The sequence below is a fragment of the Maribacter confluentis genome (genome assembly GCF_030505015.1).
In the GTDB taxonomy this organism is placed as follows: Bacteria; Bacteroidota; Bacteroidia; order Flavobacteriales; family Flavobacteriaceae; genus Maribacter; species Maribacter sedimenticola.
Map to the genome: position 1 here is coordinate 2,191,519 of NZ_JAUKUC010000001.1, position 57,671 is coordinate 2,249,189.

Annotated in this window: 37 protein-coding genes and 1 tRNA gene (1 of these 38 running past the window's edge); 26 read left to right on the top strand and 12 right to left on the bottom strand. The window is 36.8% G+C overall.

Going from position 1 to position 57,671, the window contains the following annotated elements; genetic code table 11:
* Nucleotides 1–1,164: 1,164 nt before the first annotated feature.
* Nucleotides 1,165–1,590, bottom strand: a complete 426-nt coding sequence (locus tag Q2T41_RS09645) for a tetratricopeptide repeat protein (protein ID WP_304435905.1) — start codon at nucleotides 1,588–1,590, stop codon at nucleotides 1,165–1,167.
* Between the two features lie 1,031 nt (nucleotides 1,591–2,621).
* Here Q2T41_RS09645 and Q2T41_RS09650 point away from each other — a divergent pair.
* The 4 genes from Q2T41_RS09650 to Q2T41_RS09665 all read left to right on the top strand — a co-directional run bounded on the left by Q2T41_RS09650 (nucleotide 2,622) and on the right by Q2T41_RS09665 (nucleotide 22,696).
* Nucleotides 2,622–21,149 carry a T9SS type B sorting domain-containing protein gene (locus Q2T41_RS09650; protein WP_304435906.1) on the top strand — a complete coding sequence of 6,176 codons (18,528 nt, stop codon included), beginning with the start codon at nucleotides 2,622–2,624 and terminating at the stop codon, nucleotides 21,147–21,149.
* A gap of 16 nt (nucleotides 21,150–21,165) precedes the next feature.
* Nucleotides 21,166–22,119 carry a PorP/SprF family type IX secretion system membrane protein gene (locus tag Q2T41_RS09655; protein ID WP_449288632.1) on the top strand — a complete coding sequence of 318 codons (954 nt, stop codon included), beginning with the start codon at nucleotides 21,166–21,168 and terminating at the stop codon, nucleotides 22,117–22,119.
* Nucleotides 22,120–22,163: 44 nt separating this feature from the next.
* On the top strand, nucleotides 22,164–22,532 hold the full coding sequence (gene folB / locus Q2T41_RS09660; RefSeq protein ID WP_304435907.1) for a dihydroneopterin aldolase: 369 nt from the start codon (nucleotides 22,164–22,166) through the stop codon (nucleotides 22,530–22,532).
* Nucleotides 22,533–22,625: 93 nt separating this feature from the next.
* Nucleotides 22,626–22,696, top strand: a tRNA-Cys gene (locus Q2T41_RS09665).
* A 147-nt stretch (nucleotides 22,697–22,843) separates the two neighbouring features.
* Here Q2T41_RS09665 and Q2T41_RS09670 read toward each other — a convergent pair.
* On the bottom strand, nucleotides 22,844–23,239 hold the full coding sequence (locus Q2T41_RS09670) for a DoxX family protein (protein ID WP_304435908.1): 396 nt from the start codon (nucleotides 23,237–23,239) through the stop codon (nucleotides 22,844–22,846).
* A 6-nt stretch (nucleotides 23,240–23,245) separates the two neighbouring features.
* Nucleotides 23,246–24,406 (bottom strand): DNA polymerase III subunit, encoded by a 1,161-nt coding sequence (locus Q2T41_RS09675; RefSeq protein ID WP_304435909.1) that lies wholly within the window; start codon nucleotides 24,404–24,406, stop codon nucleotides 23,246–23,248.
* 125 nt (nucleotides 24,407–24,531) lie between these two features.
* On the opposite strand from Q2T41_RS09675, the gene Q2T41_RS09680 reads away from it, so the two are divergent.
* From Q2T41_RS09680 to Q2T41_RS09690, 3 genes are all read left to right on the top strand, one after another.
* On the top strand, nucleotides 24,532–25,722 hold the full coding sequence (locus Q2T41_RS09680; protein WP_304435910.1) for a phosphoglycerate kinase: 1,191 nt from the start codon (nucleotides 24,532–24,534) through the stop codon (nucleotides 25,720–25,722).
* Nucleotides 25,723–25,840: 118 nt separating this feature from the next.
* Nucleotides 25,841–27,484: a LysM peptidoglycan-binding domain-containing protein gene (locus Q2T41_RS09685; RefSeq protein ID WP_304435911.1), complete on the top strand. Its 1,644-nt coding sequence runs from the start codon at nucleotides 25,841–25,843 to the stop codon at nucleotides 27,482–27,484.
* 12 nt (nucleotides 27,485–27,496) lie between these two features.
* Complete coding sequence (locus Q2T41_RS09690) at nucleotides 27,497–28,498, top strand: DUF4837 family protein (protein ID WP_089258316.1); 1,002 nt, start codon at nucleotides 27,497–27,499, stop codon at nucleotides 28,496–28,498.
* A 114-nt stretch (nucleotides 28,499–28,612) separates the two neighbouring features.
* On the opposite strand, the gene Q2T41_RS09695 is transcribed toward Q2T41_RS09690, so the two are convergent.
* The 4 genes from Q2T41_RS09695 to tatA form a co-directional block, all read right to left on the bottom strand.
* Nucleotides 28,613–28,789 carry a DUF6747 family protein gene (locus tag Q2T41_RS09695; RefSeq protein WP_179213116.1) on the bottom strand — a complete coding sequence of 59 codons (177 nt, stop codon included), beginning with the start codon at nucleotides 28,787–28,789 and terminating at the stop codon, nucleotides 28,613–28,615.
* A gap of 258 nt (nucleotides 28,790–29,047) precedes the next feature.
* Entirely contained in the window at nucleotides 29,048–29,911 is an 864-nt protein-coding gene (locus tag Q2T41_RS09700; RefSeq protein WP_304435912.1) for an OmpA family protein, read from the bottom strand.
* A complete protein-coding gene (locus Q2T41_RS09705; protein WP_304435913.1) occupies nucleotides 29,893–31,512 on the bottom strand; it encodes an SPOR domain-containing protein in 1,620 nt (539 codons plus the stop codon). The genes Q2T41_RS09700 and Q2T41_RS09705 overlap by 19 nt, the downstream gene beginning before the upstream one ends.
* 344 nt (nucleotides 31,513–31,856) lie before the next feature.
* Nucleotides 31,857–32,042 carry a twin-arginine translocase TatA/TatE family subunit gene (gene tatA, locus Q2T41_RS09710; protein ID WP_079512276.1) on the bottom strand — a complete coding sequence of 62 codons (186 nt, stop codon included), beginning with the start codon at nucleotides 32,040–32,042 and terminating at the stop codon, nucleotides 31,857–31,859.
* A 192-nt stretch (nucleotides 32,043–32,234) separates the two neighbouring features.
* Between tatA and Q2T41_RS09715 the strand changes: the two genes are divergently transcribed.
* From Q2T41_RS09715 to Q2T41_RS09760, 10 genes are read left to right on the top strand one after another with little or no spacing between them, the layout of a single operon-like run.
* The gene (locus Q2T41_RS09715) at nucleotides 32,235–33,104 is read left to right on the top strand and encodes a M23 family metallopeptidase (protein ID WP_304435914.1); all 870 of its coding nucleotides are present in this window, start codon (nucleotides 32,235–32,237) and stop codon (nucleotides 33,102–33,104) included.
* A gap of 8 nt (nucleotides 33,105–33,112) precedes the next feature.
* The gene (locus tag Q2T41_RS09720; protein ID WP_304435915.1) at nucleotides 33,113–34,612 is read left to right on the top strand and encodes a GH3 family acyl-acid amido synthetase; all 1,500 of its coding nucleotides are present in this window, start codon (nucleotides 33,113–33,115) and stop codon (nucleotides 34,610–34,612) included.
* A gap of 52 nt (nucleotides 34,613–34,664) precedes the next feature.
* Nucleotides 34,665–36,347 carry a DUF6909 family protein gene (locus tag Q2T41_RS09725; protein WP_304435916.1) on the top strand — a complete coding sequence of 561 codons (1,683 nt, stop codon included), beginning with the start codon at nucleotides 34,665–34,667 and terminating at the stop codon, nucleotides 36,345–36,347.
* Between the two features lies 1 nt (nucleotide 36,348).
* Entirely contained in the window at nucleotides 36,349–37,347 is a 999-nt protein-coding gene (locus Q2T41_RS09730) for a hypothetical protein (protein WP_304435917.1), read from the top strand.
* A gap of 2 nt (nucleotides 37,348–37,349) precedes the next feature.
* Nucleotides 37,350–38,393 (top strand): dTDP-glucose 4,6-dehydratase, encoded by a 1,044-nt coding sequence (rfbB, locus tag Q2T41_RS09735; RefSeq protein WP_304435918.1) that lies wholly within the window; start codon nucleotides 37,350–37,352, stop codon nucleotides 38,391–38,393.
* 18 nt (nucleotides 38,394–38,411) lie between these two features.
* Nucleotides 38,412–39,281, top strand: coding sequence for a glucose-1-phosphate thymidylyltransferase RfbA (gene rfbA, locus Q2T41_RS09740; RefSeq protein WP_304435919.1), 870 nt, complete (start codon nucleotides 38,412–38,414; stop codon nucleotides 39,279–39,281).
* Nucleotides 39,278–39,823, top strand: coding sequence for a dTDP-4-dehydrorhamnose 3,5-epimerase (rfbC, locus tag Q2T41_RS09745; protein ID WP_304435920.1), 546 nt, complete (start codon nucleotides 39,278–39,280; stop codon nucleotides 39,821–39,823). The genes rfbA and rfbC overlap by 4 nt, the downstream gene beginning before the upstream one ends.
* A complete protein-coding gene (gene rfbD, locus Q2T41_RS09750; protein WP_304435921.1) occupies nucleotides 39,820–40,683 on the top strand; it encodes a dTDP-4-dehydrorhamnose reductase in 864 nt (287 codons plus the stop codon). Before rfbC ends, rfbD begins: the two co-directional genes overlap by 4 nt.
* Nucleotides 40,673–42,223 carry an aldolase catalytic domain-containing protein gene (locus Q2T41_RS09755; protein ID WP_304435922.1) on the top strand — a complete coding sequence of 517 codons (1,551 nt, stop codon included), beginning with the start codon at nucleotides 40,673–40,675 and terminating at the stop codon, nucleotides 42,221–42,223. Before rfbD ends, Q2T41_RS09755 begins: the two co-directional genes overlap by 11 nt.
* A complete protein-coding gene (locus tag Q2T41_RS09760) occupies nucleotides 42,220–42,957 on the top strand; it encodes a 3-deoxy-manno-octulosonate cytidylyltransferase (protein ID WP_304435923.1) in 738 nt (245 codons plus the stop codon). Before Q2T41_RS09755 ends, Q2T41_RS09760 begins: the two co-directional genes overlap by 4 nt.
* A gap of 28 nt (nucleotides 42,958–42,985) precedes the next feature.
* On the opposite strand, the gene Q2T41_RS09765 is transcribed toward Q2T41_RS09760, so the two are convergent.
* Genes Q2T41_RS09765 through Q2T41_RS09780 form a run of 4 tightly spaced genes read right to left on the bottom strand, consistent with a single transcriptional unit; the run spans nucleotide 42,986 to nucleotide 47,108 of the window.
* Nucleotides 42,986–43,681: a glycosyltransferase gene (locus Q2T41_RS09765; RefSeq protein WP_304435924.1), complete on the bottom strand. Its 696-nt coding sequence runs from the start codon at nucleotides 43,679–43,681 to the stop codon at nucleotides 42,986–42,988.
* A 60-nt stretch (nucleotides 43,682–43,741) separates the two neighbouring features.
* Nucleotides 43,742–45,001, bottom strand: coding sequence for a hypothetical protein (locus tag Q2T41_RS09770; protein ID WP_304435925.1), 1,260 nt, complete (start codon nucleotides 44,999–45,001; stop codon nucleotides 43,742–43,744).
* Nucleotides 44,988–46,439, bottom strand: a complete 1,452-nt coding sequence (locus Q2T41_RS09775; protein WP_304435926.1) for a lipopolysaccharide biosynthesis protein — start codon at nucleotides 46,437–46,439, stop codon at nucleotides 44,988–44,990. The genes Q2T41_RS09770 and Q2T41_RS09775 overlap by 14 nt, the downstream gene beginning before the upstream one ends.
* A gap of 48 nt (nucleotides 46,440–46,487) precedes the next feature.
* Complete coding sequence (locus tag Q2T41_RS09780) at nucleotides 46,488–47,108, bottom strand: HAD family hydrolase (protein WP_304435927.1); 621 nt, start codon at nucleotides 47,106–47,108, stop codon at nucleotides 46,488–46,490.
* A gap of 253 nt (nucleotides 47,109–47,361) precedes the next feature.
* Between Q2T41_RS09780 and Q2T41_RS09785 the strand changes: the two genes are divergently transcribed.
* The 8 genes from Q2T41_RS09785 (at nucleotide 47,362) to purD (ending at nucleotide 56,546) form a co-directional block, all read left to right on the top strand.
* Nucleotides 47,362–48,531 (top strand): O-antigen ligase family protein, encoded by a 1,170-nt coding sequence (locus Q2T41_RS09785; protein ID WP_304435928.1) that lies wholly within the window; start codon nucleotides 47,362–47,364, stop codon nucleotides 48,529–48,531.
* Nucleotides 48,532–48,584: 53 nt separating this feature from the next.
* Entirely contained in the window at nucleotides 48,585–50,315 is a 1,731-nt protein-coding gene (locus tag Q2T41_RS09790) for an O-antigen ligase family protein (RefSeq protein WP_304435929.1), read from the top strand.
* An 85-nt stretch (nucleotides 50,316–50,400) separates the two neighbouring features.
* The gene (locus Q2T41_RS09795) at nucleotides 50,401–51,258 is read left to right on the top strand and encodes a glycosyltransferase (RefSeq protein WP_304435930.1); all 858 of its coding nucleotides are present in this window, start codon (nucleotides 50,401–50,403) and stop codon (nucleotides 51,256–51,258) included.
* Nucleotides 51,259–51,304: 46 nt separating this feature from the next.
* Entirely contained in the window at nucleotides 51,305–52,012 is a 708-nt protein-coding gene (locus Q2T41_RS09800; protein ID WP_304435931.1) for a glycosyltransferase family 2 protein, read from the top strand.
* 43 nt (nucleotides 52,013–52,055) lie between these two features.
* Nucleotides 52,056–52,874 (top strand): glycosyltransferase, encoded by an 819-nt coding sequence (locus Q2T41_RS09805; RefSeq protein ID WP_304435932.1) that lies wholly within the window; start codon nucleotides 52,056–52,058, stop codon nucleotides 52,872–52,874.
* 21 nt (nucleotides 52,875–52,895) lie between these two features.
* Nucleotides 52,896–54,260, top strand: a complete 1,365-nt coding sequence (locus Q2T41_RS09810; RefSeq protein WP_304435933.1) for a sugar transferase — start codon at nucleotides 52,896–52,898, stop codon at nucleotides 54,258–54,260.
* A gap of 5 nt (nucleotides 54,261–54,265) precedes the next feature.
* On the top strand, nucleotides 54,266–55,249 hold the full coding sequence (locus tag Q2T41_RS09815) for a UDP-glucuronic acid decarboxylase family protein (RefSeq protein ID WP_304435934.1): 984 nt from the start codon (nucleotides 54,266–54,268) through the stop codon (nucleotides 55,247–55,249).
* 25 nt (nucleotides 55,250–55,274) lie between these two features.
* Entirely contained in the window at nucleotides 55,275–56,546 is a 1,272-nt protein-coding gene (gene purD / locus Q2T41_RS09820; RefSeq protein WP_304435935.1) for a phosphoribosylamine--glycine ligase, read from the top strand.
* 60 nt (nucleotides 56,547–56,606) lie between these two features.
* Here purD and Q2T41_RS09825 read toward each other — a convergent pair whose 3' ends face one another.
* Nucleotides 56,607–56,831, bottom strand: coding sequence for a DUF6341 family protein (locus Q2T41_RS09825; RefSeq protein ID WP_144803730.1), 225 nt, complete (start codon nucleotides 56,829–56,831; stop codon nucleotides 56,607–56,609).
* 40 nt (nucleotides 56,832–56,871) lie between these two features.
* Here Q2T41_RS09825 and Q2T41_RS09830 point away from each other — a divergent pair, with 40 nt between their 5' ends.
* Nucleotides 56,872–57,671, top strand: the 5' portion of a protein-coding gene (locus Q2T41_RS09830) for a DUF6427 family protein (RefSeq protein WP_304435936.1). Its footprint extends 130 nt past the window's final position; the window shows 800 of its 930 coding nt (coding positions 1–800); the start codon lies at nucleotides 56,872–56,874; the stop codon falls past the right edge of the window.

Below are 57,671 nucleotides of genomic sequence, written 5' to 3' on the forward strand. Positions count from 1 at the left end.
CTGACAAAGATCTAAACCGAACGTTCAACACCTTCCAAAGCATAATGTTCATTATCACTAAACAATTAACTCTTTTCCAATTATAAACAGCACTCTTTTTCAAAGCTGTTCACAACCTTTAGGACCTTATACTAAAATTCAGTTACAGGGAACTAAGATTGCGAATGCTCAGTATAGTATCACGGTCCATTTCCTACCGCATTTTAGTATTATAAATTAACCCTATACATCATTATTTATTGATAGTTAAAGGTTGTGATCAGAAGGATATTTATATTCTTAAACCTTTTAGATTTGCACTACTCCGTTTTATAAATAATTATGCTGGTTAATTTACATCCCAAACGATACTACCTTATCACCACTATATAGCCGCGTGTCATTTAACCTTTAATTGCGCATTTTGGTAATATAACTTTAGTGCAAAGACTTATAATCCTCAATAGCTTTTTAAAGGCAATGTAACGGTGTATTTATTACTCTAATATGCTTGTTGATTTAATGGTCTAAAAGGCGGGGTATCAACTTTTTTATCTTAGGAGAAAGATAGTGTTGGGACATAGTATATTGCGCTCTTTAAAAGGGCTCTTTTAAACCCACCAAATAATTCTTACGGGCAACCACACGTTACACAACTAAAAATTAAAATTGTTTAAGATTATAACCTGTCTACTCCTATAATGTTTTGAAACAGGTTCTTAAAGTCTGTTTGGAGATTTGCCAATGCGCTTATTCAATAAAATGACAGCAATAATAATAATAACTCCAACACCAATAATTGTACTATTTAAGTGGCCCATAGAGCTCCATTTGGTGATTCATTATTTTTAACTGGGAGATAAGAAATGTTCAAATACTGCAAATTTAAATAGATGTTAATGCAAAGGACATTTGGTATTAAATCGTTTAACGAACTTTTTGCACATGGTCTTTGATTTAATTGCCAAATTTGAAGCAAGTTTCAATATTTTGAAAAGAGTTTTCAAGGTTATAATAACAATTGAACCAATTATGGATTATCCCGTTCATTAATTAATTCCATTTTTATTGAAAGCTATCGATTAAAGCATAATGAGCTGCATACTTTTCCAAAGGAAAACGCCTACCTGTATAATATGATAGTTCTTTTAATCAATCAAAAAAACACAATGTAGTGTAGGGGAGTTACTTGCAGAACTTTAACAGGAAATTTCTAAAGTTAAAATCATGTTCATCACCTACAATTCTAAAACTTTCGCAAGCTTTTACAATTTTTCCAGTTGCCAAATAAGAAATCCCTAAATTTCTTGACATGTCCCTAAGCATTATATGGGTAAATTGGTTTTCCGAAATCGCTATATCCAAGGCTTGTTCATAAAAATCAATTGCCGAAATGAAATCAAGGGTTTTATAATAATCATCTGCTTTTTTTACATGATGATAAAAGTCCCAGTTTTCTTTTTTTATAAAGTATTTGCCTTGTTCAAAAAAATTAAACTTTTGTACAATTAAAATATCTTTTCCTGTACTGTTTTTCCAATATTTCTCTGAACCTTGAACGACTTTCCTAAAGAATTTGTCGAAGCTTTTGTTTATTCCCTGCTCTACCATAATATCCAGAATTTCATTATTTCTGGTTAAAACGTACGAACACTTAAATTGATGTCTTTGTGCACTAGTCTTTGAGTAGTTATATATAGATTTCCGCAGATAGTTTTAAAAATAGGTTTCTTGATACAAGTCGTTTTCAATTAAAAAATCACTTTTTCTTAAAAAATAATAACTTAATATATCACCATACTCCTTAAGCACTCAAAATTTATTATCAAATGAAAAGCTAAACTTTCTAAATCCTATATGAAGTTCAGAATTCAAAACAGTATACTTACTGGCAACTCTATTTTCTTCATAATTAATGGATATATACGCTTTTCCCAAAGTAAATTAATAGGATAGAAAAGATGCGAACAAAGGATGATTAACCTCTAAATCCTTTCCATCTTGGTAGGCCACTTTATGACAAAATCACTTGCCTTCAAGAGTATTTTTGCAGTAAAGATTTGAAATGGAAACCAAAAAAATTACAATAAAAAGTTTTTGGTTCAAATTAGTTGAGTTTAGTGCTATGGAATATTTGGTCATAAAGGTATCAAATCTTTAAACTTTCGTGTTTAATCCCCAAATTAAATAATTGATAATTCATGCGTTTTTTAGTTAAATCAACCCCTTTTTTTTGCTGATTTAAAGGTACATTTTACCTGTAATGCGTTTTATGTACAGTTGGTGTTTGCACTGCAATTTTCTTCCATTTAGGTCACTAAATTTAACTTTTACCATGTCTTTTGGAACAGTGTTGGTTTAAATAAATTACCTCAAAAGATGAATCTTAATGATCGGTCAAATGCACTAAATAGGGCATAAAATGGGTGTTTACTAAAAATCAAACCCATTTTTATTGCGGTTTCACAACAGAAACAGAACATACCACAACATTAAATTTCCTAGCTAATTACTATAGTGAATATTTGTTATTGGAGAATTCCACAGATTTTGGGTTAAACCAGCGCGTGAACTTCCCCACTATTAAATAGCACATGACCAAACTGATAGTTTTTTTTGATTTTACTAAGCGTTCTTCACTTATGGGAAAAATTTTCTCCAAAGGTTTGTTTTTCATTTTATTCTTGTTGTTGGGTTTAAACACAGCGTATTCTCAAGTTAAAAGAGATTTTGCGGTACGTTATGAAGCTGATATTCGCGGAGAGATAACTTTTATAGCGAACAACATCGTCAACCGCTATATACCAGAATCCTCAGGTAGAAGGTGGGTATGGAGAAATGGCCGCTGGAGAAGGGAAAACTATACTATTCCAGAGGTGTCTCCTAATGATCCGTACAATGATACTCGTGGTGCATCCAGTGCAAACGACTCATTTGATATGCGTTATATTGATGTAGATGGGGACTCTTCTACATTTAGCTCAAGTAGCGCTACACTTAATATTCCGGACTATGAATGTTCAATTATACGTTATGCCGGTTTATATTGGTCAGCGGTTTATACCAACGCCGACCGAAGTAATATTGATGAAATAAAATTTAGGGTTCCAGGTGGTGCATATCAGGATATAGCAGCAGACGATGAACTTTTTGATGGTTATAATGATGTAGATTTTGGATATTATGCACCTTACGCATATTATAAGGATATTACCTCTATAGTATCGGCATTGCCAAACCCTAACGGGGAGTATTTTGTAGCCAATGTACGGGCAGATAATAGCCGTACGATCAGTGGTGGTATTTCCGGTGGTTGGAAAATGGTTGTAGTATATGAAAACCCAAATTTACCTGGAGATAAATTCATAACTACCTTTGACGGTTATGCGGGTATAAAATCTGGCGAAAGTGTAGATATTCCTATCAGCGGATATACAACGTTACCCGCTCCTTTTCCAGTGTATGCCAATATGGGTGTAGCTGCTTTGGAAGGAGATAATAGAATTGATGGGGATGCCTTGCAGATCAATGCCAATGGGTCTTTTACCACCTTATCAAACGGAGAGAACCCAGCCAACAACTTCTTCAATTCAAGCATCACTATTGACGATGTTCCTTACACCAACAGAAATCCAAATAGTATAAACACCTTGGGTTGGGATGTAGATCATTTTGAAATTCCCAACGGCGGAGTCAACAATACCATTATCCCAAACGGATCAACCAGTGCTACGCTTAGAGCAACTTCCTCACAAGACAAATATGATATCTTTTTTGCTTCATTTGATGTGGATATCATTGCACCTAACATTGTGTTGGAGAAAAGGGTTCAGACGCCCGGCGGTGTAGATATAACAGGTGAAGGTGTTAATTTAGGTCAAACATTGGATTATGTGCTGACTTTTGAGAATATTGGTAATGATGATGGGGTGGGCTATACCATTAGGGACATACTTCCTGTTAATGTCTCTCCGCCAAATGGACGTAGTTTTTTCAATGCTTCTGATTTTTCGTATCCAAATGGAGTTACCTATACGTACGACCCCTTAACTCGTGAAATTATTTTTTCTGTCCCGGACAGATATGTAGAAGATGAGGATTCTGAATATTCCATTCGTTTTCGTGTACAAGTAGCAGAAAACTGTTTTGACTTCGTAAATGCCTGTTCTGATTTAATTGAAAATGTGGCCTATGGCACCTATCGTGGAGAAAATAATTCTGCAATGGTAACGGACGACCCCAGTGTAAGTGAATTTAACTCATGTGGTTTTACGGTTCCAGGAGCTACAAATTTCCTTTTGGATGACCTTAGTGCTTGTAGCTTTGACAGAACAGTTACCTTATGTGGTTCAAATACAATTTTGACAGCGGGACAAGGTTTCGACTCTTACGTATGGTATCAGGACACCAATGGTAATGGGGAATTGGACAGTTTGGATGTTGAAATTAATGATGGCGACCCAGATAACGACCCAAGTACGCAAGTAATTACTACTCCTGGGGTTTATATCGTAGATAAAATTGTTGCCGCACCTTGTATTGGCTACCAAGAAGTCATTACGGTTGAACCATTTGGTTCTGGTAATATACCCAATCCCGTTACCGAATATTTTAATGAAGTAAATAGCGATAGTGATCCCTCAAACGACATACCTGGAGAAATTGTTAATTGTACAATAGACAATTCTTTCATCCCAAAGATTTTCTTGTGCGGTATTAATGATTCTCAACCATTAGCGGTAAATATTGTAGATGCCCAAAGTGTTAGCTGGGAATTGTTGGACGAAGCCAGTTGTGCTCCGGTTGGCGAAGATTGTGCCAATAAAGCACTTACCTGTAATTGGACAGAAGTTGGCACTGGAAGTAACTTCCTATTAAATGCTCCTGGAGAATATAGATTATCCGTTATCAATAGAAACGGATGTATCAGCCGCTATTATTTTAAAGGGTTCCAGAACAATTTGGATATAGATTACACCAATAGGGATATTGTTTGTAATACAGACGGTAATATTACCATAACCAACTTGGGCAGTGGATATGGTTACCAGTTGGTAGATAATGAAACCAATAACATTCTTGTTCCATTTAGCGCAAACAATGGTCCAAGTTTTGACTTTTCTTCTGGTGAGAACGGTTCTTATAGAGTAGAGGTTACGCCTACGGACATCAATGGAGATGTAATACCAAACGCCTGTGTCTTTACTACGGAAGTAATAGGTATTTTAGATAGAGACGTTACCTATAGTGTTAATGTAACTCCAGAATTCTGTTATGAGCTAGGGTCTATCAATTTACAGATCAATAATGCGGATGCCGTATATAACTACGAAATTAGAATAGATGATGGAAGTAATGGAGGTTTAGGCACACTTTTGGACAGTGAAAATGGACAAACGGACAACAATTTTACCTTTACAGGTTTAAGTGCAGGGGACTATATTGCTTTAATTTCAACCGCAGATGGTTGTTCATATAGTGAAAATGTTACCATTGTGGATAACAATGACCTAACATTAAGTGCAAGGGTTTCTCAACATATTACCTGTAGGGAAGGTAATATCCAAATGGATTCTGATGGGGGCACAACGCCACATACCTATGCAATCTGGTCATATGTAGATGAATCAGGAAATACGGTTACTTCATATCCTTCGTATGCAGATATACCTGCAACCAATTTTCAGACAAGGCAGATTTTTGACATTTTAGACCCGGGGGCCTATACATTTGTTGTGTTAGATAGAAATGGGTGTTACCAAGTGTCCAACACTGTTGAAATAGAATTTCAACCTGCGGCGGAATTTAACGCCACTACAGTAGTGGATGTTAATTGTTTTGGGGATGCTAGCGGTAGAATACAATATAATTTAATTGATAATAACGGTTATCAATTAACCTTTTCTTTATTTGATGCAGACGACCAACCTCTTGGCGAAAACGGCACAGGTAATTTTTCAAATTTACCGGCAGGGGATTATCGTGTATTGATCAACCAAAGAAGAGGTAGTGCTTCTTGTGATTATGAGGAAAATTATACCATTGGTTCGCCCGCTTCGGCAGTGCAGGGAGATGCTGTGTTGATTCAAGATTATACTTGTGTTCAAGACGGGATTATTGAAGCACAGAACGTAACCGGTGGTGTTGCCCCTTATGAGTATAGTATTGATGGCGTAAACTTTATTCCAGATACGGTAGCTAATGCAAATCGTTTTGAAAATCTAGTAGATGGTAATTATTATATTACCGTTAGAGACGCCAATGGATGTACTTTCAGAACCAATATTATACTAATAGATGCACCAAACCCGCCAACGGATTTAAATATAACGGCATCTCAGATTGCTTGTCCTGATCAAACGGTAGACCTTAGGGTATCCGCTACAAATGGTTCAGCTCCTTTTACGTATGCCATTGTTGCCCCAACTGTAATAAACCCCACAAGTACCGTAGGCAATGAAGCTAATTTTGACGGACTGGCACCAGACACCTATACGGTAAGGGTTACAGATATTGATGGCTGTTTCTATGAAGAAAATTATACGATAAACGGCATAAACCCCATATCGGCTTCTGGAACTACCGTTCAACCTGTTTCTTGCTTTGGAGCAACAGATGGCAGCATTCGTTTTAATGTAACTTTCCAAAGCGGACAAAATTTCACATATTCCATTACAGGCCCATCAGGTTTTACCAGCAATGGAGGAACACAAGCGGTAATCAACAATTTAAATAATTTGGAGGCTGGAGACTATGTAATAAACATTACGGATACCGCTACAAATTGTACGTATACTACCACCCATGAACTGGAAGGGCCTGCATCTGCATTGGCTATAACATCTGTTAATGAAACACAACCTACTTGTTTAACAGATGGCAGTGTTAGTATTACTGCTACAGGTGGATGGGGTGGCTACTCCTTTTCATTGAACAACCCAGATGGTTCATCGTTTGGTACAAATGGCACAGGTAATTTCAACGGATTGACCCAACCAGGAACATATAACGGAACATTAACGGATTCCAATAATTGCGCAATACCGTTCTCATTTACATTAGATCCCGCAATAGCACCTGTCCTAGTTGTTACTCCAAACCAAGATTGTTTTGATAGTTCTACACTTTTGACCTTAACGGCAAATGTAACTTCAGGAGGTGACGGAAATTTTGAATATAGCATTAACGGAGCACCTTTTACAACAAACAACGTATTCTCCAATTTATCTTCAGGAACATATACAATAGATGTAAGGGATGGTAAAAACTGTACGGATACAGAAACAATCGTTGTCAATCCAGAGCTAACGGTTACCGCCAGTGCGGGCAACATTACCGCGTGTGGTTCTGCCACTGATGTGGCAATCGCCGGAGCGGGCGGTGACGGCAACTATGTCTACGCGGTAGTGGACAACGGCACTACGCCCACATCGGGCGACTTTGTGCCCAACAGCACGATCCCGGTTACGGGTACGGGCGACTACGACGTCTATGTAAGGGACAACGGCGGCAGCGCCGGTTTCTGCGAGAGCGTATACGCCATCACGATCGACCAGGACCTGCCGTTGGCACTATCTATCTCGAACACCGCGGTACTCTGTAGCGGGGACAGCCAGTCCACCTTGACGATTATGGCAAGTGGCGGGGAAGGTCCGTATACCTATAGTATGGACAACGGTGCCAGCTATGTTTCGCAGAACACGTTCAACAACCTTGGCGCCGGTTCGTACAACATCCGCGTTAGGGACGCCAACCTTTGCGAGATAGGGGAAATCCATACGATCACGGAGCCCCTTAACCTTTCGGCCTCTGCCGCTGTAGCAGAATTAGTGGAGTGCAACCCTACTCAGGGCGCGGAGGTCCGTATTACGAACGCCCATGGAGGTACCGCACCGTACAGCTATAGCTTTGACGGTGGCGGCACGTATACTTCCAGCCCCATAGGATACCTGTTGGCGGGCAACCATACGGTATACGTCCAGGACGCCAACAACTGTACGTTCCCAATGGACATTACGGTAGACCCGGCCCCTGCACCTCCCACATTGTCTGCAACGGTGGATTACCTTTGTGACGGCGACGGCACGGTTACGGTGACCCCGAGCAGCAGCGATTTCGACTACACCTATAGTATCGACGGAAACCCCAACAGTCCGGCTACCTCCAATATATTCAACAACGTACCTGCAGGTCCGCATACCATAGATGTCACTTATGTAAGTACCATTGCACCGGCAGAAAGTATACTATTACAGGAAGATTTTGGTTCCGGACCCAATACCAGTATACCACAGATAGACCCTGCTTATTGTTACGAGCCACAAGACGGTAGCGCAAGCTTATGTGGTTTTGGAACCGACACTCATATTCAAGACGGAGAGTATTCCGTAACAAGTGTTATTACCAATCCTTATAATCCGTGGAGAAGTCCTAACGACCATACCGGTAATGCCAATGGACGTTATTTGGCGATCAATGTTGGTGGTGCAGCTGGTGTTGGTGGTATTGTATATGCAAAACGCGGTGTAGAAGTTATCCCAAATAGAGATGTAACGGTTTCATTATATGCATTCAATATATTTAGAAATGGACAATCTGGAGGGGATCCTACCATTGAAATCGAATTGGTTGATTTGGGCGGTAATGTAATTGCTAGTACTGCAACGGGTAATATTCCTAAGAACAATAATGCGGATGATTGGCATAATTATAGCGTAACACTTGATCCCGGCGCAAATACAAATCTGGATATTGTTATAAGAACCAATTCCGCTGTAATTCAAGGTAATGATATTGCAATTGATGATATACTTGCTTTCCAAATACCAGAACAATGTCCGGGAACCACAAGTATAGATGTAATCGTAGAGGACGGAAATGCCTTAGATGCATCCATAATAGGCTATGAGGACCTTGACTGTAACGCGGACGGTTCTGGCTCTATTACTTTTGAGGTGGAGAATTTTGGTCCTGGAGGTTTCGAGTTTAGTTTTACAAGTGACTTTAGTTCTATTCTTGGAAGTACTACGGTATCTCCACAGACGATATCATCACTTTCTGCCGGTAATTATACCATTTACGTTAGGGAGGCAGGCAGTACAAATCCTGGATGTAGTACAAGTATAAGTCAGGTTATCAACGAACCTTCGGTGGTGGTTGCGGACGCATCTCAGACACAGCCCTATACCTGTAATAATGGAGGGGCAATTATAACCGCTAGCGCATTGGGCGGTACACCCGGATATACATATCAATTAGAAAATAATGCTGGAAGCATATTGACGGCTTACCAAACCGGTACAACTTTTGGCGGATTAACGGCAGGCACCTATAGGGTCCGTGTTATGGACGCAAACGGATGTACGGATCTTATGGACAACCCTATCACGATTACGGCACCAATTATTCCCGTTTTTACCTTAAATGAAACAGCTTGTTATAGTGGTGGTAATGATGCAATTATTCAAGTTAATGTTACAGATGGTAATGGGGATTATCAATTTAGAATCAATGGAGGAACTTGGGTAGTACCATCTCCGGTCAATTCAACTACATACACGTTTAACGGATTATCACAAGGAACATACACAATAGAGGTCACAGATGCTTATGGTTGTGATAGTGCATCTCAATCCATTACCATAGAACCTCAATTAACGGTTACCGCCAGTGCGGTCAATATTACCGCCTGTGGTTCTGCCACTGATGTGGCGATCGCCGGAGCGGGCGGTGACGGCAACTATGTCTACGCGGTAGTGGACAACGGGACTACGCCCACATCGGGCGACTTTGTGCCCAACAGCACGATCCCGGTTACGGGTACGGGCGACTACGATGTCTATGTAAGGGACAACGGCGGCAGCGCCGGTTTCTGCGAGAGCGTATACGCCATCACGATCGACCAGGACCTGCCGTTGGCACTATCTATCTCGAACACCGCGGTACTCTGTAGCGGGGACAGCCAGTCCACCTTGACGATTATGGCAAGTGGCGGGGAAGGTCCGTATACCTATAGTATGGACAACGGTGCCAGCTATGTTTCGCAGAACACGTTCAACAACCTTGGCGCCGGTTCGTACAACATCCGCGTTAGGGACGCCAACCTTTGCGAGATAGGGGAAATCCATACGATCACGGAGCCCCTTAACCTTTCGGCCTCTGCCGCTGTAGCAGAATTAGTGGAGTGCAACCCTACTCAGGGCGCGGAGGTCCGTATTACGAACGCCCATGGAGGTACCGCACCGTACAGCTATAGCTTTGACGGTGGCGGCACGTATACTTCCAGCCCCATAGGATACCTGTTGGCGGGCAACCATACGGTATACGTCCAGGACGCCAACAACTGTACGTTCCCAATGGACATTACGGTAGACCCGGCCCCTGCACCTCCCACATTGTCTGCAACGGTGGATTACCTTTGTGACGGCGACGGCACGGTTACGGTGACCCCGAGCAGCAGCGATTTCGACTACACCTATAGTATCGACGGAAACCCCAACAGTCCGGCTACCTCCAATATATTCAACAACGTACCTGCAGGTCCGCATACCATAGATGTCACTTATGTAAGTACCATTGCACCGGCAGAAAGCACCTTATTGACTGAAGATTTTGGGTCCGGACCCAATACCAGTATACCACAGATAGACCCTGCTTATTGTTACGAGCCTGGCGATGGAAGTACTAGCGCCTGTAATATTGGTGACGCTCGTTTATTTGATGGAGAATATACGGTTACAAGTGCGTTAGCACCTTTACATGCCACATGGATCAGTCCTAATGACCATACCGGTAATGCCAATGGGCGATATTTGGCGATCAATGTTGGTGGTGTTGTTGGTGTTGGTGGTATTGTATATTCTAAAAGGAACGTTGAGGTATTACCTAACCAGGATATTACTATTACCTTTTGGGCATTGAACTTATTGCGCACTGGCACCTCTGGAGGAGACCCTAGCATGCAAATAGAATTAGTGGATGGTAGTGGAAATATTATTGCCAGCTCATCTACGGCGGGCAGTGTTCCTAAAAATAATGGCCCGGATGATTGGCATAATTATTCTGTCTCACTAAATCCTGGAGCAAATACAAACCTGGATATAATCTTCAGAACGAACTCTGCAGTTCTTGACGGAAATGATATTGCTATAGATGATCTTTTGGCAACCCAGCCACCGGCAAGATGTCCGGGAACAACAAGTATTGACGTAATCGTAGAGGACGGAAATGCTTTCGAGGCATCCATAATAGGCTATGAGGACCTTGACTGTAACGCGGACGGTTCTGGTTCTATTACTTTTGAGGTGGAGAATTTTGGTACAGGTGGATTTGAATACAGTTTTGATAGCGGTTTTGCCACTATAGATGGTAGTGATACCGTTTCGCCATACACAATAACAGGTTTGGCTGCTGGTAACTATACTATATATGTAAGGGAAGCCGGAAGTACAAATCCTGGATGTAGGGTTTCCATATCCCAAACCATATCTGAGCCGGCCATCGTCACTTTTTCGGAAACCGTTGTACAGCCAACTTGTGTAGATGGTGGTTCGGTTACCATAACAGCTTCTGGCGGAACCGCAGGTTATACGTATCAAATCGAAGAACCAAATGGAAATATTGTAGGACCACAAAGTGAAAATATCTTCACTGGCCTTAATGAAATAGGAATACATACCATTACCGTTACGGATACTAATGGATGTGCCGCTACGGATACCTTTACCTTGAACACACCGGTGAACCCTGTTATCAGTATTGACCCTAGTTCAGATTTATGTTATGATTCTTCCAACCCAGGTTCGGCTACCGTGGTTATCGGTGGATCTGGAGGATTGGCCCCCTATGTTTTTAGAATGAATTCGGGCCCTTATAGAACTTCCAATACATTTGCTAACTTAACACCTGGCAATTATACATTTGAAATTAGGGATGCCAATGGATGTACGGATGATTTAATGTTTACCATAGAACCTCAGTTGACGGCAAACATTGTTTTATCAAAGGATATTGATTGTACCGTATCGCCTGATGCTATCTTGGATTTACAGGTAAACGGAGGTTATTCGCCATTTACTTATGAGTTAAATATAGATAACGGCGGTTACACTTCATATACAGGTACTTTTCCATTTACCACAAATACTCCCGGTTTATATAGATTTAGGGTAACGGATAGCCAAGGATGTGTTGCAGAATCAAATGAAGTAACTGTAACGGCCGTCGTTAATCCTTTGGCTACGGAGACGGTAACTGACCCCACATGTAACGGCGACTCTAATGGTATTGTAGAAATTAATATTGACCCTGCTTACGGATCTTCTCCTTATGAGATTAGTTTTAACAGCAGTCCCTTCACCAGTCAAAGGGTTTATCCAGGATTGGCCGCAGGTACTTATTCATATACCCTTAGGGATAGCAAGAGTTGCACATACACCCAAACCGTTACTGTTAACGACCCTGTATTGTTTGATGCCAATGTTATAGCTACGGATGTTAGTTGTGGTGCATCTGGTGATATTCCCGGAAGAATAGATATTAATATAACCAGTGGCGGGGTACCTAATTTTACCTATACGTTATATGATAATCAGAATAATGTTGTAGTAACTACTGGTCCCAATCCAATAATAAATACATCTGCAACTACCGCTACGTTTGATGGACTTAATTTTGGAGATTATTATGTTAGGGTATTGGATGCCAATGGTTGTGAATTTTATCAAAATCCTGTTAGGGTTCTTTCCAATCCATATTTAACAGTAGATGCACTTGTGCCTGCTGTTAGCTGTGCTACAGGTGGTTCGGTAGAATTGTTGGCCAGTGGTGGGTCTGGAAATTATGATTTTACCATTTATGGGGCAGGAACCGCTCCGACAACAGAAATTCCAGGACCTGGAACAGGGGAGGAAACAGCTACATATAATGGGCTTAATCCTGGACAGTCCTATGTTTTCCAGGTTATTGATACAGATACTAATTGCTCTAGTTATGTAGAGGTTGACATACCGCCACTGTCTGCCATTGATGTAGTTGCAGACCCAGTAGTCAATGATGTTGCATGTTATGGCGATACCAATGGATCTATCGCATTTCAGATAGAAGGCTTTGATTCGGCGGTTAGCTCAATCTACTATGAAATAAGGGAATCTATATCCAATACCCCTTTAGTAGGTGCATATTCAGGTACAATTTCGGGTACTACAGGACCTGGACCAACACCTGTGGAAACCATATCTGCTATTCCTCCGGGAGATTATGTATTGTTTTTTAGGGAGGATAGCGCTCCAGACTGTACCAATACATTTGAGTTCAGGATTATAGAACCTAATCCGGTTACCCTCAACCTAGTAGATCAAAATAATGGGTATTGTTCAGAAAATGCCAACATTACTGTTATTGCAGGTGGTGGTAATGGTTCTTATACTTATGCTTATATGGAAAATGGGGTGACACCTGTGGCCTCGGATTATGAAACAAGCAATTATAAAGAATTAGATCCTGCAGTAAATACAGAATGGGATGTTTATGTCATTGATGGAAACGGATGTGCTGCAAACTCTCATTTAGACATTACAATAGCAGAAGATCCTTCACCCCTTATATCTGCCGTAGTAGTAAACCAGTGTGCGGCTAATGAAGGTGAGTTTATGGTAGAGGTTACCTTGGACGGTGAAGGAATTCAACCATATACCCTAAGTGTTAACAATGGCTCATATCAATCTTCAACGCTGACTACATTGGGTACTACCCATCAGTTTTCAAACTTGAGTTCTGGTAACTATACTATTGATATACGTGATTTCAACGGTTGTGGAAATCAGGTTGCCTTGGAAATTTTTAAACCTTCCAATATAACTGCGGAGGTTCAGGCGCAACCAACTTGTTTAGGAGGTGATGGTGCTATCTTGATAACGGCATATGGAGGTTCAGGAGCCTATGAGTATGAGCTTTTCTTCTTTGGCGGAGCTTCTGTTGAAGGGCGTAAGTTAACTCCAGTCTTCTCTGGTCTAAACCCAGGAATGTACACTGCGGCAATTTATGACTTGGACCCAAGATATACAGGATGTAGTGCTTTGGTAGATATTGAATTGGAAGTTCCTACGGATGTTGATTTTACAACTTCGGCAATGGATGTTACTTGTTTTGGAGGAAATGACGGCAGTATTGTCGTTACCCTTGATCCAACTATGGACAACCCACCATATTCGTATCAGTTGATGGTTGACCCAACTCCTATTTTACCTTATGATGCTTTACGAATGTTGCCTCAAGGGCCGGCTCAGTCATCGAACATTTTCAATAACCTTTCTGCAAACGATGACTATTATGTAAGGGTAACCTCAGATAGAGGATGTTTCTTGGACAGACCGGTAACCATTTCCGAGCCGGACGAGATATTGAACGTAAGCGCTAGTGTTGTTGAGTTCGGCTGTAGTGTTGGCAACAACGATAACAATGCCACGGTAACGGTCAACGGCGGCATTACGGGCGGTAGCGGCAACTATGTGATCTATGAGTTCATCGACAGCGCCTCCAACGTTGTACAATCGGGCGCCTCCAACGTGCTGACGGTAACGGACAGAACCGGAGAGAGCTATACGATAAACGCATACGACGATAACGGATGTTCCGGTAGCACTACCGCTACGGTACTGCCTTTCGACGAGATGACCGGGGCTTCCGCTGCGGTGACCACTACGGAGACCTGTGCGCCCGGATCTGAGGGCGAGATCACCGTTACGGCGACGTCCACATCGGGCGACGACACGAGGTACGAGTACAGTATCGACAACGGTGCCACCTATGTTTCCACGAACGTATTCGGCGGACTTACCGCTGGCACGTACAACTTCTTGGTAAGACATGTGGATACGGGCTGTATAGTAACAACATCTGCACGTATCGAGGAACCCAATACGTTCACGATCGATGTGGCGAAGAGCAGCGACGTGATCTGTTACGGAACGGATACGGGCGAGGTGACCTTCTCACTTGTGGATGCGACATATGCCGCCGGGTTCGACTGGGAAGTGTTTGATACCAACGGCACGCCCAACGATACCCTGGACGATATTAGCGTAGCTACAGGCGACGAGGCCGCCCCAACGGTGAACCTTGGAGCGGGGAACTATTATGTTTCGGTGACCCAGGACAGTAACCCGTTCTGTACGAACAGGGAGTCGTTCACGATAAGCGGTCCAAGTGCCGATATTACGGGAACCACCGTAGTGACGGACATTACCTGTGCCACTGGGGACAATGACGGTTCGATCACGATCACCAACGTGGCCGGTGGATGGGGAGGCTATACGTACTATGTGGGTACGGCTGCGCCTAGCGCACCGACGGACTTTGTTCCCAACGCCACGTTCGGCGGACTTACCGCAGGCACATATGAGGCATGGGCAAGAGATAGCGAGGGCTGTGAAAGGCTGATCCAGGACAATATCGTATTGGACATCCCGACACCTATAGCGGCAACGCTTAGCGTGAACCAGGAGAACTGTACGAACCTACAGGGCGAGATAGAGGTAAGTGCACCCACCGGCGGACAGGGAAGCGGCTATACGTACCAACTGGTCCTTGGCGGGACGGACTTCCGCTCACCGCAGAACACCAGGGTGTTCTCCGGCCTGGGCGCAGGAGTCTACGAGGTGACGATCACGGACCAATGGGGCTGTAGCTTCACCACACTTCCCGTAGAGCTTTACGAGCAGTTGGGCGCCACCACGGCCGTGACCAAGCCGATCGACTGTAGCACAACGGTGCCAGGGGGCACGATAACGGTGGACGTTACGGGCGGTTCCGCGAACCTTGAGTTCGAGATGGCGCCGCCGAGCGGACCTAACGTTGTCCAGATGAACGACCCTGTCTTTACCGGCCTGGTCGATGCGGGCACGTACACTTTCACGGTCAGGGACCTTGACACCACCAACCCGGTGTGCCAGACCATGGCGACACAGGTGCTGGACGCTCCGGTAGTCCCAGTATTTACAGAAACACATATTGATATTACCTGTTTTGGAGCAGATAACGGCTCTATAACCTTGGCACAGACCCAGAATGGCGTAAATCCTTTGACCTTTACGATTTCTCCTGTTGCAGGTACTTTCAATGCGAGTAGTAATACATTTGAAAACTTACCACCTAATACATATAGTATTACGGCTACGGGAACCAATAGTTGTACAAGTACAATTATAGATATTGAAATTTCCGAGCCGGACGAGATATTGAACGTAAGCGCTAGCGTTGTTGAGTTCGGCTGTAGTGCCGGCAACAACGACAACAATGCCACGGTAACGGTCAACGGCGGCATTACGGGCGGTAGCGGCAACTATGTGATCTATGAGTTCATCGACAGCGCTTCCAACGTTGTACAGTCGGGCGCCTCCAACGTGCTGACGGTAACGGACAGAACCGGTGAGAGCTATACGATAAACGTATACGACGATAACGGATGTTCCGGAAGCACTACCGCTACGGTACTGCCTTTCGACGAGATGACCGGGGCTTCCGCTGCGGTGACCACTACGGAGACCTGTGCGCCCGGATCTGAGGGCGAGATCACCGTTACGGCGACGTCCACATCGGGCGACGACACGAGGTACGAGTACAGTATCGACAACGGTGCCACCTATGTTTCCACGAACGTATTCGGCGGACTTACCGCTGGCACGTACAACTTCTTGGTAAGACATGTGGATACGGGCTGTATAGTAACAACATCTGCACGTATCGAGGAACCCAATACGTTCACGATCGATGTGGCGAAGAGCAGCGACGTGATCTGTTACGGAACGGATACGGGCGAGGTGACCTTCTCACTTGTGGATGCGACATATGCCGCCGGGTTCGACTGGGAAGTGTTTGATACCAACGGCACGCCCAACGATACCCTGGACGATATTAGCGTAGCTACAGGCGACGAGGCCGCCCCAACGGTGAACCTTGGAGCGGGGAACTATTATGTTTCGGTGACCCAGGACAGTAACCCGTTCTGTACGAACAGGGAGTCGTTCACGATAAGCGGTCCAAGTGCCGATATTACGGGAACCACCGTAGTGACGGACATTACCTGTGCCACTGGGGACAATGACGGTTCGATCACGATCACCAACGTGGCCGGTGGATGGGGAGGCTATACGTACTATGTGGGTACGGCTGCGCCTAGCGCACCGACGGACTTTGTTCCCAACGCCACGTTCGGCGGACTTACCGCAGGCACATATGAGGCATGGGCAAGAGATAGCGAGGGCTGTGAAAGGCTGATCCAGGACAATATCGTATTGGACATCCCGACACCTATAGCGGCAACGCTTAGCGTGAACCAGGAGAACTGTACGAACCTACAGGGCGAGATAGAGGTAAGTGCACCCACCGGCGGACAGGGAAGCGGCTATACGTACCAACTGGTCCTTGGCGGGACGGACTTCCGCTCACCGCAGAACACCAGGGTGTTCTCCGGCCTGGGCGCAGGAGTCTACGAGGTGACGATCACGGACCAATGGGGCTGTAGCTTCACCACACTTCCCGTAGAGCTTTACGAGCAGTTGGGCGCCACCACGGCCGTGACCAAGCCGATCGACTGTAGCACAACGGTGCCAGGGGGCACGATAACGGTGGACGTTACGGGCGGTTCCGCGAACCTTGAGTTCGAGATGGCGCCGCCGAGCGGACCTAACGTTGTCCAGATGAACGACCCTGTCTTTACCGGCCTGGTCGATGCGGGCACGTACACTTTCACGGTCAGGGACCTTGACACCACCAACCCGGTGTGCCAGACCATGGCGACACAGGTGCTGGACGCTCCGGTAGTCCCAGTATTATTGGATGCCACTATAGTAAATGTTAGCTGCTTTGGTGGAAATGACGGTAGTATTAGAGCAAATATTGATCCATTGACGGCTATGAATCCGGTTTATAGATATGAACTTTATAGTTTAAGCGATTTGGTAACACCAATTGTACCTCTACAGGACAATGCTTTGTTTACTGGATTAAGTGCAGGAGATTATCAGGTTCGCGTTGTATCGAGCAGAGGATGTGAAGGTATTAAGAACGAGACGGTTTCAGAGCCTACACAGTTATTGATCGATGCCACGGTAACGGAGTTTACTTGTTCAATAAACAACTCCGTGAACACTGCCACGATTACTGTGAATGTATTGGATGGAGCAACCACTTCTGGTGTTTCTTCAGGTACTTCACCATACCTATATAGTTTGGACAATGTAAATTTCCAAAGGTCCAATACGTTCAATATTGCGGATAACGGTAGTGAACAAATTATAGATGTATTTGTAAAAGATGATAATGGATGTACAGAAACTACTTCGGTAACGGTGCAACCTATAAATACGTTTACCGCTACAGTGACCAGAGATTTAGCCATCACTTGTACGAATGATGAGATAGTGACAATTTCAATTACGGACAATGGTTTGGCGCACACTTATAGCTTTGAACTTTTACCAATTGGAAATAGTAAAGGAACACTTACGACAAGTACGGCAACAACGGCGGAATTTAGTTTAAGTGCCGTAGGAACCTATAATTTCCGTGTCACAGATTTGGATACCGGTTGTTATGTAATAACGGACACATATTCTATTGCACCTTTTGATTTTATAACAGCAACCGCTACGGCAACCTCTGTAGTTACTTGTTATGGGGATACTAACGGTGGATTGTCAATTAATATCGATGGCTATTCCGGAACGTATGACTATCAAATTTTTGATACTGCAGGTAATGCCATTGGAAGTACGGTCTCTACGGATACAAGTGTAAACCCAAGACAGGTAGGAAATATTTCTGGAGGCAATTACTATGTTCAGATAACGGAAACCTCTGTGCCATTGTGCTCGGAAAACACCAATGTAGTAACCATAGCATCTCCGGACAGACCTTTGGATGCGGTAGTGAACCCTATTGCGGAAGTTACGTGTACCAATGATAAAGGTGAAATCAGTGTAACTCCTAGTGGAGGTTATAAGCCTTATGATATTACGTTGACGAACACCTTAACCGGAGAAAACATAACAGTTGAAAATGTTCAGGAAATGATATTTGGGAACCTTTCTGCTGGAGATTATACCATTCAAATAGCGGATAACGTAGGATGTTTTATCACCAGGACAGAAGCACTTATACCTGCTACTCCTATTATTGCCAATGCCACACCTTTAGTTACGGATTTGGCCTGTTATGGGGATACTGGCGCCGTAATAAGTGCTATTGTCACCGGAGGAGGAAGTGGTTCATATGGATATCAATTAAATTATTATGATGCTTCGGGTACAACCATTTTAAATACTACGGGTATACAAAACAATCCTAATTTCAATGATTTAGGAGCTGGTATTTATAGTATAACAGTGGTTGATGGTTGGGATTGTGATATGACCACCAATACGGTAGAAATTACACAACCAACTGAAATACAGGCATCTCTATTGAGAACCAACCCATTAACTTGTGCTACTGGAGCTGAATTTGAATTAATGGCCACAGGTGGCAGCGGTACGTATGAATATAGTGTTGACAATATTACCTATTTACCAATGACTACAAATCCATTAGGATTACCGGAAGCAGGTATCTACCAACATGGAAGGTATCAATTCTATGTACGTGATGCTATAAATGGTTGTGAGGCCGCATTGTCAAATGCCATTACTGAAAATGAGATTCTGCCGTTGACCCTTACAGTAGATGATACTGCAGCAGTATTAAATTGTACAGGTGAAAACACCGCCATTATTTACGCTACTGCAGAAGGTGGATTAGGAAATTATCAATATGAATTATTTACCGATAGTTCCTTGTCCCCAGCATCAAGGATTGCCGGACCTCAAATTCAGGGTGTTTTCAGAAACTTGTCCGCGGGTACTTATTATGTATCGGTAACAAGTGAGGATTGTACCACCCAAGCAGAAGAGGTAATCATAGAAGACCCTCTTCCTTTATCCTATACAGAGAGTATAATCGACGTAAGTTGTGCTGGAGAGAACAACGGACAAATAACGGTTACCCTTTCTGGCGGGGCTGGAGGATATCAATATGCTATTTCTCCAAACTTGAACCAAGCATTTTCGACAAATACATTTACAGACCTTGCACCGGGAGAATACACCATACTTGCCCAAGATAGGAACGGCTGTTTTGAATATTTGACCTATACCATTTCAGAACCTGATATGTTAGTCGTTAACCCAACGGTTACTCCAGAAATCTGCGTGGATAGCCAAGATGGCTCTATAGTCCTTGAGATATTAGGAGGAACGGCACCTTACAGTACGGCCATCAATGCAAATGGCGATGCGGATTTTGTTCTTGGAAGGACTGAGTTTATAAATATGGCAGCGGATAATTATTTGATCTTTGTTAGGGATGCCAATGGTTGTGAAACCAATGTGATCGTTGATATAGAAAGAGGAGTCAACTTGAACGCGACGGTAGAGCCGGTTTACGAATGCTCTAGCGATATGCCTAATAATTATGTGAACATTACCTTGGAGGACGATAGTGTCATAGGAGATGTCCTTTATGCAATTGATTCCGTAGATCCGGAAGATTTACAGTTAAACCCAGATTTCAGGGATTCTGCACCGGGCAACCATTTTATTACCATAGCGCATGCCAATGGATGTTTACAGACTATAGACTTTGTAATTGAAGCTTTTGATCCATTGTCATTGACGTTGGAACAACATAACCTCAATGAGATTACTGCTGTGGCAGAAGGAGGTAGAGAAGATTACACCTATTATTTTGACGGTATCGATAATGGTAACAGTAATACGTTTTTCATTGATAGAACCGATACGTTTGAGGTGCGCGTCGTTGATCAAAACGGCTGTGAGTCCATTGCCAATATTTATATGGAATTTATAGATATTGAATTACCTAATTTCTTTACACCTGACGGGGACGGTCAAAATGATTTTTGGATACCTAGAAATATGGAACAGTTTCCAGAAATACTAATAAAGATTTTTGATCGTTATGGTAGGGTAGTTTCCCAACAATTTGCAGACTCAGAAGGCTGGGATGGTACATATTCGGGCAAATTTTTACCTACTGGTGATTACTGGTATGTGATCAAACTGAATGGAGAAAGAGATGAAAGGGAATTTGTAGGGCACTTTACTCTATATCGTTAAAACTTAACCTAAAATGATGATGCGGAACAGTCTATTGATGTTGGTTTTTTTACTGAGTGCCTATGCTTTAAGAGGTCAGGAGCTTAATTCGCCTCAATTATCGCAGTACTTGGCAGACAATCCATTTGTCTTGTCGCCTACCTATGCGGGTATTGGTGACCATGTAAAAATCAGGTTAAATGGGTTGGCCCAGTGGGTAGGAATCAAAGATGCGCCCAGGACCCAATCATTAGCGGCAGATATGAGGGTAGGTGAAAAATCTGGAGTTGGGGTCTTTTTATATAATGACGCCAATGGAGACACCAAACAACAAGGGGCCAGGGTGTCATTTGCACACCATTTGACCTTGGACAAATATGATGATGAATTTTTGTCCTTTGGAATTTCATATAATTATAACGGATTTAGAATAGATAACGAAGATGCACAGAACAGCGGTGACCCAAACATCAATAATAGGTTGACGAACAACCATAATTTTGATGTTGGTATGCTCTATAGACTCAATAAATTTTTCTTGAGTGCAAACGTTTCCAACTTATTGGACAAGGAAATAGATCTATCTACATTTTCAAGTTTAAACGAGCCTACGGCCTTGAGAAACTATTATTTATATTCCGGATATAGGTATACCAAAAACAGAAATAGCCAGTTAGAAATTGAACCTTCAGTACTGTTCAAGATTTTTGAAAGTGACGGCAGGTCAGAAACAGATCTTAACGTCAAATTTAGATGGTATGAATTTGAGGATTATTACTATGCTGGGGTGAACTATCGTTTCTTAAATGACCAAATAGGCGATCCATTATATATAGCTCCGTTTTTTGGCCTTAAAAAGAGCAACTTTTATTTTGGATATTCCTACCAAATTATTTTGAACGAAATTTTAGGATATAGCACGGGCACCCATGTTATCACCGTAGGTGTTGACCTTTTCCAAGGAATCAGTAATTGTAGATGTACCTATTAAATCTTCGGGCAGATTGATTATGTTTGCTATTTAGATTTTAGAAAATGGGTAAAGTTCAGTTAGAAAATATTAAAGCATATGCCCACCATGGCTGCTTAAAGGAGGAAACCAATATTGGCAGTGATTATTTGGTCAATGTTTCTGTTACAACAAATTTGACCAAAGCATCTATCTCCGACCAATTATCTGACACGGTAGATTATGTCCATATCAATAGGATAGTAAAACAGGAAATGGCCATACCATCCAAATTATTGGAGCATGTGGCCAAAAGAATCACAGATAGAATATTTTTGGAACTGCCCACTGTTGAGAAAGCTAAAATTTCGGTTTCTAAGATCAATCCTCCAATTAACGGAGATGTTGAAAAAGTTACCGTAGCCCTGAAATTAAAGAGAAAATTATATACTTAGGGGAACCCTGACGATGGTAAGATTTTTAATTTTTTACTTTGATTTGTCCTAGAACAGGATAATTGTTTATTTTTGCTCTCTCTTAAAAATAATGGCATCGTGGCCGAGTGGCTAGGCACAGCTCTGCAAAAGCTTGTACAGCGGTTCGAATCCGCTCGATGCCTCTAAAAAAACCCTTCTTTGGAAGGGTTTTTTGTTTATGATGAATTACCGGCAGACAGTTAATAAAATAATATATCCTTTACCCACCTAAAGCATCTTTAATCACCTACTTTATTTGCCAATAAATAGGCTAAAATATATTTTCTTGGTTACTGCAGTAGGAAAACCAAGAAAATTGCAGGTATGAAATAAACAGCTATGGTTTTGGCCCCTTCATAATCCTTTGCCACGCGTTGTCCAAACAAGAGCATCAACAGCGTTACACATGCTAAAACGGCCCCATAAAAACCAATAGTGGCATCGTTTTCACTAACTAACAGATAGATTCCGGCCAAGCATAAAAAACCGGCCACTACCTCTGTAATCAGCACAGTACCTACCATAAATGGTACTATGTTTTTAAGGGGTGTTTTGGCAAAATGATCTTTAAGCCATGAAATATTTCCAGACCAATCCGTTATTTTGTCCAATCCACTTTGTAAAAAGGTGATGGACATAAAAAGTAACAATAAGATTTCGGTAGCATGTTCAAGGATTATCTTCATAATATATTAATTAAGTTCCGCTTTTTTTCTATGTAAAAGGCGTGTAAGTTTTATGGATAGGTCCGTAAAAATGATCTTTGCATTACCATTCCTTTCTATATGGTAAATAGCATCTTCCAATTCTTTGGTAATATCCAGTATGTTGTTCTCATGTACAAAAGGCGCAAATTTCTTCAATTGAAATCCATCATTATGTATTTTAAGGTATGCAAGTTCTTCTGCACCATAATTGATCATTAATGCCTGCCTCATTACCACTATACAATAATGAAGAAAATTCTTTTGTGTTTCCCTTCCCGTCTTTGCAACTTCTTCTCCCCATAACAATAGTTCATGAATGGCCGCCTTATTGCCTTTTGCCTTGAACGCGCTTCTAACCCATTGTATAAACCAGTTCTCAAAGACTAAGTCTTCAGAATCATTGTTCAGCAAGTCCAATGCCTTGTTGAAATTTCCATTTGCTTCATGCGCAATTCTCATAGCTTCTGGTTTGGCCGCTCCCTTTTCAATCAATGCATTTGCGACCGCTTCTTCTGCCAAAGGAGGAAAATGTACAATTTGACAACGTGATTGTATTGTCTGTATAATTTGTTCCTCATCTTGGCACAGCAATAAAAAAACGGTTTTATCGGGCGGTTCCTCAATTAACTTCAGTAGTTTGTTAGAAGCCGCATTGTGTAATTTTTCGGCCATCCAAATAATCATGACCTTATACCCTCCTTCATAAGATTTCAAAGAAAGTTTCTTAACGATTTCCTGAGCTTCGTGAACCCCTATTTGACCTTGTTTTTTTTCAATTTCAATAAACCTGTACCAGTCAAAAAGGTTGCCGTAGGGCTGTTCCACAATAAATTGCCGCCATTCTTTCATATAATGGTCACTGACCGCTTTTGAACTAACTTTATCCGAGTTTGCAACGGGAAAAGCGAAATGCACATCGGGGTGAGAAATTGAATTGAACTTTAAATTACAAGCTTCATTGGGACCACTGTTCTCGCCACCAGTATTTCCGCAAATTACATATTGGGCATAGGCCAGTGCCATTGGCAAAAGACCACATCCTTCCGGACCAACAAAAAGTTGTGCATGAGGTATACGACCGGCATCTGCACTTGAGGACAAATGCTTTTTTATATGCGAGAGGCCTAAAATATCTTTAAATAACATAGATTCAAATATAGTTGTTTTAAAGCATAACAAAATTATTGCGATAGCGCATAAATTAACCTTGTATGCACTTTAACACAAGCCTATTAATCTTTACATTTGTGACCTAATAAAAGGAAAAACCAATGAAAGTATTGAATGACTTTAATTTTGAAGATAAGAAAGCGTTAATAAGAGTGGACTTTAATGTTCCCTTAAATGATAAATTTGAAGTAACGGATACAAATAGGATCGAAGCAGCGAAACCTACTATTATAAAAGTATTGGAAGATGGGGGTAGCGCCGTATTAATGAGCCATTTAGGCAGACCAAAAGGCCAGCGAAATGCCGACTTGTCGTTAAGCCATATTTGTGATGCTGTTTCGGACATTATTGGGGTGTCCGTGAAATTTGTAGATGATTGTGTTGGAGAAAAGGCAGAAAAGGCCGTTGCAGAATTAAAAAACGGAGAAGTTTTGTTGTTGGAGAACCTTCGCTATTATAATGAAGAGGAAAAAGGGGACGAGGAATTTGCCGAAAAATTATCAAAACTGGGTGATATTTATGTAAACGATGCTTTTGGTACTGCACATAGGGCTCACGCTTCTACTACAATCGTTGCCAAATTCTTTCCAAACGCAAAATGTTTTGGATATCTATTGGCCAAGGAAATTGATGCTATTGAAAAAGTAATGGCAACTGGAGAAAAACCTGTTTTGGCCATCCTTGGAGGCGCAAAGGTTTCATCCAAGATTACCATTATTGAAAATATATTGGATAAGGTAGACGACCTTATCATTGGAGGGGGAATGACCTATACATTTATTAAAGCCCAAGGCGGTAAGGTAGGAGACTCTATTTGTGAGGATGATAAAATGGATTTGGCAATGGAAATTTTGGCCATGGCAAAGGAGAAAGGGGTCAAAGTACATATTCCGGTAGATGTTTTGGCTGCTGACGATTTTAATGCCGATGCCAATACCCAAATTGTAGATGTTGATAAAATACCGGAAGGCTGGCAAGGGTTGGATGCAGGTCCACGAACCCTTGAAAACTTTAAGAGCATAATCTTGTCCTCTAAAACCATTTTATGGAACGGCCCTATTGGAGTATTTGAAATGGAAAAATTTGCCAAAGGAACTATTGCTGTAGGTAACTTTATTGATGAGGCAACAAAGAATGGTGCATTTTCCTTAGTAGGAGGCGGAGATTCTGTAGCCGCTGTAAAACAATTTGGTTTTGAAGACAAGGTTAGCTATGTATCAACAGGCGGAGGAGCCATGCTAGAAAGCTTAGAAGGTAAAACATTACCTGGTATCGCCGCAATATTAGCGTAGCCAAGGTGTTATCGATAAACGGTTTATAGCGAAAATTTGTGCATTTTAAGAGAATTAATTTTATTCTCTTTAAAAAATGTACGATTTTCGTTTGTTCCGTTAATTAATTTCACCTCAAATGAAACAACTTACTTTTTCTTCTGGTTATTTATTAGGACTCTTGTTCTGTCCTTTTTTTGTCTTGGCCCAGGACAATGAGAGTACACAAGTAGTTGTGGATTCAATCAATTCTGAAGCGGTGATTAATAGGGTAAACGAGGCTTTACCTGTTGAAGACACCCTCCGCGCACAGAACACCATTAATATTACGAACAACCCATTGGGTAAGGAGCTCAGCCTTTTTAAGCCGACGGAATCTTCTACTTATGATTTAAAAGATCATGCCTTAGCTGCAAAATTTGATAGCCTTTGGATGAAAGAGCTCGTAGATGCAGCCCCTTTATTTAATGAAATGTATCAAGAGGTGTTGGAACTTGACACTACCTCTACAATTGTCTATGACTTACACACGGATACTTTGAAACTTAGGTTGGCTCGTCTTAACGAACGAACACCGTTTAATATTGAATATAATGCATCTTTGGAAAATGTCATTAAATCATTTTTGACCAGAAAAAGAGGTCTAATGGAGCGCATGTTGACGCTAAGCCAATTTTACTTCCCCTTATTTGAACAGGAATTTGACAATAAAAATATTCCTTTAGAAATGAAATATTTGTCAATTGTGGAATCTGCATTGAACCCTAAAGCGCGCTCAAGGGTAGGTGCAACAGGATTATGGCAATTTATGTACGGTACCGGTAAAGAAATGAAACTTACCATCAATAGTTATGTAGATGAGCGTAGCGATCCTATCAAGTCTACCGCAGCTGCCGCTAATTACCTTAACAGATTGTATAGAATATATGATGATTGGGATTTGGCACTGGCTGCCTATAATTCTGGACCGGGCAATGTAAACAAAGCTATTCGCAGAAGTGGTGGTCAAAGAAATTACTGGAACATTAGAAGAAATCTACCACGAGAGACGGCAGGGTACGTTCCTGCTTTTCAGGCTACCATGTATATATTTGAATATGCTGAGGAACATGGTTTAAAATCCAAGAAAGTAGACCGTGCATATTTTGAAACGGATACCGTACATGTTAAAAGTCTGATCACATTCGATCAAATCTCTGAATTGGCGGCCATAGATAAGGATGAATTAAAAATTCTTAACCCACATTACAAATTAGAAGTTATCCCTTATGTAGAAGGAAAACCGAACACATTGAGATTACCTGTACGAAAAATGGGAAAATTCGTAGCTAATGAAGAAGCAATTTATGCCCATGTGAAGAATGAACTTAAAGAAAAAGAGGAAATAGTTGCAGAAATACAGAAACAAGCTGAACAGAATAGTATTCGGTATAGGGTTAAGGACGGTGATTTCCTCGGAAAAATTGCCGAGAGGTATGGTGTTCGTGTAAGCCAGCTTAAACAGTGGAACGGTTTGCGAAGCAATAATTTAAGAATTGGGCAACGATTAACTATCTATCCCAGAAAAGATTCCGGGACCTCTGTAAAGCCAAGGGAAACCCCAACCAGAACAGCAGTTACCAGCACTTCTAAAGTTCATGAAGTGAAGAGCGGCGATTCTTTGTGGACCATTTCCAGAAAATATCCTGGAGTTACTATAGAAAATTTACGAAAATGGAACGGTATTAGCGGTAACAATTTAAAGTTGGGCACAAAACTTAAATTGTGTGATTGTTCATCGTAAATAAAATACCAAATGAAAAAAAGATTAGTACTTTGTTTTTTTGCAGTTTTAGGACTTTTAAATGCCTGTAAGGAAAACGGTAAGGCAGATTACCTGCCGGAATCCGTTGGCGCAATGAATACCTTAACGGTAGTAATTGACAATGAATTATGGAAAAGTAGCGTGGGGGATGCCATACGTGAAAATTATACGGCAGCTGTTCCCGGACTTACCTGGGACGAAGCACAATTTAGTGTAACCCAAATTCCACCACAAGTGTTTTCTGGTTCCGTTCAAAATTCAAGTTCAATTCTATATGTTATGGAAGATTCCTTGAATGTGGCCCATATGAAGTCCAACATGTATGCAAAGCCACAAAAGGTGGGGGTTTTAAAAGGTAGAAACAAAGAAGAATTAATTGAGAACATACACAAGACCTCAAAAGAATTTATAGAGGATTTCAGGACCCTGGAAATCAGCAAGGCACAGAAAAGGTTTACAAAATCCTTGAACAAGGAAAAGGCTTTGGAAGACAAATTCAATATTTCCATGAATATACCTTCTGTGTATAGGGTAGGAAGGGAAGAGGACAATTTTGTTTGGATATCCCGTGAAATTCAAAAAGGGAACATGAACATTATTGCCTATACTATGCCTTGGGACAGTTTTGAACGAGACTCTACTTTTACGAAGGATATTATTAAAATGCGTGATTCTATAGGAAGCCTTTATATACCCGGAGAAGATATTCCGGGCAAAAAAAACCATATGATTACGGAAAAGGCATTTTCGCCATATGTCTTTCCTGCCGAAGTTTCCGGCAAAAAAGCGGCAGAGGTCAGGGGAATTTGGGAAATGTCCGCATATCCTATGGCAGGGCCGTTTTTAACCTATATCATCAACGATAAGGAGAACAACAGAAAATTGGTCATAGAAGGGTTTGTATTTGCCCCTGCCACGAAAAAAAGGGATTATATGTTTGAACTTGAAGCAATCCTAAAATCCGTTTCATATGACGTTAGCACAAAAGAATAGTTTTTAAGTAAAAAAATAAGATAAGAACATACAGAGCGGCCCATGTTTAACATGGGCCGCTCTGTAATTACTTCAATTGGGAATTTAGTAAACTACCAATATTAAATTCCAATACTATAGGTTACTAAAGGAAAACCCTGTAGACACCCTGTATATCAATGCATACATGGCAAGCCCTATCAATATAAAACATAGCCATGAAAACAGTTTAAAATAATTTTCAAGTAAGTAGCTTCTCCAGTTCCTAAAAGCCTCTGTATATATTTCCTTAACAAGTATAATCTTTTCCATAATGTATAATTTAGATGTTCCTGTCATCTAAAGTTCCAAATTAATTTAACCCTTATGGAAAAGATTAGGTAAAAGGATGAATTCTCCTTTAAAAAACAAACAGATTATACATGTTACTTTGTATGGCAGAAATACTCGTTGAACAACGTGTATGATTGTGTATCTGCATTCGGTAAAGTGCTAATAAATAGGATGTTTTGAACCTGACACAAATTGTTAATACCTGTTTTTACAAATTTATCGTTAACAATATCAGGATTACATTTCTACAACGATAAACTCAGACCTACGGTTTAGATAGTGTTGCTCTTCTGTACATGGTATTCTACCATTACACTCGTTAAGTAATCTTTCCTCACCATAACCTATTGCGCTTTCTATACGTTCCGGTGCAATACCTTGAGAAATCATATAATCCCTAGTTGATTTTGCACGTTTGTCAGAAAGATATTTATTATATGATGCATCACCACGTGAATCTGTGTGCGATTCAATTTTAATGACCATGGTAGGTGAATCCTTCATAACGGCAACCAGTTTATCCAATTCCTGGGCAGCATCCTTACGTATGAAAGACTTGTCGAAATTGAAATGGATCATTTCTGTCTTTAGCTTTTTAATACCATTTTCAACAGCAATGGCGTCATGTAGTTTACGCATGGTAACGGCTACATTTACCGTATCGTTTTCTGCAGTGGCAGATTCCCTTATATCTTCATAATATGTATCCTTTGTAGTCTTAAGGACATACCGGGTATCACTATCCAAATCCTCAAAAACAAAAGTTCCGTTTTCATCGGTTTCCATTTCTTTGAGTTTGATATTGTTTTCATCCAACAACTCCACCATTGCATTTGGCATAACATCTCCAGATACCAATTCTGTAACTACGCCCGCAATAGCATTTATATTGGATGGTGTTTCTTCTAGTTCCAATTTTTTAAAGGAATAGATATCATCGTCACCCTTACCGCCATCTCTGTTAGAAGCAAAGTAACCTTCTTGAGAATCTTCATCTACTATAAACGAAAAATCGTCTTTTTTACTATTTACGGGTTTACCTAAATTTCTAGCTTCCAAGAAGCCATCATCTTCGTTATAGGCTACTTCAAAAATATCCAACCCCCAAGGCCAACATGTCCGTTAGATGAGAAATATAATTTTTTATCATTAATAAACGGAAACATTTCTTTTTGCTCCGTGTTGATTTCAGGACCTAGGTTCCTAGGTGTGGAAAACAATCCATCTTCAAGTACATCGACTACAAAAATATCCGTTTCACCTATACTGCCCGGCATATCAGAGACAAAGTATAATTGTTTACCATCTGTACTCAGTGCAGGGTGGCCGGTAGAATAATCGTCACTGTTAAAAGATACCTCCTCTGCTTCTGTCCATTCTCCGTTCACCTTTTTTGAGCGATATATTTTAAGGTGATTAATACCATTTTTATCCCTTTTTAACTTTTTTCCATAATTGTTCCTAGTGAAATACATGGTTTCATTGTCCGCGGAAAATGTAACCGATGCTTCATGATATTTGGTATTGATTTCCTTTGAAAATTTTATGGCATCTTTTAGGTCCTTGGATTCTTTATTGACTTTGGCAACATATAGATCTAGATACGGTTGATTATTCCATTTATACCGTCTGGTATTATAGATGGTGGAATCTTTGGATGAAGCGTAGACCATTTCATCCTCATCATAATACATTGGGGAAAAATCTGAATTGCTGGAATTGATATTGAGGTTTTTAATGTCATACCTATCTTTCATTCGTAAAAGTCCGTCCAACACAATTTCATTACGTTCATTTTGTAGTTCCCGCTTATCACCATCTAATTTTCGGTTATATAATTTAATCAGGCGCTTGGACCTTTTATAATTACCAGTACCTTTTAAGGAGTGGGCATATTTAAATAAATAATCCGTGGACAATTCCTTTTCATACTTTTCATATAGTAAATGGTACCATTTGTACGCTTTTTCCATATCTGTATTAAAGTAATGGGCATCACCCGCTTTTTTCAAAACGTCTTCTGAATAGGTAAATTTGGAATTTGTTAAGGCTTTCTCATATAATGCCGCAGCTTCAGCATACCACATTTTGTTAAAGTACTCATCTGCCTTTTGTATAAGTTTGTCCTTGGTTTCCTTTAAAGGGGATGTATTTAATCTTTCTTCTTTTCTGTTATTCTTTAATATGTTATTCTGTTTGGTCTCCTTCACCATGTCATTTGTGGCATCTTCCAATGGTTCCAACTTAGCAACAGGAACACCGTTTTGCATTTTCAACACCCAGATATCTTTCTTATAACGGTTGTCAAATTTGGTATTACAATCCGCGAAAGCTGTTTTCCAAGAGTTGTAATGGTTAAGGTATAGATAGTATAATTTATTTTCAGGGTTTTGAAAGTATCCGGATTCAAATCCTTTTCTATTGAATTTTTTTACTTGAGCATCTAGATTTTCACTTTTTCTAAATATACCTGCAACTACATAATAGCCATTTTTTGCACCATCAATATTTCTAAATGTCTTTTGTGGAATATCATAGGCCTCTGCCGCAAGTTCAAACTCTTTACCGTCCGTGAGTGACTTGGAGGATTGTGAATGAACAAAAGGTTCTTGATATCCTTCAGATGTAGTATTTGCCTGAAAATCTTGACTTTGGCCAAAAATGGTGAAACTTAAAAAGTATATGTACAGAAATATTCTCATATGTATGATTGCTTAACCAACATAGTTTTATTGGTGAAAGTGCAAATAAGGACAGTTTAATTAATAGCTGTAGCCATTACAAGCTTTACGAAATTAGACGTAAAGTAGTATTTCATCGATTATTTGTTGTGAAACAGATGTTTTTTGTCGTGAACCTAAGCGTAACAGTTGCTTTATATTTTGGTTAGCAACAATAATTCATTAATTGTAATAGAAACACCTAAATAGTTGAATAGCAGGATTTAGGTAAAAATTTTTAAAGTGGATTTTAAATATGATGTGAATACAAACATAAAAAAAGCCCCAATTAATGGGACTTCTATATAAGAGATAAGTTTATAGTGCTAATCCTTTTTCTTTTCTTCTAATTGTTCATCCTCTTTAGAGGCGTCTTTAAATTCTTTGATTCCACTACCTAAACCCCTCATAAGTTCAGGAATTTTCTTTCCTCCGAATAATAGTAGTACTACCACTACCACCAGAATAATCTGTGGAGCACCTATGGCCAAAAAAGTAGATAAGATTGTCATAAGACTTTTGTTTTAATTGGATATCAAAGATACTAAAATCTACCAAAGAAAACTGAGTAATATTGGATAGGTTGACAATATTATAGAATTTAACTTATTATTGTGCATTATAGGGGTCTAAAATTAGGGTATAGCCACTATATTGTTGACTAAAACGCTTTATAATATATTTGTAAGTATATCTTTGTTAAGATGGCCAAAAAAGTTAAAAAACGTAAGGAAATTAAACGCAAGCTGCTACACAAGTACCGTTTGGTTATTTTGAATGAAAATACTTTTGAAGAAAAAATCTCTTTTAAACTAAGTAGGTTGAATGTATTTGTAACGGGCTCATTATTTATGATCGCCCTTATTGGTTTAACCACTTTGCTAATTGCATTTACCCCATTAAGAGAGTATATACCAGGGTATTCTTCTACTAGATTAAAAAAACAAGCTACCGAACTGACCTATAAAACGGATTCTTTGGTACGAACTTTGAATTATACCAATAAGTATTTAGATAATATTAGAATGGTACTCAAAGGGGATATTGAGAATACCGTGGTTAACCGCGACTCCTTGTTTCAACAATATAAGTTAGACCCATCCACCGTTGATCTAAACCCGATAAAAGAGGATTCCTTGTTAAGGGCAGAGGTTGCCTTGGAAGATAAATACAATCTGTTTGAGCGTGTTATCGATAAGAAAAATTTAGTGCTGTTCGCGCCTGTAACAGGTGAAATTTCCATGAGATATGAACCAAAGGAAAAACATTACGCCGTTGATGTTACCGCTATCCGGGACAGCCCCGTCAAGGCAATAGCCAACGGAACCGTAATATTTTCCGAATGGACAGCGGATACAGGTTATGTAATTATCCTGGAACATGAAGGTGGACTCTTAAGCGTATATAAACACAATGGTTCCTTATCCAAATTTCAAGGGGACATTGTTAGAGGCGGTGAGGTAATTGCATCAGTGGGCAACACAGGGGAATTCACAACGGGGCCGCATTTGCATTTTGAGTTGTGGGATAATGGTACTCCCATAGATCCATTGAATTATATAGATTTTAATTAACGTTCTACATGTCTATAAAGACCTTTGCTGCTAAAATATTTGCTCACCGTATAGATAAAAGAACCCAAAAATGGGTGCAGAATCCTATTGCAACACAGGAAAAGGTGTTCAAGGAATTGATTCAAAAAGCAAAATCCACCAAGTTTGGTAAAGATCATGGGTTCGGTTTTGTTCATCATCACAAAGATTTTGTAAAACATGTTCCAATAAGGGACTATGAGGAACTGAAAACGTATGTAAACTTAGTGTTGAACGGAGAAGAAGATGTGCTTTGGCCAGGCTTACCCTTATATTTTGCAAAAACCTCCGGAACAACCTCTGGTGCAAAATATATTCCTATTACAGAAGCATCCATAAAGGAACAAGTTAAAGCTTCTAGAAACGCAATTTTAAACTACATACACGAAACTGGAAAGGCAGATTTTGTAACAGGTAAAATGATTTTTTTACAAGGTAGTCCCGTTCTTGAAGAAAAAAACGGGATAAAATTGGGTAGGTTATCTGGTATTTCCGCCCATTATGTACCTAATTATCTTCAAAAAAACCGCATGCCATCATGGGAAACCAATTGTATAGAGGATTGGGAAACAAAGGTCAATGCCATAGTGGAAGAAACCAAAAATGAGGATATGACCGTAATTGCCGGTATACCTTCTTGGGTTCAAATGTATTTTGAAAAGTTAAAGGAAAATACCAATCAGTATATTGGAGATTTGTTCAAGAATTTAGAACTGTTTATCTATGGAGGGGTAAATTATGAGCCTTATAGAAAGAAGTTTGAAACCCTTATAGGAAGAAAAGTTGCCAGCATTGAACTTTTTCCGGCAAGCGAAGGGTTTTTTGCCTATCAAAATTCACAAAAGGAAAAAGGAATGCTTCTTTTATTGGATGCAGGTATATTCTATGAATTTGTAAGGACGGATGAGTTTTTTACGGAACATCCTAAAAGACATAAATTAAAGGATGTAGAAATAGACGTAGATTATGTAATGATTATTTCTACGAACGCCGGTTTATGGGCCTATAATTTAGGAGATACCATTCGGTTTGTTTCTCTTAATCCTTTTAAAATTGTCGTTTCTGGACGTATAAAACATTTTATTTCCGCATTTGGGGAACATGTTATTGCCAAAGAGGTGGAAGAAGCCATGCAAATTGCGACCAATAAAACGAATGCCAGCGTAAGTGAATTTACCGTAGGCCCACAAATTTCCCCTGAAGATATGCAATTACCTTATCATGAATGGTTCATTGAGTTTGAAAAGACACCAGATGATATGGGTAAATTCATTACGCATTTAGATGAGGCCCTACAACAACAAAATAGTTATTATTATGATTTAATAGTGGGCAAAGTTTTACAACCATTAAAAATAACTTCGATACAACAGGGCGGTTTTATGGAGTATATGAAATCCATTGGAAAGCTAGGTGGACAGAATAAAGTTCAGCGATTATCTAACGACCGTAAAGTTGCCGATGCCCTATCAAAATATAAAATCTCATAAACCCGGTCTATAATTAACAAATTATAAATTGTAGTTTTGTTTGAAATCATCAATGGGAAAAACAATCACAACCACAAGAGCACAAGAATCGACAAATGCGATCGAGCGCATGTACATTACTATGCGCCACTTGTTCAATCGCGGATTTTATAAACCAAACGGTGTTTCTGGAGAAGCGCTAAAAAATGCTTTATTACAACTACGGCCTGAAATTTACGGATCTGTTGGGGAGGATAAGGCAGAATTAAGCGGACTTATCTATGTCTTGGAACGTTTGCCAGAAGGTATTGAACAATGTAGGTTCATAAGCCTTACGTCTGATGAAGGATATGGAATATCTCATATTCATCCTATCATACCTCCTAAAAGAAGGCGTAACTGCTATCGTATCGACAATGAACAGATGAATATTGAAATTACCAGGGGTCGTTCCGATATTTATGACATTCTTACCCATTTAACCTTTTTGTTTATTGAATCCGAAAAAATCTGTAAACGTGTTCTAATTCCGGATACGGAGAAAACGATAAGGGATTGGACAAAACTTGAAGCCGCAGTACATAAAAAAGAACTGACGCAAGAAGAACGTGAAATAGCCTTAATACATACCGCAAATATATTAGGCAGGTCCTTTGAGGAGATTCTTGAGGTTTATAAAAAATTTAGCACAAAGGCCAATCCTGAGCGTTTTTTAAAGGTGATTTATTGGCTTGGAAAATTGGCACTGGAAGAGGAAATAACTGGTGAAAAAAGAGCTATTACATTCAGTACATTGTTGCGTGAGCGTTTAGGCCACCATATTCATGGGGAAATTTGGGCCAATAATATAAAAAGTGTAATGTCCAAGCAAGATTTGTTGCAAAGGCCGATTCATATCATTTCTGCAAACATGCATAGTGTAATGAATTCAATGTTCGCTAAAAGTGCCCTTTCCAAGGAATTCCCCAAGGCTACGGATTTGGAGATTTATGAGGCTTTAAGCAGTGCGGAGAACGGACATTTACGTAAAAAAGTAACCTCCTTGGCCGAAAAAAATGGTATGATTTCCATAGATGACGCCTCGGGAACCAATATTGACGTTCAAATTTTTGATACGGCTAAAATTAGAAAAGGCGCTAGTTTATATGAATTACCAACGGCGGACAATCATAAAAAACCTGTTATATTTGTAATGGATTACGCTTTTGGGGAACAAGCATATGAGACTATAGATGAGCTTTTAAAACCCTATAATATCAAGAAAAACGATGAATCCTTAATAAATGTAGATTCGGTTTCAATTATGGGTAAAGCTGGTATTTTAGAAGGAGGAAAAGGAGATCTAATGATTCCTTCCGCCCATATTTTTGAAGGTACCGCAGATAATTACCCGTTCAAAAACGAACTTTGTGCAAAGGATTTTGAAGGCCATGGATTAAAAGTTTTCGAAGGAACCATGGTTACGGTTTTAGGAACTTCATTACAAAACAAGGATATACTTAAGTTTTTCCATAAATCTACTTGGAACGTAATTGGCTTGGAAATGGAAGGGGTGCACTATCAAAAAGCAATACAGTCTGCATCAAAAATCAGAAAAAGTATAGGTGAAGACGTAAAAGTGAGGTATGCCTATTATGCATCTGATAACCCATTAGAAACAGGAAGTACATTAGCATCCGGTGGCTTGGGCACTACGGGTGTAAAACCAACCTATTTAATTACGGATAAAATTTTAAAGCAAATATTTAATTCATAAAATGGCCGAGAATCTAAAACCAGAAAACAACCATAGTTCTGACGAAATCGACTTGGGACAATTGTTACAATTAGTGAAAAAAGGATTTAATTCCATTTTCAGGTTTATATTAAGGATATTTCTGTACCTCAAAAGGAAAATATTTTTATTGATTGGCTTAGTAGTCATAGGCTTAGCAATTGGATTTGCACTATCTAAAGTTATTTCTAAACGTTTAAAAATAGAAGTAATCGTTAGGCCCCAAATCGACAGTAAAAATTATCTTTATGATGTCGTCAATGAAATACAGGCAAATGTACAATCCAAGGACACCTTATTTTTTAAATCTATTGGCATAGAGGAAATAGATTTTCAAGGTTTGGAAGTGGCCATAAACCGTGTAGCTGAGGAATCAACTTCAGAAGCCGATCTGCAATATCTAGAATTATTACAAAGTTTTGAAAATACAGATGCCATTGCGGATATTGTTAGGGCGGAACTTCAAAACAAAAGCTCTTTTAATCATAGAATTACATTTTATTACAAAAACCATGAAACTGGTCAGGAGTTTGCCAGTAAAGTATTAATATATATTAATTCAAGTAAATATTTTGATGATTTAAGACAAACCTATACATCCAATGCTGCTGAGCGGATAGAGAAAAATAAAGTCTTATTGGAACAGGTTGATGAAATTATAAGTAATTATTCCAAAAAAATGTTGGAACAACAAGGGGGTAGTGCTACTGATAGAATAGTGGTAGATAATCAGGAAACACTCAATATAACAGGTCTTTTCAATTTAAAGAATGAATTGATAAGAGATATTGAAACCAAAAAAATAGAGTTAATTCAAAGTGCAGAAGTTGTTAGGGTTATTAATTTTGGAAAGCCCCAGCAAGTGCGCAAATCTTTTTTAAGTAAGAAGATAGTAATGATACCGTTAATCTTACTTGGATTATTCTTTTTAATCTCAATATTAAAATATTTGGACCTAAAATCTAAAGAGTTAAAATTTTAAATATGAACATATTAGTAACAGGTGGAGCTGGTTTTATAGGTTCCCATGTAGTAAGAAGACTTGTAAAAAATTACCCTAATTATACGATATACAATCTAGATGCTCTGACATATGCTGGCAATCTTGAAAATTTGACCGATATAGATACATATCCTAATTATAAATTTTTAAAAGGGGATATTGTAGATAGTCAATACATCAATGAATTGTTTCAAACAACAAATTTTGATGGTGTAATACATTTGGCTGCAGAATCTCATGTAGATCGATCTATTGAAGATCCATTAGCCTTCGTAAGAACCAATATAATAGGAACAGTTAACCTATTAAACGCCGTAAAAGATAATTGGAAAGATAATTTTGAAGGTAAACGTTTTTATCATGTAAGTACAGATGAGGTTTATGGTTCTCTTGGTATCGAAGGTTTGTTTACCGAAGAAACCAGTTATGACCCAAATTCTCCCTATTCTGCATCCAAGGCAAGTTCAGATCACTTTGTACGTTCATATGGCGAAACGTATGGTCTGCCCTATGTAGTAACAAATTGCTCCAATAATTATGGCCCGTATCATTTTCCTGAAAAATTAATTCCATTATTTATAAATAATATTATCGAGAAAAAAAACCTTCCGGTATATGGGGATGGAAAATATACAAGGGACTGGTTGTTTGTAGAAGACCATGCTAAAGCGATCGACCTGGTATTTCATAAAGGAAATAATGGTGAAACCTATAATATTGGAGGTTTTAATGAATGGCAAAATATAGATTTGGTCAAATTATTATGTAGTGTAATGGATAAAAAGTTAAACAGGTCTCAAGGGGAATCAGAACAATTGATTACCTATGTAAAAGATAGACCTGGACATGATTTAAGATACGCCATTGATGCCAGTAAAATTAATAAGGAGCTAGGTTGGAAACCATCGGTTACATTTGAAGAAGGGTTGGAAATAACAGTAGATTGGTATTTAAATAATTCCGAGTGGTTAAAAAATGTTACTTCAGGTGACTACAAGGAATATTATTCTAAAATGTATTCGTAACTATTATAAAATCCAAATATGAAAGGAATTATCCTAGCAGGGGGTTCAGGAACAAGATTACATCCTCTAACACTTTCCGTAAGTAAGCAGTTAATGCCTATTTATGATAAACCAATGATTTACTATCCGCTTTCAACGTTAATGTATGCAGGTATTAGAGAAATATTGATTATTTCTACACCTAAGGATTTACCATTGTTTGAAGAATTATTGGGAGATGGAAAAAAATATGGATGTTCATTTTCATATGCGGTTCAAGAAGCTCCAAACGGTCTTGCAGAAGCCTTTATCATTGGATCTGATTTTATTGGAAAAGACAAGGTAGCACTTATACTAGGAGACAATATTTTCTATGGTTCCGGTCTTGCTAAATTACTCCAATCCAACAATGATCCGGAAGGTGGTATTATTTATGCTTATAGGGTACATGATCCAGAACGTTACGGCGTTGTGGAGTTCGATGATGATGGTATCGCCATAAGTATAGAGGAAAAACCTTTGGAACCAAAATCAAATTATGCGGTTCCCGGAATTTATTTTTATGATAACGATGTAGTAGAAATAGCTTCAAGTATTCCTCCTAGCCCACGGGGAGAACTTGAAATTACCGACGTTAACAAAGAATATTTAAAAAGGGGTAATTTAAGTGTAAGTATTCTTGATAGAGGTACTGCTTGGTTAGATACCGGCACTTTTCAATCTTTAATGCAAGCGTCTCAATTTGTAGAGGTAATAGAAGAGCGCCAAGGGTTAAAGATTGGGGCAATAGAAGGAGCTGCATATGAGATGGGCTATATAGATAAAAAACAATTTATAGCCCTTGCGGAACCTTTAATGAAAAGTGGTTATGGAAAAAACTTATTAGGTATCTTAAACAAGAATCAATGACATTTACCGAAACAAAGCTAAAAGGCTGCTTTATTTTACAACCAAGGGTGTTTTCAGATGATAGGGGATATTTTTTTGAATCGTTTAACGAAAAAACTTTTTCTAAGGGTGTTGGTAAAAGTGTAAAATTTGTTCAAGACAATCAATCCTTTTCAACTTATGGTATTGTTAGAGGTATACATTATCAAGTGGGGCATAACGCACAAGCTAAATTAGTAAGAGTTTTAAGTGGTAGGGTTCTTGATGTTGCAGTAGATCTTAGAGAGAATTCGACAACATTTGGTCAACATATTGCCGTAGAATTAAGTGCAGAAAATAAAAAACAACTGTTTATACCAAGAGGTTTTGGTCATGGTTTTTCCGTTTTGTCGGAAACTGCAGAATTCTTTTATAAATGTGATAATTTTTACAACAAGGAATCTGAAGGGGGTATTGTTTATAATGATGAGAACCTTCAAATTGATTGGAAAATTGAAAGCTCAAAAATAAAGGTATCGGAGAAAGATTTGGTTTTACCTACATTGAAGTCGGCAAGATTATGAAAAAAATATTGGTTACAGGTGGCCAAGGACAATTGGCAAACTGTATAAACGACATTACCAAAAATAATAATGGATTACATATTGTTTATGTAGATATAGATACACTGGATATTACAGATAAAAATGCGGTCATTAGTTATTTTAAACAAAATAATTTTAATTATTGTATTAATTGTGCTGCATATACAGCCGTAGATAATGCGGAATCTAATCATGAATTGGCCGAGCAGGTAAATTATGTTGGTGCACAAAATCTTGCATACGCATGTAAGGATTACAATGTAACCTTAATTCATATTTCAACAGATTTCGTCTTTGATGGTAAGCAAACGAAATTTTATACAGAGGAGGACCTGGCACAACCCCTAAGTGTTTATGGTAATACTAAGCTGGAAGGAGAAAGGGCCATAGTAAATATTTTAAATGAACATTTTATAATTAGAACATCTTGGCTGTATTCTGAACATGGGAACAATTTTTTAAAAACCATGTTAAGATTAGGCTCCGAAAGGGATGAATTAAGTGTTGTTGTGGACCAAATTGGTACTCCGACCTACGCTGGGGACCTAGCGAATGTTATTTTAGACTTAATTCAAAAAAATGCTATATTTTACGGCCTTTACCATTATAGTAATGAAGGAGTAGCTAGTTGGTATGATTTTGCTAAATCTATCTTTGATATTAGTATGACTAAATTAGAGCTGTCACCAATTAAGTCAGAGGCTTACCCAACACCTGCTAGAAGACCTGCTTTTAGCGTTATGGATAAATCCAAGATTAAGAATAAATTGAATATAAAAATTCCATATTGGAGAGATAGTTTAAAAATTGCTTTGAAAAATTTAAATAATGAAAAATAAACCTTTACTTCTAGATTGTACTTTACGAGATGGCGGATATTATACCAACTGGGATTTTGACGAAGACTTGGTTGCAGAATATTGTAGAACCGTAGAAAACTTACCTATAGACTATGTAGAAGTAGGATATAGAAGTATACCTGTAAAAGGATATTTAGGCGAGTATTTTTATTGTCCGGAATATGTTTTAAAAAAGCTTAAAAAATTAATGCCTTCCAAAAAACTTGTTATTATTCTTAATGAAAAAGATATTAGGGCAAGTCATGTAAATGAGTTGCTTGGACCTTGTAAAGATTATATCAAACTAGTGCGCTTAGCAATTGACCCTTCGAATTTTAAAAGAGCTATAGTCTTAGCAAAAGCTATTAAAAAAATGGGGTTTGAAGTTGGTTTTAATGTTATGTATATGTCCAATTGGAAAGAGAATTCATCTTTTTTAGACCTATTAGAAGACTTAGATAATACTATCGACTATTTCTATATGGTAGATTCGTTTGGTGGAGTTTTTCCAAAAGATGTAATAGAAATAATTGATTTAGTAAAAAGCAAAACCAATTGTGCATTAGGTTTTCATGGTCATAATAATCTAGAAATGGCAATGGCCAATACATTAACTGCAATTGACCATGGTTGTAGTATAGTTGACGCTACAATAACCGGTATGGGAAGAGGTGCTGGTAATTTGAGAACTGAATTGTTCTTAACGTACTTGGATAGCCAGAAGATTGAAAGAATTGAATATAATAACTTGAGCGCTGTTGTATCTAAATTTGAAAAGTTAAAAACTGAGTTTTTGTGGGGCACAAGTTTACCTTACATGTTTTCGGGAGCAAATTCTTTACCCCAAAAGCAAGTTATGGAGTGGGTAGGGATGAATAGATATCCTATTAGTAGTATTGTAAACGCTCTTAATAATCAAAAAGAGGCAGTTGAAGATAATTTGAGGTTGCCAGTATTACTAAAAGAATCTAAATTTAAGAAAGCCATAATCTTGGGTGGTGGAAAAACAGCGAGAAATAGTAGTACGGCTATTAAGAAACTTATAAAGCAAAATGAAGATTTATGTTTGGTGCATGCAGGGGCAAGAAATGTTGGTGAATATTTAGATGTTTCCTGTGAACAATTTTATGCTCTGGTAGGGTTTGAAAGTGAGAAACTATTAGCAGAGGTAAAAGACTTTGGCAGTTTGTCTCAAATATGTGTTTACCCCCCTTACCCTAGAGTTATGGGTACAATTATACCAAAAGAAATTATAAACTTATCTAAAGAGCTGTCTGCAGTTGAATTTACTACAATTTCCTCTGATTCTCCTTTAGTTTTGGCTATTCAAATCGCATTAGATAAAGGTGTACAAGAAATATATTTGGCTGGTTTTGATGGATATGAAACTTCAATAAATCATACACAATATTTAGTGTCACAGGAAAATCAAAAAGTATTTGATGAGTTATTAAGTTCTAGAGATGTTATAATTAAATGTATTACTCCTACGAAATATAAGAATATGGATATTATTTCAGTTTTTAGTTTAATTAAATGAGAAAAGTTGGAATAATACCAGCGCGATATAAATCGACTCGATTTCCAGGAAAACCATTAGTCCTAATTAATGGAACTCCTATGATTCTCTTAGTTGCTAAAATTGTAGAAGAGGCTTTAGGTCACGAAAACACATATATAGCAACTGAAAATGATAGAATTAAGGATGTAGTAACCTCTGCAGGCTATAGGGTAATAATGACTTCAGAAAATTGCTTAACAGGCACTGATAGAGTCTGGGAGGCTGCTCAGCAAATAGAAGCTGATATTTATATAAATATACAAGGGGATGAACCTTTGTTAAATCCGAAGGATATTAATTTAATTGCATCGAAAAAAGAAGAATTTTATAATTATGTTATAAATGGGATGTGTAGTTTAGGTAATAATGAATTACCCTCTAACCCAAACATACCTAAGGTTTTAGTAAATAAGTATAATGACTTATTATATATGTCTCGTTTACCTATTCCAGGGATAAAAGGTCAAAAAAGTAAGATGCCGATTTATAAAAAGCAGGTTTGTATTTATGCATTTAATTATAATGACTTAAAATTATTTGGAGAATCAAAAAAGAAAGCTGAATTTGAATATTATGAGGATATTGAAATTTTACGTTTTTTTGATTTAAATGTACCTATAAAAATGATTGAAACCTCTGGCAGCTCTGCTGCAGTAGACGAACCTTCCGATGTTTTAAAAGTAGAACAGGTAATCAATAATATGGCTCAATAAGAGGATTAATTAAAACTCAGATTAAACATTACATTAGCAAATTCTTTAAATTTTGTAATCTATAATAAATTACTGCAAAAACAGAAAACAGAACACCATAGTTTTTTTTCACTATTTTTAATGACTGCTGTTCATCGAAAACAGCACTAACTCCACCAGGTAAAGCATAAGACAAGAATTCATCATCATATATGAACTTGAAATTTTGTTTATATAATCTTTGATTAAAATCAAAATCTGCATAGAGATTAAATTGTTTATCAAAAGGAGAGGTAGGGTGAAGACTTTTTTTGACTAATAATGCTTGATGATGCAATGTATTTCCTAATTTTAACTTAAACCCTATTTTTGAATTAAATATAGTATTCTCATTTAAGATAACTCTACCGTAAATTATGTCAGCTTTTGTAAATTTATCATCTGAAGGAAGCTCTTTTAGTTGGTCACCAACGCCTAAGTAAAGTATAAAACTATTAGAATCAGCCAGATTCCAACCTTTATTGAAAGCATCATAAATACCTTCATCTTTTTCACTAATAAATCGATGTAATTTACTCTTGTACTTACTTATTATTTCAACAGTTTTATCTTGACTAGCACCGTCTATAATAATTAGGTCTATTTCTTTTTTTTGGTTCAAAACACTATTAATAGTATTCTCAATATATTCTTCCCCGTTAAAAACGGCTATAATAATTGTAATCTTAATATTTTGGTTTTCCATTTTATCTCTTGTGAATTAAAATAAAAGCTGGTTTAATAGCTAATATCATAATTTGTTCACTTATGAATTTTCATTTATAATATCATAATTATCAATACCTAGACCTAGAATGTATTTAAGGCGCTCGTCTGCTTGGTTAAAATATTTGGATAGGTTTTCTTTATGGTTAAATGGAATTGCCTTAAAAACTTCCTCAAGTTGATTTAAGTCTTCAAAAGTATCATTAAATACATGTAAACTATCTTCAAAAGTACCATCATTAAATCTTTTACATGGTATGTAGTTTAAGTATGCTTCATAATATGCTGCCGTATTTATTGCAATAGCCCATCCAAAATTATTCTTTTGAAACATATTTGTTAATGTATATTTTTCTTCAATTAACTCCCAACCAAGTATATTACATAAAGCTTTATATTCTTGCCAATTTAAAGTTGGGTGAAGTTTGATACTAATTTTTACGTCATTTTCTACAGAAAATTGTTTTAATATATTTATTAATTCGACGTTAGAATGCTCATAGGTATATCTTGCCAGTAGAACTAAACATTTTTGTTTATTTAATGTAGCTGGAGGACTTTTTCTAATTAGATTTCTAGGATAACCAGCTAAAATTAAAGACTCTTTCTTGATACCATAATTCCTGTATTCATCAACACTGTATTCTCCCCAACATAATTGTTTATCTGATAAGAAATTTTCGTATAAAATAGCATCTAAAGGTATGTGCTTTTTAAAAACATAATATAGGCCATGTTGAAGGCTATATGTAGCAATATTTTTCTTTTTAAAGTAAAATGTAATGATAGCTTCTAAATGGTGTACTCCACTAAATGCACAGTAATTTTTAATGGAAATATTCTTATTCTCTAATGCATTTATAGAATTTAAATAATAAGTTAACTGACATGCTAAAAAAAGCCTTGATTTAAGAGATAAGTCAGTATTTTTAAAAATGTGCGAACAGGCTAAAACTATATTGGAAACTCTAATACGTACTACTGGACTTACTTTGCTTAAATCAAAAAGAACGGACTGTGGAGTTTTAGACCGTGCATAATTCAGTATTTCATAATAATCATCCCTATGGTACCTCCCTATGGAAAAAAGGGTCTTAAAAGGGCTAATTGAGTTCATTGAACTGAAATCAACTGCTAAAAAAAAATAGCGTAAAGTTTTAAGTTTCAATGGAGGATTAACATAAATTTCCGAAATTAAATCCATCGCTAAAATTTTATCTAGCTCATAGCCATTAAAATTATATTTTAGTTGGGATTTGTTTTTTCTATATCGTTCAAAAAGAAGTTTATTTTCTGCCAATTTTTTTTATTCTATTTATAACTTGGTTTTTATCGAGAATGCTTTTGTCAGCAGCAATTATTAAAATTATAAAGTAAAATGGTACAGCCATAATAAATGCAAACCATTTATTTAAATAATAATGGTTCATTAAATATAAAATAAATAAGGCTAGAACGGTTGATAGCAATAAAATTTTAGAATAGAATCGAATTGGGAAATATTCTAAGAAGTTGGCCGAAATTTGTTTTCTTAACAGATGTATGGGTAAAAAATAGCCTAAATAAGTGGAAGCTAAAGTAGCATAAACAGCGCCAAAATTGCCATATTTTGGAATAAGAATTAAATTTAGAATAACGTTTAAACTTAAATTTAGAATTGTATTTAATAGAACCCACTTTTGAAGTCCGATAGCATTCATTACAGCTGAAAAAGCGATAACGGTTAATAAATAGCTGGCAGTATATAATTGAAATATATAACCAGAGTTCTTATAAGTTTCAGTATAAAGGGCGGTAATTAGGTGGGGACCTAGTAGAATACAATAAATTAAAATGGGAACTAAAAAAAGAGAGGTTTTTTTAGTAGCATTTCGTAATTGAATTTTAATTTCATGAATATCACCTTCAGATTTTAATTTAGCTAAAGCGGGGATTAGGGCAGTTACAACTGATCCAGTAATTATACCTATAAATGGAATTGAAAATGCTCCCACTTGATATTCCGCGAAACTCTCTGGATTTAAAATTGAAGAAATCATGAATTTATCTGTGTAAATAGTAAGAAGAGAAGCCATGGATATTGCTATCATTGGTAATATATATTCAAACTCCTTTTTTGATAAAATGATTGGGCCCTTAATTTTGAATACTAACAAAGAATTAGATCCAAATACTATTAACTTAGTCAATGAAATTAAAATTAACCCAGTTAAGATATCCTTTATCTGAAGGTTAAATAGAGAGATGGCTATAACTAAAATAATAGTGAGTACAAACTCAGTAATTATAACAACAAAATAAAATTGAAGTTTTCCCCTAGTTAAATAGTATTGTAAATAATATGAGTTAATTATTTTTAATGTTAGAAGCCCACAAAATAAAATAGAATATTCTCTAAAATAATTATTTTGAAAAAAATCAGCTAGAATAGTGTTAAATAAAAATAAAATCCCTCCTAAGCCTAAGGCAAGGAAAAACATTGACCACCAGAAACGCTTATAGATTTTAATACGTGAAGTGTAGTCTAAATAGGTTCCAAAGAAATAGGACAAACCCATTGGAATACCTGAGGAAAAAGACACTAAAAAGTTAATTATCACAAAAAGTTGTTGATATTTCCCAAACGCTTCTTTTTGTTCAAAATAACGTGCTAGAAAAATACTAAATATAAGGCCTAGAGCCACTTGGAGCGAGTTTGCCCCAACTAAGTAAATGGTATTATGGCGTAAAGATTTCAACTAATATTAAGGTTGGGCTTGAAAGACATGAAGTAAGGATTAAATCTGCTAAAACTTAACTTCTTTAAAGGAATTAATATAAAAATCAGATAGTTCTAATAAAGAAAAATTATTGTAGCCATAGAATCTTAGCGAGTTTTTTTTGGCGGCTTCATAATCATTAATAGAATCACCTATTAATATAGTTGTATCTTTATCATAACCGAATGATTTTATAACAGATTTAACTAAACTATTTTTGGGTGTAGGAGAACCAGTTATGGTTATGAAAAAGGAATCAATCTCTAATTTTTCACACAAGAACTGTAGTTCTTTCTCATCTGATCCGGATACAATGTGAAAATTAAACTTTTTATAGTTATCCTTGATAAAATTTAAAGAATCTAATATTAGATGTTCTAATTTAATTAATTCATTCCTCATAATATCAGAAAAAGCACTAGCAAGAACTAAAACTTCTTTTTCACTGATATTTTTCTTTAAAATTTCTTCGTAAAAGTATCTTATCTTTACATATCTAGACCAACCGCCATTGGTTCTATGGTAATGTATGAGTTGCTCGATTTGTTCAGTTTCATGACCTTCAAATATTTTTCTAAACCCATAATCTCTTACCTGCATCGAATTTAAAATAACACCATCAAAATCCCATAAAATATTTTTTACCATAATTTGAATATCTAAAATATTTAAGCTTAAAAATTAAATTTATTTTATATCAAAGTCAAATTTAAGTGTTTTATATCTAGGACTTAACTAATAAATAAAAACTATCTATAATATAGCCGAAAATCAATATATGTTATTTTGTTTTATTCAGGACGACTTAATAAGTTTTTGCCTTTATGGTTTAAATAATGTATTGTAAACCGTATTCTTGTAGTATTTTAATAAATGTTATACATTTCAGTCAATCTATTTTATGCGTGCATTAATTTCAATACTTTTTTCTATAACACTTATAGAATTGTTTATTGGTGGTGGAGGTAGGGTGTTTGAATTTTGGTCTATTACTCTTAGAATAGGGCTGTTTGTTATTAACATACTTTTAACAACGTTACTTTATATAAGACGTGGTAGAATTGAAGGTTATGTTTTGGTAATTTCTTCAATTTTCATAATTGCTTCTATTTTTTATGGAGTTTTGGGTTTTCTTAATGGCGCTCTTTTGCCGTTGATAATTGAAGACATTAAGCCTCTTTCTTATTTTCTAAGCATTATTTTTATTAGTTATTATATTAGGGAATATAAAGACGTTGCTCTAGTAGTTTCATTAATCAAAAAAACTAGCTTGTTTTTGGCGGTTTTTTACTTATTTATTCAAGTTTTATTCTTTTTTGGAAAATTAAATTTTACTTGGTTTTATAACTTTGTAAACCTAAAAATTTCTTCTTCGGACTTTATGTTTAGGGGAACAGAAGGATTGTTTTTTTATAAGGGTTTTATGTATATGGTTTTAGGATTGATATTTTGGATTCACAGCCCTAAATCTTTTGGAAAAACCCTTGCTGTTTTAATTCTTACTGCTGCTATGATCCTTACTGGCACAAGAGGTTTAATTTTAATGTTTGGGATATTGTATGGACTCTTTTACGGGATTCCTTTGTTATTAAGACTTAATGTGAAAATGCTTGTCTTGGCATTTCTTTTAGTGTTTGGAAGTATATATTTCTTTGCCAAAAATGACATAGGGGATAAAAAACTAAGTGATTCTACAAGGGTTGAGCAAATAGTTCAAGTTTTTAATGATATTAATTTTCCTTCATTTTTTATAGGCCATGGCTTTGGTAATGGAGTTCCTATTAGACCTGTTCATATGGAAATAGGATATTTAGAAGTATTTCATAAACAAGGATTAGTTGGTCTATGTATTTGGGGAACATTATTTGCTTATTTATTCATTGAATTTAAAAAGGAAAACAATACAAACCAATTTAGAAAACCATTTTTATTGGGGTTTCTTTTTGTGATTTTGCTTTCTTCAACAAATCCATATTTTAACAATCCTCTTGGAATATCTATGTTTATGATAGGGCTAGCGTCTTTAAAAGTATTAAACAGAAGCAATACAGAATCCACAACACAGTTTTAATCTAAGTCATGCTACTATTTACAAATTCATTTGCGTATAAAATTTGTTGGTGCATGATTTTGTCCATAGGTCTAAATTTTTTAGTAAGTTATTATCAATATTCTAAATTTCAACAGCCTGAATATGAATTACATGTTCAATTATTTTATAATGCAGATAGTAGCTTGGACCTATATTTAGATACAGGAGATGGTTTTCAACAAAACAATAGAGTTAAAGTTATGGTTAATAGAGGGGTTAATCATATAAAAATCCCCTTTACCATAAAAAAAGGTGAACAATTAAAGTTTATAAGGTTAGATTTTGGTGAAAATACTAAACTATCAAAAGTCAAAATAGATGAGATTCAACTTTTAGAGTCGAGTGAAGTGTTATTTTCTTTTAGTTCAATACAAATTTCTGATAAAATTGGTTTTTCTAAAAATGTTTCCCCTATAGATCAGGACAATGGGGTTTTTTATTTAGAAACTTCTGCAACTCCTTTTGATCCCTATATTGTTTTTGTCTCTAGTTATGATTTAATGATTCCAAAATGGCAACGTGTTTTTTTACTGGTTTTACCTTGGGTCGTTTTAATGTTTATGCCAGTATATGAATGGATTAAAGAAAAAGTAAAATTAGGTGATTTTAAAATGTTATTAGTTGGGTTGTTTATATCGGTTATACTTTTAAAAGCAGCATGGATTACAATGGCTTCATTGCTCTTGCTTTTACTAGGGATAATAACTCTAATTAAGGATAATAAAATCTATTACACCAAAACGAATTGTTTATTGGTTTTTCTTTTTATAATCCCATTTGTATTGTTAGGGCAGGGTCAAACAATAAAATTGGCAATACCAATAGCTTTTTTAATATTCTCAGTTATTTCTTCCGCTATTGATTTTTCAAATAGTTTAACTGAAATAAAAACAATTTTCATTAAAGTTTTTATGGTTTTCAATTCTATACTTATTTCATATAGTGTCCTATTCTTTTGCTATGATGGTTTCTATTATAATATCGATTTTTTAAATTTCTTTTTGAATTTGAAATCTAATAGCCATCACCTTTTGTATTGGGTTTTTTACGACCATACTACCTTTATTTCATTTTTTATGCTAATAGGTCAAATATTTATTTTTGACCTTGGAAAGAATAAATTAGTTTTTAGCTCTGATTTGATATTTTATTCTTTATTGACGTTGATTGGCTTATTGCTTTTGGGTTCTAGATTTGCATTTGCATTGGGTGTAATGATAACTTTACTAAATTTTATCTCAAAAAGAATTTTAGAACTAATATTAATACCTTTATATCTATTAATTTTTGGATCTATTCATGTAGTTATTCAAAAGATAGACCCTTTTAGGGCAAATTTATGGGAGATGTCTATTTTAAAAGCAAAAGAAAATTTCTGGGTTGGACACGGTACGGGAACTTCAAATCTACTCCTGCCTGAACAACTTCCAATTTTGAAATCTGGGGTAATTGTGCCAATGCCAATTAACCATTCCCATAATCAATTTTTAACTTTTTTATTGGAGAATGGTATTATTGGGGTTTTATTAGCTATTCTTGTTTTGCTATTATTATTTAACGAATTTCGAAAACACGAGAACAAAACTATGCTTCTTATCTGGTTTGCCTTTATAACGCTAATGATTATTGAATCTCCATTCAAAACAGCTAGACCACTATATGTGGTTAGTTTTTTATTCGCAGTTTTCTCAAGTAATTCTAAACATAGAAAAATTGATTTTAACCCAAAAAAATTGATGCATTTTTCTAATCCATTAAATTGATGTTTTCTTGCTTAGCAATCATTTTTATTTTAGCCATTGATAATTCTTTTATGATTTAATAAAACTATTTTTTAATTAATTAAAGATGAACAATTTTATTGAGTCATTATGTGTTATTGTTGTTTTGTATAAAAATACCCTAGAAGAGTCAGATTCTTTTAAATCCATATTAAAGATGAACAAGAATGGTGAAGCTCTTTCGGTATATATTTATGATAATTCACCTTATCCTCAGAAAATCAAAAAGTATGATAATTTAAATATATATTATACTCATGATGAAAAAAACTCAGGAATAAGTAAAGCCTATAATTCTGGTGCAAAGTTTGCTAAGGAGAAAGAAAAAAAATGGATTCTTGTTTTGGATCAAGACACTAAACTGCCAGATTCTTTATTAAATGAATTTGAAAAGGCAATAAAAAAGCACTCTAATATATTTTTGTTTGTACCCAAATTAGTGTTAAGAGATGGTCGAATTTTTTCACCTTTTAAATATAGGTTCAAACGTGGGTTTCATTTAAAGAAAATTGATTCTGGAATACATCGTTTAACTGAATATGCACCTGTTAACAGCGGAATGTTAATTAGTATACAGGCTTTTTTTGATTCTGGTGGCTATAATAACAAGGTTAAACTAGATTTTAGTGATTTTCAATTTATAGAACGATTCAGAAAAAAATTCTTCAAATTTTGTTTAATTGAAGCAGAATGTCTCCAAGATTTTTCAGATGATAATATTTCAGTCTCCAGTCAAATAAATAGATTTAAGTTTTTTTGTGAGGGAGCATTGAATATTGAAAAGCATAGTTTTTTTGATAAACTGCAATATCATATGATTGTTATTACTAGAGCAGTGAAACTAACTATTAGATATAAGAAAATAATTTTTTTTGTAATTTATTTCAGGGATTTTTTTCTGAATTCGCTTTTAATAAATAAGTAACAGAACATTATTGTGTTAAGTTTGTCATTTCTAAATTATTTTATACATGAGGGTTTCGGTTTGTATGGCCACATATAATGGTGAAAAGTATCTTAGAGCTCAATTAGACTCTATACTTCAACAACTTGACTTTAATGATGAATTGATTATATCAGATGATGGTTCTACAGATAACACATTAAAAATAATAGAATCTTATAAGGATAGTAGAATTAAAGTATATTATTCAAAATTTAAAAATATTGTTTTGAATTTTGAAAATGCTTTAAAGCATGCATCAGGAGATGTTGTGCTTTTGTCAGATCAAGATGACATTTGGATGGATAATAAAGTTGAGATAATATTATCACATCTTAAAACGCATTCAATGGTGTTTTCTAATGTTCTAGTGTTTAAAGATGGTGATGTTAATAATGCAAATCTTTTTTTTAAGGATTCGAAACGTAAAACAGGGTTTTTTAACAATTTATATAAATCAAATATTATTGGAGCTTCAATGGCTTTTAAAAAATCAACTTTAGATAAAGCCCTGCCTTTTCCAAAAGAATTGCCTATGCATGATATTTGGATTGGTCTAATTGCAGAAATAATTGGAAGCACATATTTTGAGGAGGAACCTTTAATATATTACCGTCGCCATGGTAAAAATGCTTCTTTAACAGGAGAGAAGAGTGAAAATTCTAAATATAAAATGTTTACAATTAGATTGTTATTAGTTGTAAAGATCTTAAAGCGGATTTTTCGATTAAAATAGAAATAAGGATTTCTATAGTATAAATCAACTTAAAACAAACAAAATGGTATTTGATATTTCGGTTTCTATTGTATTATTTAAATCTAAGTTAAGTGACATAGAAAATGTATTGAATATAGTATCAGCGTCAAATTTAAATATACAAATATTCTTAGTTGATAATTCTCCAAGTCCATTATTAGAAAATCAAATTCCTAAACAAAATTATCTTGAATACATTTTTAATGGAAAAAATTTAGGATATGGAGGGGGACATAATGTTGCTTTAGAATCTCCTAATAAAAGCTCAAAATTTCATTTAGTTTTAAACGCAGATGTAGAATTTAAGGCTGAAATTTTAGAATCAATATATGATTTTATGTCAAAAAGAAATGATGTTGGTTTGTTGTGTCCAAAAGTGCTTAATGTGGATGGTTCAAATCAGTATTCTGCAAAATTGTTGCCAAGTCCAATTAACTTAATAGTAAGAAGGTTTGTTCCTATTAAATTTATTCAAGATAGAATGAACTATAGGTATGAACTACAATTTTTTGATTATAATAGGATTATTAACGTACCCTATCTTTCAGGATGCTTTATGTTTATTAGTGGGGATGCACTTGAAAAAGTTAAAGGCTTTGATGACAGGTTTTTTATGTATCCAGAGGATATCGATCTTACTAGAAGAATTCATAAATACTATAAAACTTTATTTTTTCCTGAAGTAACTATAGTTCATGAACATGGAAAAGGTTCCTATAAAAACAAAAAATTGTTGTATTATCATGTAACTTCTATGATTAAATATTTTAACAAATGGGGCTGGATTTTTGATAAAGAAAGAAAGATTTTTAATCATCGAACACTTAAACAATTTAATTAATTCCAAGAGAATTATATATTCATGCCTAGACCCTCAATTTTAAATTCTTTAGAGCGTAAATTCATTTTAGTAATAGGAGACTTTCTTATTATCATCGCAAGTTTAAATGTATTTATTAATAATGCTATTGATAGTAAATATATTTCCTTTAAACTAAAGTTTGCAATATTTACCTTCGGTGTTATATCATTTTTTGTTTTGTCTTACATATTAGATTTATATAATATTCATAAACGTTTAAGACGTAAGTATGTCGTTACTCAAGCTTTATATATTACGTCGTTTTTTGTTTTTATAGTGTTTCTTTTTGCTGTACTCTTTTTTGATACTAGTTTTTGGCGTATACCTTTATTGGTTTTTCTAATTTTAACACCTATAGAAGTTGCTTTGTGGAGATTATTTTTTGCAAATGTTTTTAGAGTTATTCCAACCGTGAAAAATGTTCTATTAATTTATGATCAGGAAACGGAAAAGGATTTTAGAAAAACCAATGCTGCGATTGATGGTGAGGATGAAGAAACTTTTTACCGGGTAAAATTATCCTATAATTTACATCAACATAGTGAAATAAAAAAAACTTTTTTGCAAGCAAGTGAAAAGGTTGATTCTTGGATTATAAACATAAAGAATTATAACGAATTCCCTAAAGATTTAGAAAGAGTACTTCTACGTTCAATTTTAAGAGGAAAGGAGGTTATATCCTATACGTCATTTTATGAAAACATATATGAAGCGTTACCAATACAATCTCATAATGATAGTTTCTATGAAATCTTACAATTAAGAAATAGGAAAATTAGATATCTACATACTTTGTTTAGTTTTATAGTTAATTTTATTTTAGGTTTAATTCTTGGGCTTATTTTTATGGTAAGCACTCCTTTTGTTTTTATTTTAAATTTATTCTTTAATAGAGGACCTCTTTTTTACACACAAAAAAGAGTTGGACTTCATGGAAAGGAATTTAAAATATTTAAATTTAGGTCTATGGTTGTTGACGCAGAAATAGGAGGTGCAAAAATGGCAGTTAAAAATGACACTAGAATAACATCCTTTGGAAGAATATTAAGAGTATTTAGAATAGATGAATTACCACAAATAGTTTCTGTAATAAAGGGCGATATGCAATTTATAGGCCCAAGACCAGAACGTAAAGTATTTGTAAACCAATTGAATTCATTAGTTCCTTTTTATGGCACTAGACACCTAATTAAGCCGGGAATTACTGGATGGGCTCAGGTTAAATATAAATATGGGGAGAATTTGGAGGATTCAATAAAAAAGTTAGAATATGATCTTTACTATATAAAAAATCGATCAATTACTCTTGATTTACGTATCATTTTTAAAACTGTTACAACAGTGTTATTTTCAAGGGGTATTTAAACAATATGAAGAGAATTTTAATAACGGGAGCTGCAGGATTTTTGGGTTCTCATCTATGTGATCGGTTTATTGCAGAGGGCTTTCATGTAATTGGCATGGATAATCTTATTACGGGCGATTTAAAGAATATTGCCCATCTTTTTCCACTGGAACATTTTGAATTTCACCATCATGATGTTTCTACCTTTGTTCATCTAGAAGGTAAACTGGATTATATTCTGCACTTTGCATCCCCGGCCAGCCCTATAGACTATTTAAAGATTCCTATTGAAACGTTAAAGGTTGGTTCATTAGGAACCCTTAACCTTTTAGGATTGGCCAAACAAAAAAATTCAAGAATTTTGGTAGCCTCTACATCAGAAGTTTATGGCGACCCTTTGGTGCACCCCCAAAATGAAGAATATTACGGTAATGTTAGCCCCATAGGTCCACGTGGGGTCTATGATGAGGCTAAAAGGTTTATGGAGTCCATTACGATGGCGTATCATAGACATCATGGACTAGATACCCGTATTGTACGTATATTTAATACCTATGGGCCTAGAATGCGCTTAAATGATGGAAGGGTGGTGCCCGCGTTTATGGGGCAGGCTTTAAGAGGCGAGGATTTGACCATTTTTGGTGATGGTTCACAAACCAGGTCTTTCTGTTATATTGATGATCAGGTAGAAGGAATATACCGTTTGTTATTTAGTGATTGTGTAGAACCGGTAAATATTGGAAATCCACACGAAACGACCATAAAGGAATTTGCGGAGGAAATTATTGCACTTACAGGTACAAAACAAAAAGTAATTTACGTGCCATTGCCACAAGATGACCCCACTCAACGTCAACCAGACATTTCCAAAGCAAAAAAACTATTGGGTTGGGAGCCAAAAGTAAACAGGGCAGAAGGACTTAAAATCGTATACGATTATTTCAAATCGTTGTCTCCAGAGGAACTTCAAAAGAAGGAACATAGAAATTTTACGGATAAAACTAATTAAACCTTATTTCATCAAAAAATTACACATGAATATTTTAATACTTGGATCGGGTGGGCGTGAACATACTTTTGCATGGAAATTGGCCCAAAGTCCACGACTTTCAAAACTTTTTGTTGCTCCAGGAAATGCTGGTACAGCCACAATTTCAACTAATGTACCAATTGGTGTAAACGATTTTGAGGCAATTAAGGATTTTGTAATCAAAGAACGGATAGCAATGGTAGTTGTGGGTCCGGAGGATCCTTTGGTCAACGGGGTACATGATTATTTTTTGCAGGATGATGAATTAAAGAACATTGCGGTCATTGGACCAGAAAAACTTGCCGCAACTTTAGAGGGCAGTAAGGAATTCGCAAAGGAATTCATGATGCGCCATAATATACCCACGGCACAGTATAAAAGTTTTACGGCAAATACTGTTGAAGATGGATTTAAATTTTTAGAGGAATTAAATCCTCCTTTTGTTTTAAAGGCCGATGGTCTTGCAGCTGGTAAGGGTGTCGTAATTCTCAATGACCTTAATGAGACCAAAAAGGAATTAAAGGCCATGTTGGTCCATGAAAAGTTTGGGCCTGCCAGTACCACTGTGGTAATAGAAGAATTTTTGGATGGAATAGAATTAAGTGTTTTTGTACTTACAGATGGCATTTCATATAAAGTTCTTCCTACGGCAAAGGATTATAAACGAATTGGTGAGGGTGACACCGGACTTAATACAGGAGGTATGGGGGCAATTTCACCCGTTCCTTTTGCAAGTAAGGAGTTCATGGACAAGATAGAGCACCAAATAGTTAAACCTACGGTAGAAGGACTTAAAAAGGATAATATGCCTTATAAGGGATTTATTTTTATTGGACTTATCAAAGTTGGTAACGATCCAAAGGTGATTGAGTATAATGTACGCATGGGCGATCCGGAAACGGAAGTAGTCTTGCCAAGATTAAAAAATGATTTGGTTGAGGTTTTTGAAGCGGTTGCCAACCAGACCTTGTCCAACATTGATCTTCAATTAGATGGTCGTACGGCAACTACAGTAATGACCGTATCCGGAGGTTATCCTGGATCATATGAAAAGGGTAAGGAAATTACCGGTATAGCGTCAATCGATGATTCTTTGGTTTTTCATGCAGGAACCACATTACTTGATGGTAAGGTAGTTACCAACGGTGGTAGGGTAATGGCAATTACGTCGTTTGGCGATGACTTTAAGTCGGCCTTGAACACATCGTATAAAAATGTGGAAAAACTTTCTTTTGAAGGAATGAATTATAGAAAAGATTTAGGTTTTGATCTATAAAAGAATGGCCTTATAAAAGTTTCGTGTACTTTTATAAGGCCATTCTGGAATTCTTGTAAACTATAGGTAAGAGTGAGAAGTACTAGTGGTATCCTCATCCCCTTTATCATTATACTTTTTTAGCTCGAGCATCCAATAAATAAATGCTGCGGTTCCGATTAACATAAACAACCAGTTTACGATGTTTGACAGGGTCCAGCTTTCAGCAAATCTAAAAGGGTCCATCGTGTATTTGAATATCACATTTACAAACAAATCGGCTATACCTTCAAAAAATGATTTCATCTTATTACTATATTTACCAGCAAAAATATAAAAAGCTTAGATGATTTCAAGCATTTTTGAGAAAACAAAACCAGTCAATTTTATTATTCTCCTTGTTTTTTTGTTTCTTTTTTATTGGGGAGTTCAATTTTACTTGCTGAACAACACTATTTTAGATTTAAAAATAGGGGCAACCATAGGCATTTTGGGCACCGTGCTGTTTAGCGTTTTCGTGGTAGATTTTATTGTTAAAAGAAATAAATTAACGGCGAATAATTCTTTCGCAATTCTATATTTTACGATTCTTTTCGTGGTTTTTCCGGAAACACTGGGAGATAGTAACGCAATTTTTACCACCTTTTTTCTTTTACTGGCCATGCGTCGTTTATTGAGTATAAAATCTCTTAAGAATATTAAACTAAAAATATTTGATGCTGCTCTTTGGATATGTATTGCTAGCATTTTTTATGAATGGGCCTTGCTATATTTAATATTGGTCTTTGCGGCAATTTACATCTATGAACCTAAAAATATTAGAAATTGGCTCATCTTCCTATCCGTTGGTTTTTGTTTTTTTATGATTTTATATGGTGTTCTAGTGCTTATGGGCAAAACATCCTTCTTAACCGATCACTATGATTTTGCCGTTGATTTTAATTCATTGTTTCCCATTAAATGGTGGTCAAGTATAAAATTGACCTTGTATGCATTAATGAATATTGGTCTTGGGTTTTGGATTTTTATTAGGTTGGGCAGTACAGGCACCGGTAAGGTCACGGTTATGAGGCTCATTGCCCTTTCGTTTATTATTGGTTTAGTGGTCAATTTACTGGTAGCTTCTGAAAATACAAATGCGGTCAT

Bases quoted from the DNA above. Each gene is read 5' to 3' on its own strand.
- Q2T41_RS09645 (WP_304435905.1), bottom strand. From the start codon at position 1,590: ATGGTAGAGCAGGGAATAAACAAAAGCTTCGACAAATTCTTTAGGAAA.
- Q2T41_RS09650 (WP_304435906.1), top strand. From the start codon at position 2,622: ATGGGAAAAATTTTCTCCAAAGGTTTGTTTTTCATTTTATTCTTGTTG.
- Q2T41_RS09655 (WP_449288632.1), top strand. From the start codon at position 21,166: ATGATGCGGAACAGTCTATTGATGTTGGTTTTTTTACTGAGTGCCTAT.
- folB (WP_304435907.1), top strand. From the start codon at position 22,164: ATGGGTAAAGTTCAGTTAGAAAATATTAAAGCATATGCCCACCATGGC.
- Q2T41_RS09670 (WP_304435908.1), bottom strand. From the start codon at position 23,239: ATGAAGATAATCCTTGAACATGCTACCGAAATCTTATTGTTACTTTTT.
- Q2T41_RS09675 (WP_304435909.1), bottom strand. From the start codon at position 24,406: ATGTTATTTAAAGATATTTTAGGCCTCTCGCATATAAAAAAGCATTTG.
- Q2T41_RS09680 (WP_304435910.1), top strand. From the start codon at position 24,532: ATGAAAGTATTGAATGACTTTAATTTTGAAGATAAGAAAGCGTTAATA.
- Q2T41_RS09685 (WP_304435911.1), top strand. From the start codon at position 25,841: ATGAAACAACTTACTTTTTCTTCTGGTTATTTATTAGGACTCTTGTTC.
- Q2T41_RS09690 (WP_089258316.1), top strand. From the start codon at position 27,497: ATGAAAAAAAGATTAGTACTTTGTTTTTTTGCAGTTTTAGGACTTTTA.
- Q2T41_RS09695 (WP_179213116.1), bottom strand. From the start codon at position 28,789: ATGGAAAAGATTATACTTGTTAAGGAAATATATACAGAGGCTTTTAGG.
- Q2T41_RS09705 (WP_304435913.1), bottom strand. From the start codon at position 31,512: ATGAGAATATTTCTGTACATATACTTTTTAAGTTTCACCATTTTTGGC.
- tatA (WP_079512276.1), bottom strand. From the start codon at position 32,042: ATGACAATCTTATCTACTTTTTTGGCCATAGGTGCTCCACAGATTATT.
- Q2T41_RS09715 (WP_304435914.1), top strand. From the start codon at position 32,235: ATGGCCAAAAAAGTTAAAAAACGTAAGGAAATTAAACGCAAGCTGCTA.
- Q2T41_RS09720 (WP_304435915.1), top strand. From the start codon at position 33,113: ATGTCTATAAAGACCTTTGCTGCTAAAATATTTGCTCACCGTATAGAT.
- Q2T41_RS09725 (WP_304435916.1), top strand. From the start codon at position 34,665: ATGGGAAAAACAATCACAACCACAAGAGCACAAGAATCGACAAATGCG.
- Q2T41_RS09730 (WP_304435917.1), top strand. From the start codon at position 36,349: ATGGCCGAGAATCTAAAACCAGAAAACAACCATAGTTCTGACGAAATC.
- rfbB (WP_304435918.1), top strand. From the start codon at position 37,350: ATGAACATATTAGTAACAGGTGGAGCTGGTTTTATAGGTTCCCATGTA.
- rfbA (WP_304435919.1), top strand. From the start codon at position 38,412: ATGAAAGGAATTATCCTAGCAGGGGGTTCAGGAACAAGATTACATCCT.
- rfbC (WP_304435920.1), top strand. From the start codon at position 39,278: ATGACATTTACCGAAACAAAGCTAAAAGGCTGCTTTATTTTACAACCA.
- rfbD (WP_304435921.1), top strand. From the start codon at position 39,820: ATGAAAAAAATATTGGTTACAGGTGGCCAAGGACAATTGGCAAACTGT.
- Q2T41_RS09755 (WP_304435922.1), top strand. From the start codon at position 40,673: ATGAAAAATAAACCTTTACTTCTAGATTGTACTTTACGAGATGGCGGA.
- Q2T41_RS09760 (WP_304435923.1), top strand. From the start codon at position 42,220: ATGAGAAAAGTTGGAATAATACCAGCGCGATATAAATCGACTCGATTT.
- Q2T41_RS09765 (WP_304435924.1), bottom strand. From the start codon at position 43,681: ATGGAAAACCAAAATATTAAGATTACAATTATTATAGCCGTTTTTAAC.
- Q2T41_RS09780 (WP_304435927.1), bottom strand. From the start codon at position 47,108: ATGGTAAAAAATATTTTATGGGATTTTGATGGTGTTATTTTAAATTCG.
- Q2T41_RS09785 (WP_304435928.1), top strand. From the start codon at position 47,362: ATGCGTGCATTAATTTCAATACTTTTTTCTATAACACTTATAGAATTG.
- Q2T41_RS09790 (WP_304435929.1), top strand. From the start codon at position 48,585: ATGATTTTGTCCATAGGTCTAAATTTTTTAGTAAGTTATTATCAATAT.
- Q2T41_RS09795 (WP_304435930.1), top strand. From the start codon at position 50,401: ATGAACAATTTTATTGAGTCATTATGTGTTATTGTTGTTTTGTATAAA.
- Q2T41_RS09800 (WP_304435931.1), top strand. From the start codon at position 51,305: ATGAGGGTTTCGGTTTGTATGGCCACATATAATGGTGAAAAGTATCTT.
- Q2T41_RS09805 (WP_304435932.1), top strand. From the start codon at position 52,056: ATGGTATTTGATATTTCGGTTTCTATTGTATTATTTAAATCTAAGTTA.
- Q2T41_RS09810 (WP_304435933.1), top strand. From the start codon at position 52,896: ATGCCTAGACCCTCAATTTTAAATTCTTTAGAGCGTAAATTCATTTTA.
- Q2T41_RS09815 (WP_304435934.1), top strand. From the start codon at position 54,266: ATGAAGAGAATTTTAATAACGGGAGCTGCAGGATTTTTGGGTTCTCAT.
- purD (WP_304435935.1), top strand. From the start codon at position 55,275: ATGAATATTTTAATACTTGGATCGGGTGGGCGTGAACATACTTTTGCA.
- Q2T41_RS09825 (WP_144803730.1), bottom strand. From the start codon at position 56,831: ATGAAATCATTTTTTGAAGGTATAGCCGATTTGTTTGTAAATGTGATA.